Annotated in this window: 53 protein-coding genes and 2 tRNA genes (2 of these 55 running past the window's edge); 13 read left to right on the top strand and 42 right to left on the bottom strand. The window is 68.8% G+C overall.

The features are described 5' to 3' along the window. A protein-coding gene (locus R3A49_14055) for a hypothetical protein (protein ID MEZ5171847.1) crosses the window boundary here: on the bottom strand, positions 1-156 show its 5' portion. The gene continues 165 nt to the left of window position 1, outside the view; only the first 156 of its 321 coding nucleotides appear in the window; it begins with the start codon at positions 154-156; its stop codon lies off the left edge, out of view. A gap of 48 nt (positions 157-204) precedes the next feature. On the opposite strand from R3A49_14055, the gene R3A49_14050 reads away from it, so the two are divergent. Next, positions 205-1,623, top strand: coding sequence for an MATE family efflux transporter (locus tag R3A49_14050; GenBank protein MEZ5171846.1), 1,419 nt, complete (start codon positions 205-207; stop codon positions 1,621-1,623). On the opposite strand, the gene R3A49_14045 is transcribed toward R3A49_14050, so the two are convergent. Next, entirely contained in the window at positions 1,535-2,866 is a 1,332-nt protein-coding gene (locus R3A49_14045; GenBank protein MEZ5171845.1) for an MFS transporter, read from the bottom strand. The genes R3A49_14050 and R3A49_14045 overlap by 89 nt on opposite strands. An 82-nt stretch (positions 2,867-2,948) precedes the next feature. Between R3A49_14045 and R3A49_14040 the strand changes: the two genes are divergently transcribed. Genes R3A49_14040 through R3A49_14030 form a run of 3 tightly spaced genes read left to right on the top strand, consistent with a single transcriptional unit; the run spans position 2,949 to position 5,737 of the window. Beyond that, positions 2,949-3,908 (top strand): lysophospholipid acyltransferase family protein, encoded by a 960-nt coding sequence (locus R3A49_14040; protein ID MEZ5171844.1) that lies wholly within the window; start codon positions 2,949-2,951, stop codon positions 3,906-3,908. 3 nt (positions 3,909-3,911) lie between these two features. Further along, positions 3,912-4,946, top strand: a complete 1,035-nt coding sequence (locus R3A49_14035) for an NAD-dependent epimerase/dehydratase family protein (protein ID MEZ5171843.1) — start codon at positions 3,912-3,914, stop codon at positions 4,944-4,946. Positions 4,947-4,996: 50 nt separating this feature from the next. After that, positions 4,997-5,737: a hypothetical protein gene (locus R3A49_14030; protein ID MEZ5171842.1), complete on the top strand. Its 741-nt coding sequence runs from the start codon at positions 4,997-4,999 to the stop codon at positions 5,735-5,737. Here the strand turns inward: R3A49_14030 and R3A49_14025 are convergent. Continuing rightward, a complete protein-coding gene (locus tag R3A49_14025) occupies positions 5,721-6,329 on the bottom strand; it encodes a GNAT family protein (protein ID MEZ5171841.1) in 609 nt (202 codons plus the stop codon). The genes R3A49_14030 and R3A49_14025 overlap by 17 nt on opposite strands. 43 nt (positions 6,330-6,372) lie before the next feature. On the opposite strand from R3A49_14025, the gene orn reads away from it, so the two are divergent. Beyond that, on the top strand, positions 6,373-6,933 hold the full coding sequence (orn, locus tag R3A49_14020; GenBank protein ID MEZ5171840.1) for an oligoribonuclease: 561 nt from the start codon (positions 6,373-6,375) through the stop codon (positions 6,931-6,933). Here orn and R3A49_14015 read toward each other — a convergent pair. From R3A49_14015 to R3A49_13950, 14 genes are all read right to left on the bottom strand, one after another. Beyond that, complete coding sequence (locus R3A49_14015) at positions 6,930-8,021, bottom strand: alanine--glyoxylate aminotransferase family protein (protein ID MEZ5171839.1); 1,092 nt, start codon at positions 8,019-8,021, stop codon at positions 6,930-6,932. The genes orn and R3A49_14015 overlap by 4 nt on opposite strands. Continuing rightward, a complete protein-coding gene (locus R3A49_14010) occupies positions 8,021-9,379 on the bottom strand; it encodes a DUF222 domain-containing protein (GenBank protein MEZ5171838.1) in 1,359 nt (452 codons plus the stop codon). Before R3A49_14010 ends, R3A49_14015 begins: the two co-directional genes overlap by 1 nt. A 149-nt stretch (positions 9,380-9,528) precedes the next feature. Continuing rightward, positions 9,529-10,455, bottom strand: coding sequence for a Ppx/GppA phosphatase family protein (locus R3A49_14005; protein ID MEZ5171837.1), 927 nt, complete (start codon positions 10,453-10,455; stop codon positions 9,529-9,531). Then, positions 10,452-10,904 carry a DUF501 domain-containing protein gene (locus R3A49_14000; GenBank protein ID MEZ5171836.1) on the bottom strand — a complete coding sequence of 151 codons (453 nt, stop codon included), beginning with the start codon at positions 10,902-10,904 and terminating at the stop codon, positions 10,452-10,454. The genes R3A49_14005 and R3A49_14000 overlap by 4 nt, the downstream gene beginning before the upstream one ends. A 28-nt stretch (positions 10,905-10,932) precedes the next feature. Then, positions 10,933-11,304 carry a septum formation initiator family protein gene (locus tag R3A49_13995; protein MEZ5171835.1) on the bottom strand — a complete coding sequence of 124 codons (372 nt, stop codon included), beginning with the start codon at positions 11,302-11,304 and terminating at the stop codon, positions 10,933-10,935. After that, the gene (eno, locus tag R3A49_13990; protein MEZ5171834.1) at positions 11,301-12,584 is read right to left on the bottom strand and encodes a phosphopyruvate hydratase; all 1,284 of its coding nucleotides are present in this window, start codon (positions 12,582-12,584) and stop codon (positions 11,301-11,303) included. The genes R3A49_13995 and eno overlap by 4 nt, the downstream gene beginning before the upstream one ends. A 96-nt stretch (positions 12,585-12,680) precedes the next feature. Next, entirely contained in the window at positions 12,681-13,445 is a 765-nt protein-coding gene (locus R3A49_13985; protein ID MEZ5171833.1) for an SDR family oxidoreductase, read from the bottom strand. Further along, positions 13,429-14,784, bottom strand: a complete 1,356-nt coding sequence (locus R3A49_13980; GenBank protein ID MEZ5171832.1) for a MazG family protein — start codon at positions 14,782-14,784, stop codon at positions 13,429-13,431. Before R3A49_13980 ends, R3A49_13985 begins: the two co-directional genes overlap by 17 nt. Next, the gene (locus tag R3A49_13975; protein MEZ5171831.1) at positions 14,781-15,929 is read right to left on the bottom strand and encodes a peptidylprolyl isomerase; all 1,149 of its coding nucleotides are present in this window, start codon (positions 15,927-15,929) and stop codon (positions 14,781-14,783) included. The genes R3A49_13980 and R3A49_13975 overlap by 4 nt, the downstream gene beginning before the upstream one ends. Continuing rightward, positions 15,926-19,348, bottom strand: coding sequence for a transcription-repair coupling factor (mfd, locus tag R3A49_13970; GenBank protein MEZ5171830.1), 3,423 nt, complete (start codon positions 19,346-19,348; stop codon positions 15,926-15,928). Before mfd ends, R3A49_13975 begins: the two co-directional genes overlap by 4 nt. Further along, a complete protein-coding gene (pth, locus tag R3A49_13965; GenBank protein ID MEZ5171829.1) occupies positions 19,345-19,959 on the bottom strand; it encodes an aminoacyl-tRNA hydrolase in 615 nt (204 codons plus the stop codon). The genes mfd and pth overlap by 4 nt, the downstream gene beginning before the upstream one ends. A 3-nt stretch (positions 19,960-19,962) precedes the next feature. Beyond that, positions 19,963-20,649: a 50S ribosomal protein L25 gene (locus tag R3A49_13960; GenBank protein ID MEZ5171828.1), complete on the bottom strand. Its 687-nt coding sequence runs from the start codon at positions 20,647-20,649 to the stop codon at positions 19,963-19,965. A gap of 626 nt (positions 20,650-21,275) precedes the next feature. Then, on the bottom strand, positions 21,276-22,238 hold the full coding sequence (locus R3A49_13955; GenBank protein ID MEZ5171827.1) for an RHS repeat-associated core domain-containing protein: 963 nt from the start codon (positions 22,236-22,238) through the stop codon (positions 21,276-21,278). Positions 22,239-22,265: 27 nt separating this feature from the next. Beyond that, a complete protein-coding gene (locus R3A49_13950; GenBank protein MEZ5171826.1) occupies positions 22,266-23,522 on the bottom strand; it encodes an IS256 family transposase in 1,257 nt (418 codons plus the stop codon). A gap of 236 nt (positions 23,523-23,758) precedes the next feature. Here R3A49_13950 and R3A49_13945 point away from each other — a divergent pair, with 236 nt between their 5' ends. Beyond that, positions 23,759-23,959, top strand: a complete 201-nt coding sequence (locus R3A49_13945) for a hypothetical protein (GenBank protein ID MEZ5171825.1) — start codon at positions 23,759-23,761, stop codon at positions 23,957-23,959. A 486-nt stretch (positions 23,960-24,445) separates the two neighbouring features. Here the strand turns inward: R3A49_13945 and R3A49_13940 are convergent, their stop codons facing one another. From R3A49_13940 to metG, 9 genes are all read right to left on the bottom strand, one after another. Beyond that, positions 24,446-30,529, bottom strand: coding sequence for a DNRLRE domain-containing protein (locus R3A49_13940; GenBank protein ID MEZ5171824.1), 6,084 nt, complete (start codon positions 30,527-30,529; stop codon positions 24,446-24,448). A 149-nt stretch (positions 30,530-30,678) separates the two neighbouring features. Beyond that, on the bottom strand, positions 30,679-31,824 hold the full coding sequence (locus R3A49_13935) for a Fic family protein (GenBank protein ID MEZ5171823.1): 1,146 nt from the start codon (positions 31,822-31,824) through the stop codon (positions 30,679-30,681). Positions 31,825-31,899: 75 nt separating this feature from the next. Further along, positions 31,900-32,883 (bottom strand): ribose-phosphate diphosphokinase, encoded by a 984-nt coding sequence (locus R3A49_13930; GenBank protein ID MEZ5171822.1) that lies wholly within the window; start codon positions 32,881-32,883, stop codon positions 31,900-31,902. Between the two features lie 76 nt (positions 32,884-32,959). Further along, positions 32,960-34,372, bottom strand: a complete 1,413-nt coding sequence (gene glmU / locus R3A49_13925) for a bifunctional UDP-N-acetylglucosamine diphosphorylase/glucosamine-1-phosphate N-acetyltransferase GlmU (protein ID MEZ5171821.1) — start codon at positions 34,370-34,372, stop codon at positions 32,960-32,962. 16 nt (positions 34,373-34,388) lie between these two features. After that, positions 34,389-34,459, bottom strand: a tRNA-Gln gene (locus R3A49_13920). Positions 34,460-34,503: 44 nt separating this feature from the next. After that, positions 34,504-35,424, bottom strand: coding sequence for a 4-(cytidine 5'-diphospho)-2-C-methyl-D-erythritol kinase (gene ispE / locus R3A49_13915; protein ID MEZ5171820.1), 921 nt, complete (start codon positions 35,422-35,424; stop codon positions 34,504-34,506). Then, entirely contained in the window at positions 35,421-36,287 is an 867-nt protein-coding gene (rsmA, locus tag R3A49_13910) for a 16S rRNA (adenine(1518)-N(6)/adenine(1519)-N(6))-dimethyltransferase RsmA (protein ID MEZ5171819.1), read from the bottom strand. The genes ispE and rsmA overlap by 4 nt, the downstream gene beginning before the upstream one ends. Further along, a complete protein-coding gene (locus R3A49_13905) occupies positions 36,284-37,084 on the bottom strand; it encodes a TatD family hydrolase (protein ID MEZ5171818.1) in 801 nt (266 codons plus the stop codon). Before R3A49_13905 ends, rsmA begins: the two co-directional genes overlap by 4 nt. A 10-nt stretch (positions 37,085-37,094) precedes the next feature. Further along, on the bottom strand, positions 37,095-38,615 hold the full coding sequence (gene metG, locus R3A49_13900; GenBank protein MEZ5171817.1) for a methionine--tRNA ligase: 1,521 nt from the start codon (positions 38,613-38,615) through the stop codon (positions 37,095-37,097). Between the two features lie 184 nt (positions 38,616-38,799). Here metG and R3A49_13895 point away from each other — a divergent pair, with 184 nt between their 5' ends. Further along, positions 38,800-39,042 carry an AbrB/MazE/SpoVT family DNA-binding domain-containing protein gene (locus R3A49_13895; protein MEZ5171816.1) on the top strand — a complete coding sequence of 81 codons (243 nt, stop codon included), beginning with the start codon at positions 38,800-38,802 and terminating at the stop codon, positions 39,040-39,042. Between the two features lie 75 nt (positions 39,043-39,117). Here R3A49_13895 and R3A49_13890 read toward each other — a convergent pair whose 3' ends face one another. The 6 genes from R3A49_13890 to R3A49_13865 form a co-directional block, all read right to left on the bottom strand. After that, the gene (locus R3A49_13890; protein MEZ5171815.1) at positions 39,118-39,651 is read right to left on the bottom strand and encodes a pyridoxamine 5'-phosphate oxidase family protein; all 534 of its coding nucleotides are present in this window, start codon (positions 39,649-39,651) and stop codon (positions 39,118-39,120) included. 23 nt (positions 39,652-39,674) lie between these two features. Further along, on the bottom strand, positions 39,675-40,487 hold the full coding sequence (gene rsmI / locus R3A49_13885) for a 16S rRNA (cytidine(1402)-2'-O)-methyltransferase (protein MEZ5171814.1): 813 nt from the start codon (positions 40,485-40,487) through the stop codon (positions 39,675-39,677). 29 nt (positions 40,488-40,516) lie between these two features. After that, a complete protein-coding gene (locus R3A49_13880; protein ID MEZ5171813.1) occupies positions 40,517-40,846 on the bottom strand; it encodes a DUF192 domain-containing protein in 330 nt (109 codons plus the stop codon). A gap of 19 nt (positions 40,847-40,865) precedes the next feature. After that, positions 40,866-41,942, bottom strand: a complete 1,077-nt coding sequence (gene ychF, locus R3A49_13875; GenBank protein ID MEZ5171812.1) for a redox-regulated ATPase YchF — start codon at positions 41,940-41,942, stop codon at positions 40,866-40,868. A gap of 273 nt (positions 41,943-42,215) precedes the next feature. Beyond that, positions 42,216-43,061: a thioesterase family protein gene (locus R3A49_13870; protein MEZ5171811.1), complete on the bottom strand. Its 846-nt coding sequence runs from the start codon at positions 43,059-43,061 to the stop codon at positions 42,216-42,218. Beyond that, positions 43,058-43,825 carry a dihydrodipicolinate synthase family protein gene (locus tag R3A49_13865; protein ID MEZ5171810.1) on the bottom strand — a complete coding sequence of 256 codons (768 nt, stop codon included), beginning with the start codon at positions 43,823-43,825 and terminating at the stop codon, positions 43,058-43,060. The genes R3A49_13870 and R3A49_13865 overlap by 4 nt, the downstream gene beginning before the upstream one ends. Before the next feature lie 206 nt (positions 43,826-44,031). On the opposite strand from R3A49_13865, the gene R3A49_13860 reads away from it, so the two are divergent. Together R3A49_13860 and R3A49_13855 are read left to right on the top strand one after the other, a co-directional pair. Beyond that, positions 44,032-45,459 carry an MBOAT family protein gene (locus R3A49_13860; protein ID MEZ5171809.1) on the top strand — a complete coding sequence of 476 codons (1,428 nt, stop codon included), beginning with the start codon at positions 44,032-44,034 and terminating at the stop codon, positions 45,457-45,459. A gap of 55 nt (positions 45,460-45,514) precedes the next feature. Continuing rightward, positions 45,515-46,498: a DUF459 domain-containing protein gene (locus tag R3A49_13855; protein MEZ5171808.1), complete on the top strand. Its 984-nt coding sequence runs from the start codon at positions 45,515-45,517 to the stop codon at positions 46,496-46,498. Positions 46,499-46,509: 11 nt separating this feature from the next. Here R3A49_13855 and R3A49_13850 read toward each other — a convergent pair whose 3' ends face one another. After that, positions 46,510-46,905: a PIN domain-containing protein gene (locus R3A49_13850; GenBank protein MEZ5171807.1), complete on the bottom strand. Its 396-nt coding sequence runs from the start codon at positions 46,903-46,905 to the stop codon at positions 46,510-46,512. Between the two features lie 33 nt (positions 46,906-46,938). Next, on the bottom strand, positions 46,939-47,178 hold the full coding sequence (locus R3A49_13845; protein MEZ5171806.1) for a ribbon-helix-helix protein, CopG family: 240 nt from the start codon (positions 47,176-47,178) through the stop codon (positions 46,939-46,941). A 96-nt stretch (positions 47,179-47,274) separates the two neighbouring features. Here R3A49_13845 and R3A49_13840 point away from each other — a divergent pair, with 96 nt between their 5' ends. From R3A49_13840 to msrA, 3 genes are read left to right on the top strand one after another with little or no spacing between them, the layout of a single operon-like run. After that, entirely contained in the window at positions 47,275-48,699 is a 1,425-nt protein-coding gene (locus tag R3A49_13840) for a wax ester/triacylglycerol synthase family O-acyltransferase (GenBank protein MEZ5171805.1), read from the top strand. A gap of 51 nt (positions 48,700-48,750) precedes the next feature. Then, entirely contained in the window at positions 48,751-49,884 is a 1,134-nt protein-coding gene (gene serC, locus R3A49_13835) for a phosphoserine transaminase (protein ID MEZ5171804.1), read from the top strand. A gap of 19 nt (positions 49,885-49,903) precedes the next feature. Then, positions 49,904-50,395: a peptide-methionine (S)-S-oxide reductase MsrA gene (gene msrA, locus R3A49_13830; protein MEZ5171803.1), complete on the top strand. Its 492-nt coding sequence runs from the start codon at positions 49,904-49,906 to the stop codon at positions 50,393-50,395. Between the two features lie 26 nt (positions 50,396-50,421). Here the strand turns inward: msrA and R3A49_13825 are convergent, their stop codons facing one another. From R3A49_13825 to moaC, 5 genes are all read right to left on the bottom strand, one after another. Continuing rightward, entirely contained in the window at positions 50,422-52,101 is a 1,680-nt protein-coding gene (locus R3A49_13825) for an acyl-CoA dehydrogenase family protein (protein ID MEZ5171802.1), read from the bottom strand. Positions 52,102-52,143: 42 nt separating this feature from the next. Beyond that, positions 52,144-52,614, bottom strand: coding sequence for a nitroreductase family deazaflavin-dependent oxidoreductase (locus R3A49_13820; GenBank protein MEZ5171801.1), 471 nt, complete (start codon positions 52,612-52,614; stop codon positions 52,144-52,146). A 4-nt stretch (positions 52,615-52,618) separates the two neighbouring features. Then, positions 52,619-52,691 (bottom strand) — tRNA-Ala (locus tag R3A49_13815). Positions 52,692-52,759: 68 nt separating this feature from the next. Continuing rightward, a complete protein-coding gene (locus tag R3A49_13810; protein ID MEZ5171800.1) occupies positions 52,760-53,278 on the bottom strand; it encodes a hypothetical protein in 519 nt (172 codons plus the stop codon). Positions 53,279-53,491: 213 nt separating this feature from the next. Continuing rightward, positions 53,492-53,992 carry a cyclic pyranopterin monophosphate synthase MoaC gene (moaC, locus tag R3A49_13805; protein MEZ5171799.1) on the bottom strand — a complete coding sequence of 167 codons (501 nt, stop codon included), beginning with the start codon at positions 53,990-53,992 and terminating at the stop codon, positions 53,492-53,494. A 45-nt stretch (positions 53,993-54,037) separates the two neighbouring features. Between moaC and R3A49_13800 the strand changes: the two genes are divergently transcribed. After that, positions 54,038-54,916 (top strand): patatin-like phospholipase family protein, encoded by an 879-nt coding sequence (locus R3A49_13800; GenBank protein MEZ5171798.1) that lies wholly within the window; start codon positions 54,038-54,040, stop codon positions 54,914-54,916. On the opposite strand, the gene moaA is transcribed toward R3A49_13800, so the two are convergent. The 3 genes in view from moaA to galU are tightly spaced (at most 53 nt apart) and all read right to left on the bottom strand, a layout consistent with a single transcriptional unit that may run on beyond the window. After that, the gene (moaA, locus tag R3A49_13795; protein ID MEZ5171797.1) at positions 54,901-55,944 is read right to left on the bottom strand and encodes a GTP 3',8-cyclase MoaA; all 1,044 of its coding nucleotides are present in this window, start codon (positions 55,942-55,944) and stop codon (positions 54,901-54,903) included. The two genes, R3A49_13800 and moaA, sit on opposite strands and share 16 nt — an antisense overlap. A 53-nt stretch (positions 55,945-55,997) precedes the next feature. Next, complete coding sequence (locus tag R3A49_13790; protein ID MEZ5171796.1) at positions 55,998-57,263, bottom strand: molybdopterin molybdotransferase MoeA; 1,266 nt, start codon at positions 57,261-57,263, stop codon at positions 55,998-56,000. Beyond that, positions 57,260-57,532: the 3' end of a UTP--glucose-1-phosphate uridylyltransferase GalU gene (gene galU / locus R3A49_13785; protein MEZ5171795.1), read on the bottom strand. 609 nt of this gene lie beyond the right edge of the window; 273 of the gene's 882 nt are visible here — the last part of the coding sequence; its start codon lies beyond the right edge, outside the window; it ends in the stop codon at positions 57,260-57,262. Before galU ends, R3A49_13790 begins: the two co-directional genes overlap by 4 nt.

Below are 57,532 nucleotides of genomic sequence, written 5' to 3'. Positions count from 1 at the left end.
CACCACCCGTCCCCGGCGCCGGAACGTGCGCAGGCACCCTGCCCGACGTGGCGGGCTGCGAAACACCGGGGCCGCCAGCCCCGCTCGCCGTGCGGCGCCGGCGACAGAACGCGCCATCTCGGCGAACTCCACCGCTCCGACCCGCGCCCTCTGCATGACCGCATCGTGTCATCCGGGTGTGACGACTACGCCATGATGGGCGGAATGCCGACCGCCCCGTGGCGCCGCAGCGCCTACGACCGGGAGAGCCTCCGGCTGGCACTTCCCGCCTTCGGGGCCCTCGTGGCCGAGCCCCTCTACGTGCTCGCCGACACAGCCGTCGTCGGGCACCTGGGCAGCGCGCAGCTGGCCGGCGTTGCGGTGGCGGGCACCGTGCTCACCTCGAGCTTCTGGATCTTCAACTTCCTCGCGTCGGGCACCGGTGCCATCGTGGCACGCCGTCTCGGGGCCGATGACCCTCGCGGCGCCGTCGAGCACGCTGTCCAGGCGCACTGGACGGCACTCGGCCTCGGACTGGCGGTGGCGGCCGTCGGCCTCCTCATCGCCCCCTACGCCGTGCGCGTCTTCACCCCCGACGAGGACGTGCGTGCCTTCGCTCTCCTCTACCTGAGGATCAGCCTGCTCGGCGCGCCCGCCTTCCTGACGATTCTCGCCGGCGTCGGGCTCCGACGCGGCCTCCAGGACACCGTCACACCCCTCGTCGTCGTTCTCGTCTCGAACGGCGCCAACCTGGCGCTGGAACTGCTTCTGATCTACGGGTTGGGCATGGGTGTGGGCGCCTCCGCGTTCGCCACGGTCGTCGCGCAGTACTCCGCCGCCACCACCTTCCTCGTACTCCTTCGGCGGACCGCCCGCGCCGAGGGGGCGTCGCTTCGACCGGACGGTGCCGGGTTGCGCCACGTGGCGGTGTTCGGAGGATTTCTGACGGTCCGGACGTCGGCACTCGTCGGGGCGTTCGCGGTGGCGACGGCGATCGCCGGGCGGCTCGGCACCACGTCGCTCGCCGCCCACCAGATCGCCTGGCAGATCTGGGTCTTCCTCGCCTTCGCCCTCGACGCCATCGCCATCGCCGCGGAGGCCATGACGGGACGGGCGCTCGGAGCGGGGCGTCCCCGCGAGGCCCGAGACGCGGCGAACCGGATGCTCGGGTGGGGCCTTCTCACCGGTGTGTCGGTCGGCGTGCTGGTCGTCGTCGGCCGACCGCTTCTCGCCGCCGTGTTCACGGACGACCCGGCGGTTCGCGCCCTCGCGGAGCACACACTGTGGTTCGTCGCCGCCATGCAACCACTCAACGCCGTCGTCTTCGTGCTCGACGGCGTCCTGATCGGGGCGGGCGACGTGCGCTACGTGGCCGCCGCGATGCTCGTGAGCTTCGCCGCCTTCGTACCGGCGGCGATCGCCGCTCTCGAGATCGGTGGCACCCTCGGCTGGCTGTGGGCGGCGATCATCCTGCTCCTCGTGGTGCGTGCGGCGACGACGCTCGGGCGGTTCGTGACCGACCGGTGGCAGCTGGTGGGCGAGACGCCCGGTGAGCTCAGCGCAGGATCCCCGGTGTTGACGGTGCCGCCTCGGTCGGCGGCGGATAGCCAGGACGGTGCCGGTGCTCGTCGAGCGAGCTCGTGAGACCGGTACGGGTCATCAGCCACAGCGAGAAGGTGACGATCAGTGCTCCCGACGGTGCCACGGTCCAGCGCACACCGACGGCGTCGGCGATCGCACCCTGCACGAGCGCACCCACGGGAAAGGCGCCGGTGATGGTCATGAAGTAGATGGCGAGTACCCGACCGCGGAACCGGTCGGCCACCTGGAGCTGGATCGAGGTGTTCAACGACGAGGCGATCGTGATGTAGCCCGCCCCGAGCAGCGTCATCGCCGGGAGCGTCACGGCGTAGATGGGCGACACGCCCATGAGGAGCACGCCGGTGCCGTAGACACAGATCCCCGACACGGCGAGGCGCGACCTCGGGAAGGCGTCGCCGTAGGCGCCGATCCAGAACGCCATGCCGACCGCGCCCACGCCCAGCGCGGCGGTCATGAAGCCGTAGGCGAGAGCACCCACCCCGAAGACGTCCTGCGCGAAAACGGCCGACAGGGGGATCACGGGATTGCCGAGGAAGACCACGACGGCGATCATGCCGACGGCGAGCACGAGCCCGGTGTGGCGGCGCAGGTACTCGACGCCCTCCCGGAACGTGCCCGTCCCCTCGTCGGTCGACGGCGGTGAGGTGCGTGTGCGACCGGCGTGCATCAGCGCCAGGGCCAGGAGCACGGCCCCGAAGCTCAGCGCGTTGCCGAGAAACGCCTGAGCGGGGCCGAACGCGGCCAGCACCGCGCCCCCGACTGTGGGGCCGATCGCACGTGCCATGTTGAACTGCGCCGAGTTCAGCGTGACGGCGTTGAGCAGGTCGTGGCGCGGGACGAGCTCGGGGACGAACGACTGCCACGACGGGAGACCGAGCCCGATGGTGACGCCGAGCAGTGAGACCAGCGCCACCGTGACACCGGGGCCCGCGCTGCCGCCACGCCAGACCCACCACAGCGCGAGTGCGACGAACATGCCGCCGAACTGCGTGACGATGACGACCCGCTTGCGCCGGAAACGGTCGGCGAGGCGGCCGCCGACGGGTCCGAGGACCACAGCAGGAATGAACTGGGCGAAGGTCCCGAACCCGACCCAGGTCGGGGACCCTGTGACCCGGAGCAGCACGAAGGGAACGGTGACGTTCTGCATCCACGTGCCGGCATTGGAGATGAGGGCCCCGGTCCAAAAGAGGGCGAAATCGCGATGCCGCAGGGCGCGTACGGCATGGCGAAGCCGCGATCCACCCGTGATCTGCTCTCGACGACTCTCGGACTCTTCGTGCACGACGCTCCCGGCTGCCTCCCTATGATGCCCGAGTCAAATCGCCCGGGTTGCGTCACCGGGGAAATCGCGGTTGCCTTGAGACGTGACCGACACCGGCGCCCGTCGCCCCACGAGCACCCTGCGCGATTCCCTCGACGAGCGCGCGCGTCGGTCGGCGGCCGGCGCGGGCGACGACGACGGCGACACACCCTCGGGAAGCAGTCGGTCGCTCGTTCCCGTGCGCGACGAGAGCGTGCCGCAACGACCCGTACACGCGACTCGGCTGTCCGACGTCGACGGCTGGGGCCGCTCCGAGAGCATGCGCGCGCTGACCCGCACCATCTACAAGCCGATCTACGAACGGTGGTTCCGTGCCGAGTGGGAGGGCCTCGAGAACATCCCGACCGACGGCGGCGCATTGCTGGTCGCCAACCATGCCGGCGCTCTACCACCCGACGCACCGGTGATGATGCACGGCATCGAGGAGGAACTCGGTCGCCCGGTCTACGGCCTCGCCGAGTACCTCTTCCGCACCATCCCGGTCGTGGGCACGCTCTGGTCGCGCACCGGTGGTGTCGTGGCGAGCCCGGAGAACGCCTACAAGCTCCTTCACGACGAGCAACAGCTGGCGCTCGTGTTCCCTGAGGGCGACAAGGGCCCGGGGAAGCTCTACAGCGAGCGCTACAAGCTCCGTCGGTTCGGGCGTGGAGGTTTCGTGGAGATCGCCATGCGCGCCGGGGTGCCGGTCGTACCGATCGCGTGTGTCGGCGCCGAGGAGGCGATGCCGATCATCTACAAGAGCAGGTCGCTCGCCAAGCTCTTCGGTATCCCCTACTTCCCGATCACGCCGACCATGCTCGCTCTCGGTCCGCTCGGTGTGGCGGCGTACCTCCCCGCCAAGTTCAAGCTGCGCGTCCTGCCTCCCGTCACGTTCGACGTGCCACCCGACCAGGAGCGCTACTCGCGGGGACGCGTCATGGAGGAGGCCGACGCCATCCGCACCGAGATCCAGGAAGCTCTCTACGACATGCTGCGCACACGTCGCAGCGTCTGGTTCGGCTGAGTCATGCGGATCCTGGTCACCGGCCTCGGCGACTTCTGGGGCGCCCAGCTCGCAGCCGAACTCGAGAACCGCGACGACGTCGAGATGATCGTCGGTGTCGACGACACCGAACCGCCGCTCCCCCTCGAGCGCACCGAGTTCGTGAAGTCCGACGCCGACTTCTCGATCCTGCACAGGATCGTCGAGGCCACCCAGGTCGACACGGTCGTCCACACACACCTCATCGTCGACTCGACCAAGGCGAGTGGGCGCAAGCTGCACGACACCAACGTCATCGCCACGATGAACCTCCTGGCGGCCGCCGGCGCCGCGGGGAGCCCCGTCCGTCGGATGGTCGTGAAGAGCTCCACGATGGTCTACGGCGCCACCTACCGGGACCCGTACTTCTTCCGGGAGGAGACACCCCGCAAGCGCGCTCCGCGTACTCCCGTGGAACGTACGCTCGTCGACGTCGATGGCTACGTCCGCGACTTCGCCGAGGACAACCCCCACATCACCACGACCTTGTTTCGCTTCGCCAACGTGCTCGGCGAGGACCTCGAGACCCCCCTCACACGCGCGCTGCGTCTCCCCGTCGTGCCCGAGATTCTCGGTTTCGACCCCCGGCTCCAGTTCGTCCACGAAAACGACGTGATCAGCGCACTCGTGTTCGCCACGACCGACGACGTACCGGGTGTGTTCAACGTGGCCGGCGACGGCACGCTCACCTGGAGCGAGGTGTGCGCCATGGTCGGCAAGCGGCGCGTTCCTCTTCCACCCGTGCTCCCCGGCGTGGCGCTCAGCGGCCTCAAACGGATGCGAGTTCTGGATCTACCACCCGAGATCCTCGACCTCCTGCGCTACGGCCGCGGCGTCGACAACCGACGCTTCCAGGAGGCGGGATTCCGCTACGGCTATACATCGGCGGGCGCCGTGGAGGCCTTCGCGGAGTTGGTGAGGCTGCGTGACACGGTGGGGTCCTCGCGGCCCACGTACCGCTACCAACGCGACCTCGAGGACTTCTTCCGGCACTCCCCCGCAGTGGTCCGCCGCGGCTGACCCGACGCTTTGTCCGGGTTGCCGTAGATGGCCCGGTAGGCTGATCCACGATGCGATGCCCGGCCTGCAACACCTGGATGGAGGACGACGCCGCCGTCTGCTGGATGTGCCAGCACGTCGTCGATCCGGAGGCGGCGTCGGGTGTCGACACCGAGGCCGAGCGGCACCGGGCCGAGGCTCACATGCGGTACGCCGCACGACGCCGGCGCCGTAGCCCGCTGGCGGTGGCGCTCATCACCATCGGTGTCCTCGCCCTGTTCGCCGGAGCGTTCGTCATCTACTACTACCTGGTGGCCGACGACGGCACCGCCATCGTCGACGAGTACGTCGCCGGGGAGAGGGGCGTCGAGTACACCTCGGAGGAGGGCGCGTTCACCGCCACCTTCCCCACGGAGCCCAGCGAGAGCGACGACGACCCCTTCGACCTGGGGCTCGGCGGCCTTGCCGGAGCAGTGGAGTCGACAGCCGGGCGCGACTACACGTTCACGGTCGCCTGGTTCGCCATCAGCACGCCGCTCAGCTCGCAGATCCTGAACCAGATGCCGGCAGCGATCGCCGATGAGCTCAACGGCGAAGTGATCGACATCGCCCAACGTGACCTCGCATTCATCCCGGCGACCGAGGTCGCCGTCAAGGGTGAGGACCAGACCAGCCGCATCGTCCTGTTCCAGACCGACGAGCGCTTCTACGCCGTCGGCACCGACGCCCGCTCCGACGATCGGGCACCGTTCGAGCACTTCGTCTCGTCCCTGAGCGTCGACGCCGAGGACCAGTTCACCGACCCGGAGTGAGCTCCGGCAGGTAGCGGCCCGTGATGTGCGCGCGGGCGTCGACCCATTCCTCGGCGGTGAGTGCGTAGCGGGCGTGGTCCTCCCAGACACCCCGGATCTGGAGGAATCGTCGGGCAATTCCTTCGTAGCGCATCCCGAGCTTCTCCACGACGCGAATGCTCGGCGCGTTGCGCGGCACGACGGCCGCCTCGACGCGGTGGAGGTTCAGGTGGCCGAACGCGTACTCGAGGACGACGGCCACCGCCTCGGGCGTGAGTCCTTGCCCCGCGTGCTGCTCGTCGACCCAGTAGCCGATGAAAGCGGTCTGGAACGGGCCCCGGTGAACGGTTCCGAGGCTGACCTCGCCGATGAAGGCACCGTCGAGGAACACGCCGAACCCGTAGGCGGCGTCGAGGTGACGCTGGCGGTCCCACGATCCGCACCGCGCACGGAACGCCTCACGGTCGGCGACGGGGTCGGGCGACCCGATCTCGGGAAGCGGCTCCCACGGCTCCAGCCAGTCGCGGCTTCGCTGCCGGACCTCCTGCCACGCGTCGAAGTCGTCGGGCCTCAGCGGCCGTAACGCCACCCGGGCACCGCGGAGATCCGGCACGGCAGGCAGGATACCGACCATCGACCGCCTAGGGTGGGCGCCGGTGAGCGACGCAGCCGACGCCGAAGCCGACCGCCTGGTCTGGCTCGATCTGGAGATGACGGGGCTCGATGTGGAGCGGGATGTGATCGTCGAGATCGCCTGCGTCATCACAGACAACGAACTCGAGGTGCTCGACGACGGCATCGACCTGGTGGTCCACCAGCCGCCCGACGCACTGAAGGCGATGGGCGACTTCGTCCGCTCGATGCACGAGCGCTCCGACCTCCTGACCGCCGTCGCCGCGTCGGACCTGTCTCTGGAGGAAGCGGGAAAGCAGGCACTCGCCTATGTCACCTCGCACGTACCGGCGAAGCGCACGGCCCCGCTGTGCGGCAACTCGATCGGCACCGACAGGCGGTTCCTCGACCGCTACCTCCCCGAGCTCGACGGCCACCTCCACTACCGCAGCATCGACGTGTCGTCGCTCAAGGAACTGGCCCGGCGCTGGTATCCGGAGGCCTATGCGAAGCGTCCCGACAAGGCGGAGGGCCACCGCGCCATGGCCGACATCCTCGAGTCGATCGAGGAGCTGCGCTACTACCGGTCGACCATTCTCCGTTAGCCGAGCAGCTCGTCGAGGGCCCCGAGGAGCGCCACGACCGACGAGCGACGCGCGGAATGGCCCATGAGGCCGATGCGCCAGGCCCTGCCCGCGAAGGCGCCGAGCCCAGCTCCGACCTCGACGTCGAACTCCTCGCGCAACGCCGTGCGCAACTTCGCCTCGTCGGCGCCGTCGGGAAGCTCCACGAAGGTGAGCTGCGGAAGTCGGTGTCCGCCCTGCGCGATGAGCCGGAAGCCCCTGTCCTCGAGGGCTGCCTGGAGCTCGGAGCCCACGGAACGGTGCCGCTCGAAGGAGGCCTCCAGTCCCTCGTCGAGCAGGACACCGAGCCCCGCGTGGAGCGCGTAGACCATGGAGATCGGCGCCGTGTGGTGATAGCGGCGCTCGGCACCCACGTAGGAGCCGATGAGCCCGAGGTCGAGATACCACGACTGTGGCGGCGTGTCGCGCTCGGCGACCCGTTGCCGGGCCCGCTCGGAGAACGTCACCGGCGCCAGGCCCGGCGGGACACCGAGGCACTTCTGGGTCCCCGAGTAGCAGGCGTCGATCCCCCAGGCGTCGACCTCCAGTGGGATTCCGCCGAGGGACGTGACGGCGTCGACCACGAGCAGCGTGCCGGTCTCCTGGAAGCTCGCCAACGGCTCGATGTCGTTGCGGACGCCGGTCGACGTCTCGGCGTGGACCGTCGCGACGATGCGCGCCCCCGGCGTGGCCTCCTGCGCGTCGATCAGGGCCTGCGGGTCGAGCGCCCGTCCCCACTCGGCTTCGACACGCACGACCTCGGCACCGCAGCGGCGCGCCACCTCGCACATGCGCTCACCGAAGACGCCGTTGACGCCGACGATCGCCGTGTCGCCGGGCTCGAGCAGGTTGACGAGACACGCCTCCATCCCCGCCGACCCGGTGCCACTCACCGGCAGGGTGAGGCCGTTGCCGGTCTTCATCACGCTGCGGAGGCGGGCGGCGGTCTCGTCGAGAACGGCGAGGAACGCCGGGTCGAGGTGGCCGACCACCGGACGCGCCATCGCCTCCATGACCTCGGGGTACGGGTTGGAGGGACCCGGACCGAGAAGAAGCCGCTGAGGGTGCATCACTCCAACCTAGACGCCGTTGCCTGGTCGAGGATGGGGAAGTAGCCGGCGGCGGTGAGGTCGAGGTCCATTCTGGTGCCGTCGCGGGCGGTGGCGGTTCGGGGTCCGGGTGTGATGCTGTTCTGTCGGTTGTGGTGGATGGGCCGGTGGGGGTCGGAGGGTTCGGCGGGGCCGGTGTTGTGGATCGGGATGCCGTCGGGTCGGGTGACCTCGATGTGGTGGCCGTCGACGAGTCGGAGGGTGAAGCCGTCCTCGTGGACGCTTCGGTGATGCCGTCTGCAGAGGACAACGAGGTTGTCGAGGCTGGTGTCGCCGCCGTTGGCCCAGTGGACGATGTGGTGGGCGTCGACGTAGCGGCGGTTGTCGCAGCCCGGGAAGCGGCATCGGCCGTCGCGTATCTGCAGCGCGCGTCGTATCCGGTTGGGGATCTTGCGGCTTCGTCGTCCGACCGACAGGGGTGTTCGGTGGTGGTCGGTGGCGACCTCGACGACGGTGCTGTCGCAGGCCAGGCGTCGGGCGGTGTCGACCGGGACGGGTGTGTCGTCGTCGAGGTGGCAACGCCGGTGGAGATCCACCGTGTCGCCGTCGGGGTCGTCGCCGGTGAGGGTGTGGGCGTCGACGTGGACGACGATCTCGCTGCTCACCGACGGCTCGGTGCCGCCGGCGAGCAGCACCAGGGCGTCGACGCGACCCTGGGAGCGTGGTGTCGTGTGCACGCACCGTGACGGTCCCGCGGGACCGTCGTCGAGAAGACCTTCCTCGTCGACGATGTCGTCGAGGCGGGCGATCAGCTGCTGGGCCTCTTCAGGGGCGAGACGGATCCGCAACTCGGTGTGGCCCTCTGCGTCGGCGCCCACGAGGAACTCACGACCCGCGTGGATCTCGCCGGCGTCTTCTCGGCTCACCCGACGGTGGGCGCCCAACAGGTGAGCCAGCTGCGACGCGGTCATCTGCAACGCCGCCTCGACCAGCGGTGCCTCGGTGTCGGCTGTGGCCACACGGGTGAGCTCACGCGCCTTGGAATACGACAACTCCCCACGGGCGAACGCCCCACGGGTGACCGGCAGCTCCGGCAGCGCCCGACCCACACGGACATGTTCTCGGGCGGTGCGAATGTCGATGCCGCAACGCCACGACAGCCAGTGCGCACACGACGCCACACCCCAGCCGGCCCAACCCTGGCGGCGGTCCAACTCGCCGACCAGCACCAGCCACCGGCACGTCGCCGCCGCCAGATCAGCCGCCGTGCGCGACACCTCGTCCTCCAAGCGCTCCAGGGGCATCCGCGCCGCTCTCTCCAACGTCTCGACGCTCGGATCGTGGCCCGGAGCCGTCGTTGCCACCTCGGCAATGGCCATGCCTGTCCACCTTCCCCGAGCCGCACTGTCCCTCTAACGAACGTATGTTCGTATCCTACCGGCCGCCTGTGTCAGCCATCAGCCGGTTTTCAGGCCGCCACGAGTGAGCCACCGAGCGCAGAACGTGGCGAAACGGTCCCGCGGGACCGTCAGGAGGACTGGCTGAACACGAGGCCGTCGAGGATGTCGGCCTCGGAGACGAGAACCGAGTCGAGGGCGAAGGTGCGCAGGATCGTCGCCAACACCAGGGTCCCGCCCACGATCACGTCGACCCGACCCTCCTCGAGGCCCGGGTTCTCGCGCCGCTCGTCGGCCGCTTCCGTGGCGAGTGTGCGGAAGACGTCTTCCACCTGCTCGCGTGAGAGCACGAGATGGTGGATGGCAGTGCGGTCGTACTCGCGTTGTCCGAGTTCCACCGCGGCGACGGTGGTGATCGTTCCGGCGAGACCGATGAAGGTGCGGGCCTCTCCGATGTGCGGCAGCGCCCGGGAGACCTCGGCGAGGTCGTCGCGCACGGCGGTGACCGCCACCGACAGCTCCTCAGGGGTCGGAGGGTCGGACTCCAGGTACTGCTCCGTCGTGCGCACGCAGCCCATGGCCAGCGAGACCGACGCTTCCGGTGTGTCGCTGCCGTACACGAACTCGGTGGATCCGCCACCGATGTCGACGACGAGGTACGGGCCGGGATGTGTTGCAGGATCGAGGCCCGACGTGGCACCGAGGAACGACAGCGCCGCCTCGTCCTCGCCACTCAACAGCTCGAGCCGGAAACCCAGGTCGGCCGCGGGACCGAAGAGGTCCTCCCGGTTCGCGGCGTCGCGCGCCGCGCTGGTGGCCGTCGCCCGCACCGGCGGCGAGCCGTGATGGTCGAGCACCTCGCGGAACTCCGCCAGTACGGCGAGGGTTCTGTCGAGCGCCGCAGGCTCCAGGCGCCGAGACGCGTCGACGCCCGCACCGAGGCGCGTGATCCGCATCAGGCGCTCGATCTGGTCGACGCGACCGTCACGGACCTCGCCGATCATCAGGCGCACCGAGTTCGTGCCGACGTCCACCCCTGCGAAGGGGCCTCCACTCACGGTGCTCTCTCCGACAGTCGCTCCTCCACCCACCGCCCGACGGGGTCGTCGCCTCCTGCGAGGAAGTACGCGTAGTGGGCGTGCAGACACTTGACGCCCCGGGCCGTCCCTCCCACGCCGCCGCTCGGGCGTGCATCGGCACGATCCCTAGGGATTGCACGGTCGCGTTCGGCGGCGTAGGCCGCGTGCGCCCGCAGGAGCTCGTCGGGATCGACCTCGGCCTCGGCCTGCTTCACGCCGCCTTCCGACTCGAGGCGCCCGACGCGGCGCACCGCCTCCGGGTCGACGAGCCAGTAGAGCGTCGGCATCGGGGCGCCGTCGTCGTCGAACGGCGCATTGCGGATCACCGCGGGGGCCCCGGAGTCGTCGCGGGTCACGACCTCGAAGGCAACGGTGGGCTCCCGGCCCAGGCGCGCGGCCACGGCTTCGACATCGGCGTTGGACACCACGACCGGGAGTGTAGGACCGGCGCTCGGCCTATCCGGAGGGCGATGCGGCGCCCATCGGGACGTCGCCGTCGATCGCCGGCGCCGACGGAACAAGCTGCTCCGGCGGGGCCGTCGTGCTCGTCGAACCCTGCGGGATGATGGCGTAGGCCTCCTCGCCGGGTCGCACCAGGTGGAAGCGCTCCCGTGCCTGGCGCTCGATCTCCTCGTCGCTGCGGAGCCGCTCGGCCTCCGCCTCCAGCTTGGCGTTCTGGTCGCGGAGAATCTCGAGGTGCTCCCGGGCCTCGTTCTCCGTGGCGCGCTGGGCGAGGAGCGACCGGGCGGGGTAACCGAAGGCGAACAGAAGCGCCACCAGCACGAGCACGAAGATCCCGAGGCGTGCGGCCCGGTTGCGCGACGTCACGGGTGCGTGCCCCGGAACGCCCTGGCGCCCTTGTAGGCGGCCGCCTCGCCGAGCTCGGTCTCGATCCGTAGGAGCTGGTTGTACTTGGCGACCCGCTCGCTGCGGGCGGGCGCGCCCGACTTGATCTGGCCGCAGTTGGCCGCCACGGCGAGGTCGGCGATCGTCGTGTCCTCGGTCTCCCCGCTGCGGTGCGACATCATCGCCGTGTAGCCGTGTCGCGTGGCGACATCCAGCGTGTCGAGCGTCTCGCTGAGGGTGCCGATCTGGTTGACCTTGATGAGGATCGAGTTCGCCACACCGTCGTTGATCCCGCGCTCCAGGCGTTCCACGTTCGTGACGAACAGGTCGTCGCCCACGAGCTGCACACGACCCCCGAGTCTCTCGGTGAGTGTGCGCCAGCCGTCCCAGTCGTCCTCGTCGAGGCCGTCCTCGATGGAGATGATCGGATGGCGGTCGCACAGCCCTGCGAGGTAGTCGACGAAGCCGTCGGCGTCGAGGTCGCGTCCCTCACCGGCGAGGTGGTAAACGCCGTCGTTGTGGATCTCGCTGGCGGCGACGTCGAGGGCGAGGGCGATCTCCTCGCCCGGTACGTAGCCGGCGGCCTCGATGGCAGCCGACAGCAGGTCCAGGGCCTCCTCGTTGGACGGGAGGTCCGGGGCGAAACCACCCTCGTCGCCGAGCGCCGTCGACAACCCGCGCTCGCCGAGCAGTGCCGCGAGTCTGTGGTACGTCTCGGTACCCCATTGCAGGGCCTCGGAGAAGCTGACGGCGCCCACGGGAACGAGCATGAACTCCTGGAGGTCGACGTTGCTGTCGGCGTGGGCGCCCCCGTTGAGGACGTTCATGCACGGGACCGGCAGCACGTGGGCGTCGGCACCACCGACGTAGCGGTAGAGCGGCATGTCGCTGTCGGCGGCGGCCGCCTTCGCCACGGCGAGCGACACCCCGAGCACGGCGTTGGCGCCGAGTCGCGACTTGTGGTCACTGCCGTCGAGGTCGATGAGCACGGTGTCGATGCCCCGCTGGTCGGCGGCGTCGAGCCCGCGGAGCGCCGCGGCGATCTCGCCCTCGACGTTGGCCACGGCGGTGCGGACGCCCTTTCCGGCGTAGCGGTCGCCGCCGTCGCGTAGCTCGGCGGCCTCGTGGGCCCCCGTGCTGGCCCCGCTGGGGACCGCCGCCCGGCCGGTGGCGCCCGAGTCGAGGATCACGTCGACCTCGACGGTCGGGTTCCCCCGGGAATCCAGGATCTCCCGTGCCCCGACGGTGGAAATGGCACTCACCGTGTGTGTCCCCCGGTGCTCGTGTGGTTCGTGTTGTTGATGTGAAAGCTAGCCCACGGGCCGGGCTCGGGGGTGCCACCGGCCGTCGGGCGGCGGTCAGCCCTCCTGGGCCCGGTGGGAGCCCCGCCACAGGATCCCGGGCGTGAGGCGCCGGGCCCGTTGGAGGCTGCGGGTCCCGCGGCCGGGAAAGCAGAAGAGGTCGCCGGCCTCGATCGACGCCTCGATGGCGTCGATGACGACCTCGGGCGCGATGGGCTTCTGCACGGTAAGCGACGCGTTCTCGGGGCCGATGTCGTCGAGCATTTTCGTGTCGACGGTCGGGGGGCACACGCAGCACACGCGCAGGCCCGTCCCCCGGTGCTCGTGCGCCAGCACCTCGGTGAACGCGACGACGGCGTGCTTGCTGGCGGTGTAGGCGGCGATGCCGTGCGCCGGGATCCACCCGGCCAGGGACGCCAGGTTGACGATGTCACCACGCCCGCGCTCGAGCATGCCCGGGAGCGCGGCCTTCACGACGTTGACGGTCCCCCCGTAGTTGACCGCCATCACCTCGAGGATCGTGTCGGTCGGCATCTCCTCGACACTTCCCGTACGCAGGATGCCCGCGGCGTTCACCACCCGGTCCGGCCCGGCGAGGTCGGTCGTCACCCGAGCGACGAGATCCTCCACGGCCGCCGTGTCGGTGACGTCGCATTCGAAGGCGTGGACGGTCGCGAGCTCGTCGGCGAGGCGCTCGATGCCGTCGCCGTCGCGGTCGACCGCCGCCACGCGGACACCGCCGCGAGCGAGGCGACGTGCGCTCAGCGCGCCCATGCCGCGTCCCGCGCCCGTGATCAGGGCGACGTCACCGTGAAACGCCATGTGCCTCTCCCCCGCTCGGGTGCTCCGTCTCGATCCAGAGCGCCGCAACCGCCTCCGGGCTCAGGGTAGCGAGGTCGTCCCCGCGCTCGGCCGCCCGCGCCTCGACCGCGGCGAAGCGTTCGCGGAACTGCGTCGCCCAGCTTCGTAGCGATACCTCGGCCTCGGCGTCGAGGCCCACCGACTGTGCTCTGCGCAGGATCTTGTGCGTGTAGAGCAACGCGGGCAGCGACTCGTCGACACCGGCGAGCATCGACTCGGATCCGCGCTCGTCGCGCTTGATCTGCTCCCAGTTGCGCAGCACGTCGTCGGGGCCCTCCACGGCAACGTCGGCGAACACGTGCGGGTGGCGGCGGACCAGCTTCTCGTGGATCCCGCCGATGACGTCGGTGATCCCGAAGGCGCCGGCCTCGGTGGCGAGGACCGTGTGGAACACGATCTGGGCCAGGAGGTCACCGAGCTCCTCCGCGAGGGCGGCATACGCAGCGGGATCGACCTCACCGGACGGTGCCTCGGGAGGAAGGACCTGCACGGCCTCGACGACCTCGTGAGCCTCTTCCAGGACATATGCAGCGAGGGAGTGGTGGGTCTGCTCGGCGTCCCACGGGCACCCTCCGGGGCCGCGCAGGGTCGCCATAAGGTCGACGAAGCGGGCCATCTCCGCCGCGATCGCCCGGTCACCGGTGTCGACGAACACCGAGGTGCGCGGGTCGGCGTCGACGACACGGTCCAGCTCGACGAGGGGGATCTCCCGGACCGACTCGTCGGGAGAGCCGAGACGCTGCAGGACCGTGACGGGTGTGTCGGGGTCGACGGCCTCCAGCAGCGTCAGCTTCACGTCCGAGAGGACAGAGGCCCGGTCGCACTGCGACACGAGGACCGGTCCTGCGGCGCCTGCAGCGTCGACGCCGAAGCGGTGGCCGTCGACGAGGCGGGCTCCCGCCGACGGGTCGACGCCCAGGCGGGCCCAGACGAGATCGGCGAACGAGAGACCCGGGACGACAGTGAGGTCGCCGCCGCGTCGCTCCCGCAGCAACTCCACGGTGCGTTCGGCGACGACGGGGTTTCCCGGCACCGAGTAGACCACCCGGCCGTCGCGCTCGGCCGTTGCGAGGACCTCGTCGACGATGGCGGCGTAGGTCTCGGTCAGGGAGGCCGCCGACTCGTAGTGGTGGTCGAGTGCACGCAGCGCGACGCCCTCGTCGCGCAGCTCCCCGACGGCGGGATGCGCGGCCGTGCGGGTCAGCGGATCGGGTGCTTCGGTGAGGACGCTCCGCGCGGCGGGCGTGACGAGGTCGATGCCGGCAGGACCGAGCCCGACGACCGTGACCCGGGGGCTCACCCCGTCGTTGACGGAGCCTCGTCGGGCACGACGACCTCACCCTCGGGCGCGGGCTCACCCTCGGGGACCGGCTGGCCCTCGGGGACCGGCTGGCCCTCGGGAGGTGCGGGAGTCTCGGTTCCGTCCTCGGGCAGCTCCGGCGGGTCGGCCGCCTCGGGCGGCTCCACCCGGGCGCCGTTCTCGTCGACGACCCACGTGCCGTAGCTCGGGTCGACCGTGACGTCGGCGTCCTCGAGCATCTTCTGGAACTCGGCGGCGTCGAGCGAGTTCAACGCCCCGTTGACGATCGTCTCCCGGTCGTCGAGGTCGTAGTCGGCGAACGGCTTCGCCTCGCGGCTCGTCACCTCGATGATGTGGTAACCGAACTCGGTCGACACGACCTCGGAGACTTCACCCACGGGAAGCTCGAAGAGCGCCTGGTCGAACGCCTCCACCGTGGCGCCGCGTGGGAGGCATCCCAGGTCGCCGCCCTGCGCGGCGGAACCCGGGTCGTCGGAGACCTCCTCGGCCTTGGCCGCGAAGTCGGCGCCCTCGGCCACCTCTGCGCGGACCTGCTCGGCCTCGGCGAGCGCCGCGTCGGGGTCGGGGGCCTCACCGGAGAGCGGGTCCGGCTGTGTGCTGATGAGGATGTGCCGCGCGCAGGCGAGCTCGACCTCGTCGCCGATCTCGGGCACCACGAGAGCCACGAGCCCCACGATCTGGTCGGTGGTGGCATCGCGGAACACCTCGGGGTACTCGTCGAACGCGGCGAGGTCGACCTGACCGGTGGCGGGGTCGGGCGCCGAGAACTGCCGGGCGGCGAGGCGCTGCGCCACCTCGGTGAGGCTCTCGTCGACCTCGACTCCCTGGTCCTCGGCGGCCTGCACGAGGACCTCAGACTGGATGAGCTGCGTGAGCCACAGCGCGGCGAACTGGGCGTCGACCGACTCGGTGGCCTCCTCGCTGAGACCGAAGATGGCCATGAGGTCCTCGTTGCCGCGGATCGCCTCGAGCTGGTCCTCCACGTCGCTGCGGGGGATGTCGACGCCGTTGACCGTCGCCGCCACAGCGCCGACGCTTGCGCCGCTCCCACCGCCGGAGCCGCACGCGGCGGCCACGAGCGCGAGCGCGACAAGACAGACGACGAGGACACGGGGGGTTCTCATGCGGGGGAGCGTACCGGCGCCTCCCGGTCGGGAACCAGTCGCCCCAGCAGATCGAGAACCGCGGACGGGACGGACTCCGCCTCGGGAAGCCGGGCGGCGAACTCGTCGGGACCCTTCACGACCCCGTCGCGCAGGCGTGCGGTGATCCTGGCCTTCAGGGTCTCGGTGAGCTCCAGGCCCCGCACCCGCACGGTGCCCCGGTTGATCGCCACCTCGGTGACCCCGAGATCCGCGCAGGCGACCCGCAGCGCCGCCACATCGAGGAGCGCCGCCACCGGCTCGGGCGGCGTCCCGTAGCGGTCGGTCCATTCGGCGGTGACGTCGGCGAGCTCGTCGGTGGTGCTGACGCGTCCGAGCCGTCGGTACGCCTCGACCCGCAGGTCGTCGCGTTCGATGTAGTCGTCGGGCAGGTAGGCGTCGACGGGGAGGTCGAGCGACACCTGCGGAGGTGGCTCCTCGACTCTCCCGGTGAGCTCGGCGACGGCCTCGGTGACCATCTCGCAGTAGAGGTCGAACCCGACGGCGGCGACGTGGCCCGACTGCTCGGCGCCGAGCATGTTGCCGGCGCCGCGGATCTCGAGGTCGCGCCGGGCGATCTTGTAGCCCGACCCGAGGTCGGTGAACTCCCCGATGGTCTTCAGGCGTTCGTAGGCCTCCTCGGACAGCCGCTGGCCCGCGGGGTGCAGGAGGTACGCGTAGGCACGGCGGCCTCGACGGCCGATGCGGCCTCGGAGCTGGTAGAGCTGGGCCAGTCCGAGCTGGTCGGCCCGGTCGACGACCATCGTGTTGACACCGGGGATGTCGAGGCCGCTCTCCACGATCGTCGTGCACACGAGCACGTCGAAACGCCGGTCCCAGAAGTCCATGACGATCTGCTCGAGCGACGCCTCGGGCATCTGACCGTGCGCCACGGCCACCCGCGCCTCGGGCACGAGGTGCCGCACGACCTCGGCGGCGTGGTCGATCGACTGCACCCGGTTGTGCACGTAGAAGACCTGCCCCTCGCGCAGCAGCTCGCGCCGGATGGCCTCCGACACTGCGGCGTCGTCCTGCTCCCCCACGTAGGTGAGGATCGGCTGACGGTCCTCCGGCGGCGTGGTGATGAGCGAGAGGTCGCGGATCCCCGTGAGCGACAGCTCGAGTGTGCGCGGGATGGGTGTGGCGGTGAGCGTGAGGGCGTCGACGTCGGCGCGCAGCGCCTTGATGCGCTCCTTGTGCTGGACCCCGAAGCGCTGCTCCTCGTCGACGACGAGCAGACCCAGGTCCTTGAAGTGCACGTCGTTCGAGAGCAGACGGTGCGTTCCGATCACGACGTCGACGTCGCCCGACTCCACCCCGACGAGGACCTCGCGGGCCTCCCGGTCGGTGAGGAACCGCGAGAGCACCTCCACCCTTACCGGATAGTTGGCGTAGCGCTCGCGGAACGTCTGGCCGTGCTGGGTGGAGAGCAGCGTCGTGGGGGCGAGCACCGCCACCTGCTTGCCGTCCTGCACGGCCTTGAAAGCGGCTCGCACGGCGATCTCGGTCTTGCCGTAGCCGACGTCGCCGCACACGAGCCGGTCCATCGGCGTCGTGCTCTCCATGTCGGCCTTGACCTCTTCGATGGCCCGGTGTTGATCGGGGGTCACCTGGAAGTCGAAGGACTCCTCCATCTCGTGCTGCCACGGCGTGTCGGGACTGAAAGCGTGGCCCTCGGCGGCGGCCCGACGGCGGTAGAGCGCGACCAGCTCCTCGGCGATGTCTCGGACGGCGGCCCGGGCACGGGCGCGCGTCTTCTCCCAGTCGCTACCACCCAGCCGCTGGAGCGAGGGGTTGTCGCCGCCGGTGTAGGGGCGCACGATGCCGACCTGGTCGGTGGGCACGTAGAGCCGGTCGGCGCCGCGGTACTCGAGGAGCATGTAGTCGCGTTCGATGCCGCCTATGTCGCGGGTGGTCATGCCCGCGTAGCGCCCGACCCCGTGGGAGACGTGGACGACGAAGTCGCCGGGCTCTAGCCCCTCGTAGCCGTCGGTGCTGCGCGCCGCACCTCGGCGCGAGCGACGGCGCGGCCGACGCCGGGCGCCGAGATCCGACTCTGCGATGACGGCGAGACCCACCTCGGGGATCACGGCGCCGCGCTCCAAGGGTGCCGCCACCACACCCGCACGCCCGGGTCCGACGTCGCCGGCGTCGGACACGACCGGAGCGTCGACGCCGTCGTCGCCCAGCACGGAGGAGAGCCGCTCGGCCGACGCCGCGCCGTCGGCGGCGAGGACCACACGGTTGCCGTCGGAGCACAGGCTCTGCACCCGTTGCGCCAGCGTCTCGGAGGATCCGTCGACGGGATCGAAGGAGGTGGCGGGGAGGTGCGGCGTTTCGGGGGAATCGGGTGCCGTGGGGAGCGCCACGACGCGGGCGTCGGTGTGGGCGAGGAGGCGGTCGAATGGCAGCGAGAGTCGCGGGAAGCCGTGGCCGCCCTCGGCTCCCCACGTCGCCGAGAGGGAATCGGCGAGGGCCGCCTCGTCGTCGAGCAGCTCGAGGGTGCGGTCGCGCATGCGGGTGGGCTCGGCCAGCAGGACGACACCCGATGCCGGGAACAGGTCGGTCAGCAGATGCTCGTCGGCGGTGAGCCAGGGCAGCCACGACTCCATGCCGTCGAAGATCTCACCGCGGGCGATGCGCTCCCACTGCTGCTCCCCCCACGGCTCCGTGTCGACGAGGCTCCGGGCCCGCTCGCGCACCTCCTCGGTGGGGAGGAGCTCGCGGGCTCCGAAGACGGCCATGCCCTCGACGTCGTGGGTGGCGCGCTGGTCGGCCACCGAGAACGCCTGGAGCCGGTCGACCTCGTCGCCCCAGAGGTCGAGGCGGATCGGGAAGTCCGACGTGGACGGGTAGACGTCGACGATCGAGCCGCGCACGGCGACCTCGCCGCGGGCCTCCACCTGGTACTCACGGCGGTAACCGGCCGACACGAGAGTGTCGAGCAGCTCGTCGCGGTCGAGCTCGGCACCGGTTCGCACGATCACCGGCTCGATGTCCTCCACGTGCGGACCGAGGCGCTGCACGAGAGCACGAACGGGCGCCACCACGACGCCGGGCGTCGACCGACCGCCGGTGCGGAGCCGCCACATCACGCGCAGGCGCCGGCCCATGGTCTCCACCGACGGAGAGACGCGCTCGAACGGGAGCGTCTCCCAGGCGGGATAGAGCTCGACAGTGTCCGCGCCGAGCAGCTGCGAGAGGTCGTCGGCGAGCCGCTCCGCGTCGACAACGGTCGGCGTGACGACGAGCACGGGACGCTCGGCACGGATGCGCAGCGCCGCCACAGCCAGCGGCCGGGCCGCCTCCGGAACGGCGACGACCTCCGTCCTGCCGCCGATCAGCGCGTCGACGGCCGGACTGTCGGCCAGAACCTCGGCGAGCGAACCGAGCGGTGTCACGTGACGTCGACGTTGAAGCGCGTCATGGCCGCGTCGACGCCGTCGGCCACGATGCATTCCACGGCATCGGCGGCGCGCTCGACGGTGACGTCGACGTCCTCACGCTCCTGCTTCGAGAAGCGGCGCAGCACGTGGTCGGCGCCCCGCCGCGCGTCGGGCGGCTTGCCCACGCCGATGCGCACCCGGAGGAACACGTCGGTGCCGAGGTGCTGCACGATAGAGCGCAGGCCGTTGTGCCCGGCGAGCCCGCCGCCGGCCTTCACCCGCAAGGTCGCCACGGGTAGGTCGAGCTCGTCCTGGACGATCACGATGTGCTCGGGATCGGTGCCGTAGCGGCGCACGAGCTTGCGCACCGCGATGCCCGACTCGTTCATGTAGGTGTTCGGGACGGCGAGCGCCACGAGCGACCCGTCGAGGCGCACTTCGTCGGCACGGGCCTGTTGTTTCCGGGTACGAAGACGTGCCCCATGCCGCTGCGCGAGCAGTTCGACGACCTCGGCGCCGACGTTGTGGCGTGTCTCGGCGTATTCCTCGCCGGGGTTGCCCAGCCCCACGACCAGGTAGTCGGCGGGCGTTCCGATGCGCTCGCCACCCCAAAGGTGGCGGGCCACGCTCTAGTCTCCGTCGTCGTCGGACGAGTCGTCGGCGGACGCCTCGGCGCCCTCGGCCTCTTCGCCTTCGACGTCTTCGCCCTCTTCGCCTTCGAGCTCCTCGCCCTCCTCGGGCTCGGGCTCCTCCTCCTCGACGACGCGGGGAACGATGACCTGCACGATGAGCTCGTCGTCCTCGTACTCGGCGGTGACGCCGGACGGAAGGGTGATGTCGGCGAAGCGGAGCTGGTCGTTGAGCTCGAGGGCCGACACGTCGATCTCGATCTCGTTGGGGATGTCGGCCGGCTTGGCCGAGATGGTGAGGTTGAAGAGCAGCTGCTCGACGATGCCACCCTCCTTGGTGCCGGGGGCCTCCCCGACGACGTGGAGGGGGATTTCGGCCTCGACGGCGACGTCGCGGCGGATGCGCACGAAGTCGACGTGCACGAGGTCGCCGCGGACCGGGTCGCGCTGGATCTGGCGCGCGAGGGTCAGCTGGTCGTCGCCGTCGACCTGGAGCGTGATCAGCGTGTTGGCGCCGCTCTCCCCCGAGAGGATCAGGTGGAGCTCGTGAGCCGGGACAGACACGGAAACGGTGTCGTCCTCCAGGCCGTAGACGACGGCGGGGAGCTTGCCCTCGCGGCGGAGCCGGCCCGCGGGACGGCTGCCGCGCTGGGGGCGGTTCTCGGCGGGGAGTACGACATCAGGCATGGCGGAAAGGTCCTACACGAGCGGAAGCTGCGCCCAGGAGGGGCGAAGCGGGATCCTCCATTGTGGCCCAGCCCCGGCATCGCCACCAAGCTGGGCGGTCGTGGTGATTCGACCTCGCGCGCTACGTCGGCGTCCACTTGGGTTGCGCTTCCACGGCAAGTGCCGTCTCTGGATCTCGACGCGTCGCGGACCTGACGCAAGTAAGCTGCGAGAAGTGGCTGAAAACGAGCGCCGAACCCGCGTCCGGCTTAGCGCGGACTACTACGCCTCGCCGCTCTGGGTGTTCGACGAGTACTTGGCAGACTATGTCAACACTCCGTTGGATACGTTTCCGATCTCTGCCGAGCTGAGGAGTCGGCTCGCCGACTGGGCGGCTGTTTTCGATCGACTCGCTGCTACGGGGTATAGCTTCCCAACAGAGTCAGCGGAGAACGACTTCGAACGGGAAGGCCGCGTACTATTGGAAGCGCTCCGATCAGAACTCGGCCCAAGATACTTGGTTGACCGTGCATAGAAGTCCCGAAGCCATTTTCACTTCATGTCGCGCCACACCGTCATGGCTGCCCGCCATACATGTTTTCGGATGATACAGAGGAAATCGGTTCTCGATAGAGGCGAAAATCTTCCTAGAGCCAGCTCGGAAGCCGTCGGTAGTACGCCGTTATTATGCCCTTCATTCCTACAGCTGTTTCTACTACAACAGTGAAATAGACCCCTGACAGAATGGCGCGGGCCGTCTTGCTGTAGTGGCATCCACAGACCTCTACCGCAGGCGTGTAGTAGACGTACGAGCCGCCATCCGGCCCGATTCGCTTTCCTGTCGAGAGCGTCGTGCGTATCGCGATGTCGTAGCTCATCGTCCAACGACCGCGATGTCTGAGGTGATTGTAACCCCACAGCTTCGTTCCTCGACGTAGCGGAACTGTTCCGAGCCCCCAAGCCCAGTAGTTCATCACCACCTGGCGCTCAATCGCGGCGGCCCAGAATCGCTTGACAATGACAGCACGCCAGAAGGCGCGCTTCTGTGCTCGCGTCGCTGCCAATCCAGACGGATCTTCTTGGTTGATCGGATCGGCGTTGGCGTAGTCGTAGGCGTTGGCTGATCCGCCTCGGATGGGGTCTGTTTGGAGGAAGCGGCCGGTGTTGGGGTTGTAGAGGCGGGCGCCCATGAGGGTCATCCCGCTGTGGTCATCGACGGCTCGTTGGTTGGCTCCGTGCCATCCGTAGCGGGGTGAGGGTTCGGGGCGGGGTTGGCCGAATTCAGTAGCGTCGAAGGTGGCTGTGGGGACGGTCGCTTGGGAGTCGGTGCTGGCGGTGGCGATGATGTCGCCGTGGAGGTTGGCGAGTTGGAGTTCGGTCTCGTCGGTTTCGTCGGCGATGGCGCCGAGCATTCCGGAGAGGCCGCTGATGTTGCGGGTCCATTCGTTCCCGCTTGTCGTGTCCTCGGTCCAGGTGGGTGAGTCGCTGTCGTCGCTGTAGTGATTGGTACTGGTCTCGCTACCTGGGCTGCTGTCGGTCCAGGCGCGGTAGCGGCGGGCAGGGTCGAGGTCGAACGTCCGAGTGGTGCCGTTGCGGAGAGGAATAGTCAAGACCTGTGGATCGGCACGCGTTGTTGATCACGCGGCGGCTTCCTTGGGGTTCTCGATGAGCACTCCTTTCTCGAAGGTCGCGCCGGCTCGGACGAGCGCGACGAGGTGCGGTCCGTTGACGGCGCGCCATCGGTCTTGAGCGGCTTCGACGAGTTTGAAGGCCATCGCGAGTCCCGCTGCTCGTGAGCCTGGGCCCTTGGTGACCTTGGTGCGTAGCCGCACTGTCGAGAACGTCGACTCGATCGGATTCGACGTCTTGAGATGGATCCAGTGCTCGGCGGGGAAGTCGTAGAACGTCAACAACACGTCGAGGTCGTCGGTGATCTTGGCGACGGCCTTGGGCCACTTGGCGCCAAACTCGTCGGCAAACGTCTCGGCGGCGACGACGGCGTGGTCGCGGTCTTGGGCGTCGCGGATCTCGGCGAGCATCTTCTTGGCCGTCGGGTGCGCCGACTTCGGCAGCGCGTCGAGGACGTTGGCGACCTTGTGCACCCAGTCGCGTTGGATGCGGGTCTCGGGCCAGACGTCGCGCAGCGCCGCCCAGAACCCCAACGCGCCGTCCCCGACGGCCACGACCGGGGCGGGCAGGCCCCGCCGCTTGAGATCCCGCAACAGATCAGCCCAGGACTCGGTCGACTCGCGGTAGCCATCGCGGATGGCGACAAGCTCCTTGGTGCCATCGGGGCGCACCCCGATCATGACCAGGCAACACAGCCGGTCCTCTTCGAGGCGCACGTTGAAGTGCACGCCGTCGACCCACACATAGACGTAATCCCGATCCGAGAGATCTCGGTCCTCGAACGCACGGTGCTCGTCGGCCCAGGTCCTGGTGAGCCGCGTGATCACCGACGGCGACAGACCCGCCTGTGAGCCGACGAACTCACCCAGCGCGGCGGTGAAGTCTCCGCTCGAGAGGCCATGGAGATACAAAAGCGGCAGCACCTCGATGACCTTGGGGGACTTACGACACCACGGCGGCAGGATCGAGGACCCGAACCGGCACCGCTCACCCGTCTCCGGATCGATGCGCTTGTCATTGACCCGCGGCGCCTCGACATCGATCGCGCCCGCCGCTGTCGTGATCGTGCGCGCCTCGTGGTGCCCATTGCGAACCACCCGCCGGTGACCCTCGTCGTCGACGTCGTCGACAAACGCCGCGACGTAATCACCAACCTCGGCTTCCAACGCCGCCGCCAACATCCGACGGGCACCCTCTCGGCAGATCTCATCCAGATCCGCCCTCAGATCCGTGCCAACGCCCTCGCCACCTACTACCTTCAACATCGGCGTGTCCTTCCTCGCCGGCGCGTCAACGCCGGCGTCCTCTTGATGGGTCAAAAAGGAAGGTACGCCGCGCCCTCCAACGAGCGGTCGATCCACAGGTTCAGGTCATACCTCCGACTGCCGAGGAACCCACTGGTGACACCCCTCGCCTCACGGCAGAGGACCTAACCCACGAGGACGAGCTCATCTCCCGCATCTGGCAACACGTCTACGGCTGGCGAGCCGAACTCATTGCCATGGCCAGGTTGGAGGATCAGCCGGGCTACGAGAGCCAAGCCGAAGACCATTGCCAGGCAGCGAACCGTGAAGAGAAAGCTCTACGAGACCTGATCACCGAGTACACAGTGACCTACGGCGAACCGCTCATTCGGCACGGCGAGGCAGAGTACGCGGCGGACGCGTTGATCCGGCTTTCAAATCGTCAGCTGACGAAGTAGGTCACGGTTGAATAACCACGAAACGAGCGAGTTGGACTTCAAACCTGCACGCCATGCTACCCAAACGATTCCGAAAGAGCACAGCAAGTAGCAAGTGCAGCAATATCGCATCGAACTGCGCAGCCCCCGTTACAAGAGAGAGATCGGAGTCTGCTATCCGTCCGAGTTCTCTCTGAGCCAGTGCCGCCACGAGCGAAGAGCGGGAATACCTAGGAAGAGTCCACCGACAATAAATCCGGCGACGCCGCCGAGAATCTTGCCTGCGAGATACGACGGACCAGAAGCGAAAATAGCGACGGCCGCTATCCATAGAACGACACAACACGATAGAAACAGCACTATCCCGGGTCGGGTCCATTTCCAAGGACTAGCGATATACTCCAAGCGATTGGGCCAACTGCGCGGCACCATCTCGTTACCTCCGTACAACCTGCGGTATCCTATGCTGTCCAGAAATCACTACCTACGGCTATCAAGTGGGCACAACTAAAAGTTGAAGAGGAGGAAGAAGAAGAAGTTTGTAGGTATCCTTCTTAGGAAGCCAGGACCACCCACTCGAAACGCCCAGACCTTATTGATTCCCTGATTTGCTATCTTGTTCTTGCAATTAGTGCGCTTCCCGAAGGGCCCTAAGCCCCAGTAGGCGCACTGCTTGTACGCAGACCCCTTTTCCTCGATTTTGAACCCATAGATGCGACTATTAGAGAACTTGAGAACGAGATATGAGGTTCGAAAGACCGTTCCTCTATGTTCGCCGCAAATCCCATACACGATGGCGCCACAGGCCGACCAACCTGACAACCAGTCACGTTGAACTGCCCCCCATTCGCCCCCTCGTCCCCCCAGCACCACGAAGGAACCGGTCAGATCTCGATTGACTATGGGATCACCGCGGCCGTATTCATACGCGTTAGCGGAGCCGCGGCGTATTGGGTCGGTTTGGAGGAATCGGCTGGTTGTGGGGTTGTAGAGGCGGGCTCCCATGAGGGTCATGCCGCTCTGGTCGTCAACGGCGCGTTGGTTGGCGCCGTGCCAGCCGTAGCGGGGTGAGGGCTGGCTGCGGGGTTGGCCAAACTCGTTCGCGTCGAAGGTGGCGGTGGGTCCTGTGGCTTGCGAGTCGGTGCTCGCGGTGGCGACGATGTCGCCGTGGAGGTTGGCGAGTTGGAGTTCAGCGGTGTCGGTTTCGTCGGCTGTGGCGCTGAGCGTGCCGGAGAGGCCGGTGATGTTGCGCGTCCACTCACTCCCGTTGGTCGTGTTCTCAGTCCAGGTGGGTGAGTCGGTGTCGTTGCTGTAGTGGTTGGTGCTCGTTTCGCCTCCACCACTGTCAGTCCAAGTGTGGTAGCGGCGGGCGGGGTCGAGGTCGACGGTGCGCGTGGTGCTGTTGCGGGTGATGGTGTGGGGTAGGTCGTTGACGTAGTAGTCGGCAGACATCGCCGTGCCATTTGGGTCATTCGTGTCAAAGGCTGGTAGGGCGGTGGTGCGGCCGAGGGCGTCGTAGGTGTAGCCGCTGGTCGTGAGTCGGTCTGCGCTGTCGACGGTGTAGGTGGTTGTGGAGCCTGTGGCTTGGGGGTCGCAGTCACCGTAGCTGTCGGGATCGCGTTGGGTGAGGGCGGTGCGGTTGCTGTTGGCGTCGTAGATGTAGTCGCGCAGTGTGCAGCCGAGGGGTGTGGCGTGGTCTTCGACGTCGGTGAGTCGTCCGGCGCCGTCGTAGTCGTAGGTCTGGCTGGAGAGGCTGCCGGCGTGGGTGGCCCATTGCCCGTGGATGGTGGGCTCGATGTGGAAGTCGAGCCAAGTGCAGTCGTTGCTGCAGTTGGTGGTCTTGACGTATTCGAGGTCTGTGGCTTGTCCATCGGGGTTGAAGGTTGTGGTGGCTTCGAGCCCGTTGGGGAGTGTTTCGGCCGCGAGGCGTCCGTCAGCGTCGTAGGTGGCGGTGAAGGTACCTGCTTGGCTGTCGACGAGTTTGCCCGGCAGTCCGCGCCGTTCGGTACCTTCGTCGTAGCTGATGGTTCTTGTGCCTTTCCCGTCGTCGATGCTGGTCGGCCGGTCGAGGGTGTCGTAAACCGCTTCGCTTTCGTTGCCGTCCGCGTCGGTATATGAGGTCATTCGCCCGAGGCTGTCGTAGCCGCGGGTGATCGTGACCGCACTCCCCCCGGTTCCGGTCTGAGTGGTGGTCATCCTCCCGGTGTCGGCGTCATAGCTGGTGGTCACATCCGGCAATGACTGCCCGATGGTGGCGGTGATCGACTCGATGGTGGGTCGTCCCGCCGCGTCGTAGGTGAGAGTGGTCGTGCGGTCGTCGGAGCCGACGGTCTCGGTGGTGGTGGCGGGTTGGTTCAGCCGGTTGTAGGTGTGGGTGGTGGTCGGCAGGTCCGGCAGACCTGAGGTGCCGGGCTGTGCGGCGGGCTTGACCGCACAGAGGAGGTTCGCCCAGTGCGCTTCGTTTCCGCATTGAGAGTCGGTGGGGTGTGTGCCAGACGTGTAGTAGACGAACTTGGTGGAGCCCGCTCCTCCGCCGGAAGGTTCCGACGGTTGGCGCGTCTCGGTGACCTGTCCTGTATCAGGGTCGAACAGTGTTGTGGAGACGAGTTGGAGGCCTCCTGCGGCGGCGTCGGTCGTTGTAGTGGTGGGTTGGCGGAGGTCCCAACCGTGGTTGTCATATCCGTACGCGGTCACCCGCGCGTCGAAGGCGGCGCTGCCATCAGCAGGTGCGGCAGAGACGGTGACGGTTGTGGGGAGATGGTAGGGCCAACCTCCGGGCGATCCTTCGTCGTAGACCGTTTCGGTGTGACGGCGCGCCGCTACGACGGTTCCGTCGGGCTTGGTGACGTCGTGTCGGGGTCCCCACTGGTCAGTTGCTTCGATGCCATTGGCGGCGTATTCGACCTGCGTATCAACGCTGACCGCATGTACGGCGTGTTCGGCGGTCGTGTTCCCGGTGGCGAGTGCGTCAGCCCGGTTGGACGGCGACAGCGAACGGATCATGTTGCCGTCGGTGTTGTACTCGGTCGTGGAGATGTGGCCTCCCGGCGCGGCAGTGTTGACGAGCCGCCCGTCGCTGTTGGTGTAGAAGACCGTGGCGCGCTCAAAGCTCGTCGGCGGGTCGGCGGGGACCTGGTTGGGTGGGAAGATCGCGGTGGCGTCGGTGGGGAGGTCTGTCTGACCCCATTCGGCGACGTCGCCGGGTTCCATGTCGTAGGGATCATCGAGATCAACGCCATAGACCACCGTCGTGGTCGCGGTTCCGGACGGCAACGTCGGTCGACTGACCGTCGCCAGGCGCCCGGTGTTCGGGTCGCTTCCGTAGGTGTCGTATCCGAACGTCCAGGGTTCTTCACCCGGAGGGGTGATGGTGGCGAGATGGCCGTCGTTGTCGTAGGAGTATCTCACTTTCAAGGCCGGGGAGATCCTCGGATCCCACGCCGCGCGCAGGCGTCCGTCGTCGTCGTAGAGATACGACGCCACAACATCGGTCACCATCTGGCTGGTCGACGGGTCGTAGGCCGTCAACTCGACCTTCTCGAGACGTTCGTCGTAGTTACCCCAGTCGCCTTCGTCACCACCGGTTGCCGTGGTGGAGGTCGCATACGTGAACTTCAACGCCCGGCAACCCGCCGCCAAGGTCGGGCTGCACGACACACCTGACGGAGTAGGCGCCAACATGCGCGTCACCCGTGTGACCCCGCCGGATACCTCGTAGGAATACGTCGTGGCTGTTTCGTCGCCGGCCTGGGTCACCTCGACCGGCCGCCACTCCGAGGATCCTGTCGGCTTCTCGAAGGCTGTCATGTTCCCCGCCAGATCGCTGAGCTCATAGCGCGTGGCGCTGTCCTTGACGAGGATCAGGAACTGGCCGCCGGCCTGCGGAATGTAGATACCTCCGAAGAGCTCCTCGAACGAGATCACGCTGTCGTCGGCACCGACGACCCGAGCCACGTTCCCGTCGATCTCGAGACGCTCATAGATCGCATTCGCTGCCAACACGGGCGTGGCGGCCTGCCAGCCCGGCCCGAACGGCCCATCAGCCGAGGCGTCGGGGTCACGGGAGTTGAATGTCCGTGCGACACTCAGGTCGGAACCGAAGCTCGCCACTGACACGTCGCCGGCCACGACAGCCAGGTTGCCGGTGACGACGTTCACACTCCCCGGGCCGACATCAGCGGTGGCGTAGAAGCCACCGAAGGCGTTCTGATCCAACGTCGTCGCGACCGCCGGTGTGTTCCCGCTCGGTGTGCCCGACAGGACGGCTCGGACCTGGATCGGGCCGTCTTCGTTGTCGATGCCCGTCGTCGTGGCGGCTTCCCACGACAACCTGCCCGTCACGCCTGAGGTGACGCTCACCGGCCAGGATCCGATCGGCTGGCCGCCAGAATCTTTGACCTTGGCAGCGGGGATGGTCTGCCAACTGTCGGCATCGGTGCGGCGGAACTCGAACGTCGCGCCGGTCACGCCGGGCTTGGCTTCAGCCTCCAGACTCAGATGCTTCTGCGTGAACGACCCGTCCGTCGGCGCTGACACGCCGCCGATGTCGACACCGAAGTCGTACTGCGTGGCCGGTGAGAGGTTCCCGGCATGGTCCACCGACCGCACATACAGCTCCTGGAAACCCGCATCCGGCGCCAGATCCACCGTCGTCGGCGAGCCCGCTTCGACGTGGTTGGTCGGATGATCAGAGTCGAACGACCAGAAATAGCCCGTCACATCCGTACTTGCACCCGGCGTCAACGTAAACGTTCCCGATGTGCCACCGGCTTGTGACCACTGCCCGGATGGGTAGTCCGTCGAGGTGACTCCGGGCGCGACAGGACCATCGGTGTCGATCCAGAAATACGACCAGTCCGACCAGCCCGAAGCGTTGTCGTCATCGTCGATCGCTCGGGCACGCACCTTGTACTTCGCGCCGTTGCTCAACGTCGTCGGGACGGTCCAGCGTGACCGGGCACCCGACGCAACAGCCTTGCCCTGGCCGTTCGACCCGGTGATCAGCGTGCCGGTGGCGTCGTCACGCAGCTCGTACTCGACATGTCCGGCGTCGCCGTCACCATCTGCAAAGTAGGCCGACAGCTCCGGTGTCGAGTCATTGACATAAGACTGGTCCTGAGGCGTGAGGCCCGTCGGATCGTCCGGATAGTTGTCGTAGGTCACATCCAGATGCGGACGCATCGACGTCTGGTTCTCCTCGGACGCGAAGTTCGTCAGCGTGTTGTTGTAGCCACGCATCCGGAACCCGTAGTAGTTCCATGCCCCACTCGCCCAGTTCGTCACCCACGACTTCAAGTCCAGCGTCCTCCAATAGAGACCCTGCGACGCGGAGGAGACGATCTCGTCGGCGCCGGTCACCGGCGGCATGTTGTTCCACGTCACGAACGGCAAGAACCAGCCGGCAGTGATCCGATGCAACTTGAACGACGTCGGATACGACGAACCGTTCAACACCAGAATCTGATAGTCCGCATCCAGAACGTGCTTCCCCATGATCGGAGAGAGGTCGTAGTAGTAGAAGGTCCGCATCTCCCCGAACCCGTAACCCACACGATTCAAGAAGTTCGTGCCGTTCCACTGGTTCGATCCGTTGTAGTTCGTGTTCGGGTCGATCGCCGCAGCAAACGCGTCGTGTCTGCTGTTCGGGCTGTTGGCCCCGATGTAGTAGGTCGGGTCGATCTTGATCGGATACACCCGTGCCGGATCCCGCAACCACTCGTCATCCACCCGCACCTCGAGAACCGTCCCGCCGGGTTCCTCCACCGGCACCACTAACACGTCCGCCATCGCCGGCAGATCCGTCCTCCCCGAATCGTTCGACGAATCCACCGCCACACCCGGCGGCACCGAAAACCGCACCTCGCCGTCAGCATCGACGAACTCGACCGTGCCGTCCTTCGCCAACCGCGACACGAGACCCTTCGCCGACACGGGAAACCGGAACACCGTCGGCTCGCGACCCTGCGGCGGTTCCTTGAGAACCACTACTTCCTTCAGGTGATCCGACCCCACCGTGTATTCGAGATCAACATCAGGTAAGACATCCGAGTACACAGCGGTGTCGTCGGTGACCTCCGCAGTCTTTGCCGTCGCGCCCTCGAGGCCGAACGTCACCTCCACATCACCGTCCACCAACCGAACCAGACCACCGCCAGAAGCCGCATCGGCCAACACGAACCGTGCCGGCCCCGACCTGTTCTCGAACGCGCCCGACTCGTTGCGCTCCAAGCGGGCATCGATCGGAAGCCACTCGCCCGAATCGTCTTGCCAATTCACCGGAGACATGAACAACCGTGTCGTGCGCGTCCCATCAGGATTCGCATACGTCACCGAACGCTCGGCGCGATCCACGAGTACCGAGCGCTCCGCGTCGAAACGCGACGTGCCGTCCTCCAACGCACCCGGAACCGGAAGACGATCCAACGGCGCCAACTCAGCCGCAAACGGATCGGGCTCGTCTACCTCGACGGGGGGGGTGTCACCAACCCCTTGATCGTCGACGCCGGCCCACGACACCTGACCCGACGACACCAGCGCCGTCACCAACACCAAAGCGACAGCAACCCGACCCACACGACTCCGCGACGCCATGTCGAACCCCCATCCGACCGGCAACAACCTCTCCACCAATCACCATCGCGCCGCTGTCAAGCTCCCGACCGAACAGGTCATCCTTCAACGATGTCGTTCGCGGCGCATGAAGCCGAACACACGGCTCCGGCACCCGCGGGTCGGCGCGCTCAGGACGACTGCGCGAACGGGTCCACGTCGTCGCGAGGGTTCCTGGCGTCGATGATCCTCTGACGGACCCCGTAGAGCTCTTCGCTTCTCGTGTAGTAGCGGCCGCGCTTTTCGCCATGGGCCAGGAGCAGGTCGGTGGCGACGAGGGCCCGCAGATCACGGCTGGCCACGCCCTCTGAGATCTCGTCTCGATGAATCGCCCGGTAGGTCGCGTTCCGAACTCGGTAGCCACTCGCGGCGTCGAACAGAACCGGGACCGTGCGCTCCGGCAGGTCGTGCCGTGCAACGAGGTTCTCGAGCTCGTCCCACAGCTGCTCTGATTCCCTGATCCTGCGTAGGTAGGTCTTCACCTGCCTGTAGTGGGCCGTGAGGGTGAACCTCACCCAGGCACGGGCGTCGCGTTCGGGTTGCCAGTAACCCCCACCAACCTCGGCCAGTACGTCGTAGTACGCCTGCGTGTTGTGTCCGAGGTATTCCTCGATGCTGCAGAAGGTCGGTTCGAGGATCTGCTCGCGGGCGAGAACGAGGGTTTGGAGGCAGCGGGCCATTCGCCCGTTGCCGTCGCGAAACGGGTGGATCATGACGAGGTTGAGGTGCGCCATTGCGGCGCGCACCATCACCGGACACTCACCACCGTCCTGCGTGTCCAGTTGCACGACGAGTTCATGCACAAGTGCATCGACATCATCGACATTCGCGCCCTCGTACACGGTCTCTCCCGTGTCGTCGTTGCGCACGTACGCGGCTCCCGCTCGGAACAGGCCAGGGCGGTTCTCCAGGTCGTATCCCGTCATCATGAAATGGAGGCTCTTGAGGAGTTGCTCTCCGTAGTGGAAGCGCGGCTCGTTGGAGAGCTGCAACACGAAGGTCATCGCGTCTCGGTAGCCCTTCAGGGCGAGCTGGGTCTCCTCCGAGGTACTGAGTGTCTCCTCACCCAGCTCCACCGCTGCGGCGTCATCCAACTCCGCGTCGAAACCCTCGATGCTGTTGGAGCCCTGGATGTTGCGCGCCAGCGATGCCCGGCGGAGCGACCCGTACCAGCGGCGCGGCTGATGGAGCCGCAAGCGAAGCTCCTGTTTCAGATCTTGTACCTGCTCGAGCACCCGGTGCTCGGGCTCGCCCAGTTCGGGAGCTGTGAACAACATCGTTGAAACTCCGTTAACAACTGCGTTGATGACAGATATTAACCGTTATGGTGATGGTTCACAACTGCTATCTCCCTATACGTTATCTCCCTTGAAGATCTCGGAGACGGAGGTGTCCTCGAAGACGGCGTCGAGGGCGTCGGCGAGGATGGGGGCGATCGAGAGGATCGTGAGGCCGTCCCAGCGCTTCTCCTCGGGGATGGGAAGCGAGTTGGTGAGGACCACCTCGCGCACCGGCGCCTCGCGGAGGCGCTCGATGGCCGGGCCCGACAGCACGCCGTGGCTGGCGGCCACCCACACCTCCCGGGCTCCCCGGTCGACGAGCAGGCTCGCCGCCGCGGTGATGGTGCCGGCGGTGTCGATCATGTCGTCGACGAGCACACAGCTGCGCCCCTCGACCTCACCGACGACCTCGGTGGCCTCGGCGACGTTGTGGGTGCCCTTCGGGCGACGCTTGTCGATGAACGCCAGCTCGGCGCTGATCTCGAACTCGGCGAGGTTGTTGGCGAAGCGCCGCACCAGCTTGCCGCCACCCGCGTCGGGCGACACGACGGTGACGTCGGCGGCCACCTTCTCCGCCAGGTACTCCGCGATGGTGGGCACGGCCGTGAGGTGGTCGACGGGCATGTCGAAGAAGCCCTGGATCTGGCCGGTGTGGAGGTCGAGCGTCACGACCCGGTCGACACCCGCGGCGGTGAGCAGGTCGGCGAGCAGGCGCGCGGTGATGGGCTCACGGCCTTCGGCCTTGCGGTCCTGGCGGGCGTAGCCGTAGAAGGGGCACACCGCCGTGATGCGCTTCGCCGACGCGCGCTTCGCGGCGTCGACCATGATCAGCTGCTCCATGATCCGGTCGTTGGTCGGCGTGTGGTGGCTCTGGATGATGAAGACGTCGGCGCCGCGGATGCTCTCGCTGTAACGGCAGTAGATCTCGCCGTTGGAGAAGGTCGACAGCACCGCCTCACCGAGTGGGACCTTGAGGTTCTCGGCGATCTCCTCCGACAGCTCACGCGTCCCGCGTCCGCTGAAGAGCATCAGCCGCTTCTTGGTGACCAACTCCATGCCCGTACGTCCCCGCGCTCGCCGCCGCCCGTCGCTCCCTACCCGCCCATCCTCGCACAAGGAGGTGCGGGACTCCTCAGTCTTCGCCGTCCCCCGCCGCCTCGTCGTCGCCGCTCATCTCCTCGGAGCGGGCCGGGACACCCTTGGCCAGGTGGCCCGGCGGGACGTCGCGCGTGACGACCGCCCCCGCGCCCGTGCCGGCATCGTCGCCCAGCTCCACGGGCGCCACGAGAACCGTGTTGCTCCCGGTGTGGACCCGCTTGCCGATGCGGGTGCGGTGCTTGGTGTTGCCGTCGTAGTTGGCGGTGATGGTGCCCGCACCGAGGTTGGAGCCCTCCCCCACCTCGGCGTCACCGACGTAGGAGAGGTGCGGGACCTTGGCGCCGTCGCCGATCTCGGCGTTCTTCGTCTCCACGAAGCTGCCGATCTTGGCTCCCACTCCGAGATGGGTGCCCGGGCGGACGTGCGAGTACGGCCCGACCGTGGAGCGGTCGTCGAGCTCGCTCTCCAGCACGGTCGACGACGCCACCGTGACGGCCTCCCCCACGACGGTGTCGACGAGGCGGCTGTGCGGGCCGATCACGGATCCCCGCCCGACGACCGTGTGGCCTTCCAGCGACGTGCCCGGCAGGAGGCGGACGTCGGCGGCCAACTCGACGTCGGTGTCGACGTAGGTGGTGGCGGGGTCGACCATCGTGACGCCGTCGCGCATCCAAGCGCCGTTGATCCGCTCCCGGAGGGCGGCCTCGGCCTCGGCCAGCTGGGCGCGGTCGTTGACGCCCCGGGCCTCTGCGGCGTCGTCCACCTCGACGCCTGCGACGACGTGACCGGCCTCACGCAGGACCGCCAGTGCGTCGGTGAGGTAGTACTCACCCTGGCTGTTCTCGGGGCTCAGACGACGGAGCGCCGGCGCCAGCAGGCCGCGCCGGAAGCAGTAGATGGAGGTGTTGACCTCGTCGATCGCGAGCGTGTCGTCGTCGGCGTCGCGGTGCTCGGTGACGGCGGCAACGTTGCCGTTGTCGTCGCGCACGATCCGGCCGTAGCCCGTCGGGTCGGGGACCCGTGCACTCAGTACGGTTGCCGCGGCGTCGCTCTCGCGGTGGGCCGTGGCGACGGCGGCCAGGGTCTCGGCACGCAGCAGCGGCGTGTCGCCCGGGAGGACCAGGATGTCGTCCTCACCGTCGAGCTCGTCGGGGAAGGCGGTGAGCGCCACACCGGCGGCGTCGCCGGTGCCGCGCTGCACGTGCTGTTCGACGAAGGCGATCGGCACGTCGGTTCCGGCCTGGTCCTGGGTGGTCTTCGTGACCTGCTCGGCGCCGTGGCCGACGACGATGACGATGCGCTCGAGGGGCAGTTGTGCGAGGGCGTCGAGGACGTGGAGGAGCATCGGCCGGCCACACAGCGGATGAAGCACCTTGGGGGTGGCCGAGCGCATGCGCGTGCCCTCGCCGGCGGCCATGACCACGGCGGACAACGGTCGGTACGTCATCTGCGCACACCTCCTGCTCGGGGGCGAGGTTTCGAACCTCGACTTGGGACTCCAAAGGCCCCCGTGCTGCCGTTACACCACCCCCGACGGTGGTTATCGACGTTACTCCCCACGGGTTGACCCGTTGCTCCTCACTCCGGCCCCGCAGGTGCGATCCGTACGCCCGTGCCGGCCGTGGCACCGGCGAACACACGGGCGTCGAGCTCCTGGCGCAGCCGTTCGGCGAGGCGGTCGGCCTCCCGGACGTCGGGAGGGAACACGACGTGGGCCGACCCGCTGCCGGTCATGAGCGCGTGCAGGCCCGACACCTCCTCGAGATGCCGCCGGAAGTCGGCGACCGACGGCTCGACGTGCTCGGCGGCGGGCTCCAGGTCGTTGCGGAGCTGCGACAGGTGCTCCGACACGAACGGTGGCGCCGGCACGACTCGCTCGGAGCGGGGTCCACCGAGGGTGTCCCAGGCGGCAAAGACCTCGGGAGTGGAGAGGCGCATGGTCGGAGCGGCCACAACGACGGGGAGCGGCCGGCTCAGCGCAACCGGATCGAGGCGCTCGCCGATGCCGCGCATCCAGGCGGCACCGCCCCCGAGGCAGAACGGGACGTCGGCACCGAGTTCTCCGCCCATCGCCACGAGATCGGCGTCGGTGGGGATCTCGAGGGCCGACTCCGCGGCCAGCAGCGCCCGGCCCGCGAGGAGCACAGCGGCGGCGTCGGCGGATCCACCACCCAGCCCGGCACCGGAGGGGATCCGCTTGCGCAGCCAGATACGGAAGCCCCCGTCGGCGCCGGTGCGGTCCAGCAGTGCCTGCGCGGCGCGTACGGCGAGGTTGGATCCCTCCTCGGGCACGGGGACGACGTCCGGCTCGTCGGAGAGAGCGAGGCGCACACCCGGCTCGTCGTCGCGTGTGAGCACGAGCGTGTCGTGGGGCTGGCCGACCGAGACGGTCAACGCCTCGAGCAGGTGGTAGCCGTCGTCGCGCACACCCTCGACGTGCAGTGTGAGATTCAGCTTGGCGAACGCCGCGGCGCGCAGGGAGCCCTGGGCGGTGCTCACGGGCCCTCGCCGATCGTCGGGACCACCCGTGCAAGTGCCGCCCACTCCGGGAGCCCCAGCCGTTCCGCCCGGAGCTTCGGGTCGAGACCGGCCGAGCGCACCACGTCGGGTGCGTCCCGCCCCAGCAGTGGTCGCAGCGCCCGACCCAGGGTCTTGCGCCGCTGGGCGAAGCCGGTGCGGACGAGCTCGAACATCCGGTCGGGGTCGGCCACATCGACCGGTGGCGAATCGCGGCGAACCAGCCGCACCAGAGCGGAGTCGACGTTCGGCCGCGGGATGAAAACGGTCGGCGGGACCGACCCGACCCGGTCGCTGTGCGCGTGGTAGTCGACCTTCACGGTCACCGCACCGTAGGCCTTCGTGCCCGGCCGGGCGGTGAGCCGGTCGGCGACCTCGGACTGGACCATCACAAGAAGGGACGTCACCGATGGAGCGGCCTCGAGAACGCGGACGACGATCGGCACCGCGACGTTGTAGGGGAGGTTCGACACCATCGTCCACGGTTCGTCGTCGAGCAGTTGGTCGAGGTCGACGTCGAGGGCGTCGCCCTGCTCGATCCGCACCGTCCCCCCGGGTCCGGGCGCGTCACGGCCGCTGACGACCTCCTCGAGAACGGGGAGGAGATGCCGGTCGAGCTCCAGGGCCAGAACCTGCGCGCCGGCGTCGAGCAACGGGACGGTCAGTGAGCCGACGCCGGGCCCGACCTCGAGCACGCGGTCTCCGCCCGACACGCCGGCCTCGCTCACGATGCGCTGCGCCGTGTTGGGGTCGGCGAGGAAGTTCTGTCCGAGTGCCCGGCTGGGGCTCATGCCGTGCGACTCGAGCAGCGCCCGGATCGTGGAGGGCGTGAGCGAACCCGTCACCAGCTGTCCGTCGACTCGCTCGCCGCGGACAGCCCGAACACGGTCGCGGCCGCCTCCCGGGTGGAGTCGGCGACCTCGTCGATGCTCCGCCCGGCCACCTCCGCCAGTACCGCCCCGACGTGGGGCACGTAGGCGGGCTCGTTCGTGCGCCCGCGCACCGGCACCGGGGCCAGGTAGGGCGCATCGGTCTCCACGAGCATCCGGTCGTGTGGTGTGAGCGCCGCGGCCGCGCGCACGTCGCCGGCGTTCTTGAAGGTGACGACCCCCGAGAACGAGAGGCTCGCTCCCCGGTCGAGTGCCGCACGGGCCTCGGCGGGCCCGCCGGTGAAGCAGTGGAAGACGGTCCGGTCGGGTACTCCTTCGTCGTCGAGGATGCGGAACGTGTCGTCCCACGCCTCACGCGAGTGGATCACCAGAGCCTTGCGGAAGCGCTTCGCCAGGTGGATCTGCCAGCGGAACGCGACCTCCTGCTCGCTTCGCGGCGAGTGCTCGTAGTGGTAGTCGAGGCCCGCCTCCCCCACCGCCACGACCTCGGGCGCATGGAGCAGCGTCTCGAGCATCTCCGCCTCGGCCGAGAGCTTCGACGCCTCGTGGGGGTGCAGCCCGGCCGTGGCCCACACTCCTCGCTTCGGATCGGCCAGGTCGAGCGTCCTGCGGGACGTCTCCAGATCGGTGCCGACCGACACGACGCCGGTCACGCCGGCCTCCCGGGCTCGGGTGAGGACGTCGTCGACGGGATCGTCGAGGCTCTCGAGGTGGCAGTGGCTGTCGAACCACCCGGACGCCGGGACCGACACCGGCGTCGCCCTACTCGGTCTCGCGGCGCGGGAAGAGCGGTGAGCCCTTCTCCAGCGCCACGCCGGCGGGCATCCCACCCCACGCCGCGTCCTCGGGAAGGCGCTGGTCGGACGGCGAGCCGTCGAGCCCGAGCCGGCGCCACAGCTCGTCGCAGGAGTTGGGGATCAGCGGTGACGCCAGCAGCGCCACGACGCGGAGCGCTTCGAGTGCATCGCCCAGGACGGCCGCCGTGCGTTGCGCGTCGCCCTCCTTGTGGAGAGCCCACGGGCGTTCCTCCTCGAGGTAGGCGTTGGTCGCGCGGATGAGGTCCCACACGGCGCCGAAGCCACCCGCATAGTCGAGCGCCGCCATGCCCTCGGCGAGCCCCTTTCGTGCCGTCTCGACCTCCGCCACGAGCACGCCGTTGTCGCGCTCGGCGGGGGCGGTTCCGTCGCAGTAGCCGACCGCCATGTTGAGCACACGGTTGGCGAGGTTGCCGAAGTTGTTGGCGAGGTCCGCGTTGTAGCGCTCGACCATCGCCTCGTAGCTGAAGTCGCCGTCGGGGCCGAACTGCTGGTCGCGCAGGAAGTGGTAGCGCACGCCGTCGACGCCGAAGTCGTCGACGAGGTCGCCCGGTGCGATCTGGTTGAGGCGCGTCTTGCTCATCTTCTCGCCACCCACGAGCAGCCAGCCGTGGGCGAAGACGGTCTTCGGGAGGTCGATGCCGGCCGACATGAGCATCGCCGGCCAGTAGACGGCGTGGAAGCGGAGGATGTCCTTGCCGATCAGGTGGTAGTCGGCGGGCCAGTAGCGCTCGAAGCGCTCCGGGTCGGTGCCGTAGCCGACGGCGGTGCAGTAGTTGAACAGGGCGTCGAACCACACGTAGGCCACGTGGTCGGGGTCCCACGGCAGCGGAACACCCCACGTGAGCGATCGGCGACTCATCGAGAAGTCGCGCAGGCCCCCGCGGATGAAGCCCAGAACCTCGTTGAGCCGGGTCTTCGGCTGCACGGCGTCGGGGTGATTCTCGTAGTGCTCGAGGAGACGGTCCTCGAAGCGGGAGAGCTTGAAGAAGTAGTTCTCCTCGGTGACGTGCTCGACCGGCCGGTCGTGAATCGGGCAGTCGCCGTCGTTCAGCTCGTCCTCGCCGTAGTAGGCCTCGCACGCCACGCAGTAGAGGCCTTCGTAGGTCCCGAGCTCGATGTCACCGGCGTCGTGGACACGCTGGAGGAAGTCGGACACGGCTGCGGCGTGGCGGGGCTCGGTGGTGCGGATGAAGTCGGTGGCGGTGATGTCGAGGTCGTCCCACGCCTCGCGGAAACGGGCGCTCGTGCGGTCGACGAGCTCGAGGGGGGTGACCCCCTCCTGCTCGGCTGTGCGCTGGATCTTGAGGCCATGCTCGTCGGTTCCGGTGACGAAGGCGACGTCGTCGCCACAGAGGCGGCGATAGCGGGCCAGGACGTCGGCCGCGACCGTGGTGTAGGCGTGCCCGATGTGGGGAACGTCGTTGGGGTAGTAGATCGGGGTCGTGACGTAGAAGGGTCGGGCCACGGGATCCTTCTCGGCGCTCGGCGGGCCTCGGCAGGTGCGTGGCTACGATACCGACCGATGCCCCACCAACCCGCGTCACTTACCCGGATGTCCACGTCGTCCCGAGGCCCCGTGGGCCTGTTCGCCTCGCCGAGATGTGCGCGTCCGGACAGGTTGAACAGTGCGAGGCGAACGAGATGAAGCTGTGAAGTCCATCGGGATGGCGCGCAAGGTCGACCGGCTGGGACGGGTGGTGCTGCCCTCGGAGTTGCGGAAGCTCTTCGACATCGAGGAGGGCGACTTCCTCGAGATCGAGGTCGACGAGGGTCGGATCGTCCTCACGAAGGTGGAGGAGCGCTGCGTGTTCTGCGACACCGCCCTCGACCTCGTCGACTACCGCGGCCGCAAGGTCTGCGGTGGCTGCATCGTTCGGCTCGCCGATATCTGAGTGGTCGACCCAGGCCGAACGGTGCGAGCCGAACCAGATGGAATCGTGAGGCTGGCAGACACCTGAGCGGGCTCGTCAGTCGGTCGCGCGCGCCTCTCGGGCGGCCTCGATCTCGGCCATCTCTGCGTCGGTCATGGCGAACGCCGTCATCCAGTGCGGATCGATCCGGAAGGCGGCGATCTCACCCCACTCCTCGTCGGGGTCGACGCCGTAGCATCCGGAGAGGTGCTGGATGAGCGCCTCGGCCTCAGGGCCTTCCAGTAGTACCGCTCGGCCGTGGCAGAACACGCCGTAACCGTCTCTCGGCGTGTACGCCGCGCTGGTCGCCGGGCGGGCGGCGAGGTGCCGGACCTTCGGCGCTTCCGGCGCCGTCGAGAAGTGCCAGCGGCCGTGGAGGAAATGCCCGTCGACGGCCGAGACCCGGGGCTCGCCGCGGGCGGTGACGGTCGCGATGTCGAGCACCGCCGGGCACGGAAGTTCTGCCACGAGGCGCTCTGCCGCGAGCCGCCGCTGGGGCTCCATGATCGAGAGCAGGTGGTCGGACGAACGCGAGAAGCTGCCGTCGAGAAGCTGCTGGAGCGTTGCGAGCTCCTCGGGCGTCTCGTGCACGGGCCCACTCTGGCACGCCGTGCCTAGTTCTTCAGCTCCGTGGCGATGCGGTAGGCGAGGTTACGGGGGACCCCGAGGGACGTGGCCACCTCGTCGGCGGCGTCGCGGCCCGTGGCTCCGCGATCCAGGGCAGCGGCGACGGCGTCCCGCACGTCGCTCTCGGGAACCTCGACGGGCGGTGCGCCCTCCACGACCACGACGTACTCGCCACGTGGCTCACGTCCGGCGAGGTGCTCCACCGCCTCCCCGACTGTCCCCCGCCACACCTCCTCGTGGACCTTGGTGAGCTCACGGACGAGCGTGACGCGTCGGTCGGATCCGAGCTCGGCGGCCAGGTCACCGACGAGAGCGACGACACGGTTCGGGGACTCGTAGAGGATCGAGGTCCGATGCTCGGCGGCGAGGGCGTCGAGGCGCTCCGCCCGTGCGCGCCCCTTGCGGGGCAGGAACCCCTCGAACACGAACCGCTCGGCGGGCAGCCCCGACAGCACGAGTGCTGTGAGTGCGGCGTTGGGCCCGGGTACGACCTCCACGGGCACACCCGCACCGGAGGCGACGCGAACGAGGCGCTCACCGGGATCCGAGATCCCGGGCATGCCCGCATCGGTCACGTAGACCACGCGCGCTCCTCGCTCCGCCTCGTCGACGATCTCGCGGGCCACCGTTTCCTCGTTGTGCGCGTGCATGGAGCGCAAACGCCCGGCGGCGGGGATGTCGAGGTGGCTCAGCAGTGCCCGGGTCCGCCGTGTGTCCTCGGCGGCGATCAGGTCGGCGTCGCGCAACGCTCCAACCATCCGTTCCGAGACGTCGCCGAGGTTTCCGATCGGGGTGGCCACGAGCACCACCCTGCCAGGACCGGAACCGGTCACTCCTTCACCTCGAGCTGGTCCCCGGGCCTCAGCGACCACCGCTCGAACGAGCCGGCCTCGGCCTCGACGACCCACGCGCATCCACGCACCAACGGGCCGAGACGCCACGGGCGGAGCTCGGCCGTCTCGAGAACGGTGCCGTCGTCACGCACGAGCGCCACGTCGATCGGGAAGCGCATCCGGATGGTGTGCACATGGCGGCAGGGGCGGAGCACCAGGGCGCCGTCGATGCCGTCGCGCCCGAGGAGTCCCCGGCGGCGGGAGCGGCGGTCCGCGGCGATCTCGGCGGTGGCGAGTACGTCACCGTCACGGAGCAACCACGCCATGGCACCCCCTCTCCTGGGCTCACACGTTGAAGCGGAACTCCATCACGTCGCCGTCGACGACCTCGTAGTCCTTGCCCTCGGAGCGCACGAGGCCCTTCTCGCGCGCAGCCGCCCAGGAACCGGCCTCCAGGAGAACGTCCCAGTGCACGGTCTCGGCACGGATGAAGCCCCGTTCGAAGTCGGTGTGGATCACGCCGGCGGCCTGCGGTGCGCGGGCACCGGCACGGAAGGTCCACGCACGCGTTTCCTTCTCACCGGTGGTGAGGAAGGTCCGCCGGCCCAGCAGGTGGTAGGCGGCGTGCACGAACTTCACGAGCGCGCCCTCGCCGAGGCCGAACCCCTCGAGGAGCTCCGCGCGCTCGTCCTCGCGGAGCAGCGCCGCCTCGGCCTCGAGCTGCACCGACATGGGCAGCACCTCGGCGCGGTCGCTCATCTCGTCGACGACGGGTTTGGCGCGGACGTCGAGGTTCTCGACGTCGTCCTCCCCCACGTTCACGACCGCCAGCACCGGCTTGGCCGTGAGGAGGAAGTACGGCGCCAGCTCCGCTCGTTGCTCGTCGGTGACGGTGGAGCGGTAGACGGGCGTGCCCTCCTCCAGAGCGGTGAGTGCCGCCTCGAGTGCCTCGATCTCCCTGCTCAGCGACTTGTCGAGACGTGCGGCCTTGCGGCGCTTCTCGATGCGCGATTCCACGGTCTCGAGGTCGGCGAGTGTGAGCTCGGTCTCGACCGTGGTGAGGTGCTCGATGGGGTCCGACGGGCCGGGGACGTCGTCGTCCTCGAAAGCGCGCAGCACGTAGACGACGGCGTCGACCTCCCGGATGGCGCCGAGGAACTGGTTGCCGAGGCCCTCTCCCTCACTGGCACCGGCGACGAGACCGCCGATGTCGACGAACTCCACGGTGGCGTGGATCGCCTCCTTGGAGTCGCTCATCTCCGCGAGTGCCTCGACCCGCTTGTCGGGCACGGCGGCCACACCCACGTTGGGATCCTTCGTGGCGAAGGGGTAGGGGGCCGCCAGGGCGCCGCCACCGGCCAGCGCGTTGAAGAGCGACGACTTGCCGGCATTGGGGAGGCCGACCAGGCCGAAGCGTTCCATGCGGCCGCAGCGTACCGGCGGCGCACCGTGTCACGACTACCCTGAGCGGCTCCGTCCGAAGCCGAGGTCGACATGTCGAAGAAGTCGAAGAAGCGCCGCCTCCGGGCCCGCCGCAACAAGGCCAACAAGCGCCGCAAGCCCAACGCGGGAAGGTAAGGCGAGGATCAGCGACGCAGGTATCCTGCGTCGCCCGAGCCGGGGCCTGAGCGGCCTGGCGCCGAAGGCGCCGAGAGCGGGAAGAGAACTCCGGCGGACACAGGGCGAAGTGTTGGTTTAGTACCTGTCCACGAAGAGGCTCTGGACGGCGCGGCCGATGCGGCCGGTCTCGTCGTAGAGGACGGCTTCGCTCTGGCCGTGGCCGTCGTTGCCGAAGATCGACACGGCGTCGAGCGCGACCCACTCCCCCTCGGGGTAGCGGTGAAGCGCCACCGTGAGGTCGGGGTTGATGAACAGGTACTTCTCCCAGTCGAGCGTGCGACTGATGCCGTTGGGGAAGTCGGCAGCCGCCATCACGCGCATGAGAGGTGTGAGTGGCTCGTCGACCAGTACCGGGACCGTGAGACGGAACCAGGCCGTTCCCGGCCCCTCGGTCTCGAAGGTGCCGGCGACGACGCGGCTGTCGTTGGCCTGGCCGTAGCCGGACCACACCGAGTCACCGTCGGGCGCCTCGTGGTCCGAGATCCGCAGCTCGACGGGTGCGGCCTCCGACGGAGACATGGCCAGAACATCGTCCGTGTGGGCTGTGTCGGGAACGGGGAGGTCGGCCCGACGGATCAGGAGCGCCCGCGCCGTCGCCACGGGTGTGCCCTCGGAGGTGATCGACGCTTCGACGAGCGCGACCTTGCGGCCCGGGCGGACCGTCGCCGATGACACCTCCAACGGGACGTGGAGCGGCACCGGACGCAGCAACTCGACCGTGAGACGCGCCACGAATCCCGGTAGCTCGGGATCGTGATGCTCGATCGCGCGCGCCAGCAGAGCGGCCGGAGCGCCCCCGTGCGCGGCATTCGGGTCCCACGGCCCACCGGACCAGTCGGTCGCCACGAAGACGCCTTCTCCTCCGTGCCGTTGCTCGGCACCGGAGTCCCGTTGCTCGAACAGCGCGCGGAGGTCGCTCACACGGCCGCCCGGGTCGAGACGGGAGTTCCGTACGCCGCTCCCACCGCCTCCTTGAGGGCGGCCGGGAACCGCTCGCGCGACGCCAGGTGTGCGCCGACGAGGTCGCGCTGGGCCTGCATGTCGCCCGTGAAGGCGCGGGCACACAACCCGGGCTCGAGGTTGGCGAGCCCGAGGATCGCCCCGGTCGCCCCCATGGGCCCCGCGAAGCTGAGCATCGCCGACGAGCCCGTGTACACGGGCCGGTCCCACGCCTCGAGCTCCTCCAGAAGCCGCTCGGGATCACCGGTGGAGTCCTTGCAGCCCGCCACGGGAAGCCGTACCAGGTCGTCGAGGGTGATCCCGGGCGGGCTCACCTCCGGATAGTGGTAGGCCAGCACCGGAACATCGCCGGCGGCCTCCACGACAGCCTCGTAGTAGGGCACCGTGTCGCCCGCCTCCGGCGGTGACAGCACGAGGACCGCGTCGGCGCCGTGTTCGAGGGCGTCGCCGGTGAGCTCGACGGCACCCCGGATCGACGGCGCCCCGCTTCCCGCGATGACGGGCACCCCCGACACGCCGGCCCGAACCGCCTCCAGCAGCTCGACCCTCTCGGCGGCCGTCAGCATCGCCGCCTCGCCCGTCGTGCCCGCCACAACGACGGCCCGGACGCCCGCGTCGACGAGGCGCGCCGCGTGACCGGCGCAGGCGTCGGCGTCGAGCGCGCCGGAGTCGTCGAAGAACGTCAGCAGCGCCACCCCGACACCCTCGAACACGGCTCCCGGCACAGACGGCACGCTACCCCCGGGCGTCGCGGAGGTTCCGGCGGAATCGCCGTGGTGTCGCCCACTTCGTCGCCCTGCTGACCTAGTTTCTGCGGAGGGTCGGCCGCCGGCGTCCCCGATCGGATCCACCCGATCGCCGCCCATCTCCGTCGGTCCGGCTCGGCGCCGTCGGGGAGTGACCGACGTCCACTGCCCGACACCCGAGGCCGATGCTCTTCCCGACCGTCACCTTCGCGCTGTTCTTCCTGATCGTCCTCCCGGTCAGCTGGCTGCTCATGCCGCACCGGAGCGCGTGGCGGTACTTCATGCTCGGCGCGAGCTGGTTCTTCTACGGCTACTGGAACTGGCGCTTCGTCGGCCTGCTCATCCTCGCGACCGTGTGGAACTGGGGCTTCGGGCAGTTCCTGCACGCCCGTCATACGGAATGGCTGCGGCGCGGCGCCCTGGCCGTGGCCGTCATCGGGAACCTGGGAGTTCTCGGCTACTTCAAGTACTACGGCTTCTTCATCACCGAGTTCCAGAACATGCTCGCCCGCTTCGGCGTCGAGCAGACCCCGACGATCGTCACCGTCACGTTGCCGGTCGGGATCTCGTTCTTCACGTTCCAGGCACTCAGCTACGTGATCGACGTCTACCGCCGCGACATCGAGTCGACCGACCTCCTCAGCTTCGCGGTGTACCTGGCGTTCTTCCCGCAGCTGGTCGCCGGGCCGATCGTGCGCGCGTCGGAGTTCCTCCCGCAGTTGCGCCACCGCGCGGATCCGCGGCACGTCGACTCGTCCCGGGCGTTCTTCCTCATCCTGTCGGGCCTCTTCAAGAAGGTCGTGCTCGCCGACTTCCTGGCGAAGATGATCGTCGACCCCGTCTTCGCAGATCCGAGCCAGTCGTCGGCGCTCGAGACGCTCATCGGCGTCTACGGCTTCGCCGTGCAGATCTACGCCGACTTCTCCGGTTACACCGACATCGCCATCGGTGTCGCGCTGCTGCTCGGCTTCCGCTTCCCCGACAACTTCAACTCCCCGTACACAGCGGAATCGATCCAGGACTTCTGGCGTCGCTGGCACATGACGCTGTCACGCTGGTTGCGCGACTACCTCTACGTCCCACTCGGCGGGAACAGGGGGAGCGGTCTGGCGACATACCGGAACCTGTTTCTCACGATGGTGATCGGCGGGCTCTGGCACGGAGCCGCGTGGAACTTCGTGATCTGGGGCGCCATCCACGGGACGGTGATGGCGATCGAGCGCTACATGAAGGACCAGCGCCGGGCCCAGGGGCTTCCCGAGCCACCCGACACGTTCGCCCGGCGCTGGGCCCGTCGGTTCGTGACGTTCCAGATCGTGTGCTTCGCGTGGGTCTTCTTCCGGGCGGACACCTTCGGCGACGCGATGGAGATGCTGGGCCGCCTGGTGAGCGGCTGGGGAGCCCCCACCGAGCTCGTCACACCCGCGGTGCTGCTCGCCATCACGTACGGCATCGCCACGCAGTACGTGCCACGCAACGCCATCGCCTGGATGCAGGCCACGTTCTCGCGCCTGAGCCCCGTGTGGCAGGGCCTCGCACTAGCGTTCGGGCTGCTCATCATCGACGCCATGGGCCCCGAAGGCGTGTCCCCGTTCATCTACTTCGCCTTCTGAGGCGGAAGCCAGGCGAGCAATGCCCGACTCACAGCCCCGGTACCGACGCCGAACCATGCCGGCCGGCCACGTGATCCTCACCGTGGTCGTGGGTCTCCTCGTGGCGTCGTTCCTCAACGCCGACGCGCTGAAGCGCACCGCCGAGACGCAGCTCGAGCAGGACAGCCTTCGCCAGGACGTGGCGCTGGCCTTCGCCAAGCCGCTCGACGCCGTGTCGAACTTCTTCCGGATCACATGGCCCCGCGACCAGCTCGACGACGCACTCGGCAAGAGACAGGGCGCGGCATTCGAGACTGCGGAGCCCGAGGACCTTCCCGACCCGACGATCGACAGCGCTCCGGCACCCAACGCGACGCCCACCACTCTCCCACCACCCACACCCGTCACCGCCGACGACCCCCTACGTGTCTGGATCGGGGGCGACTCGCTGGCCGGCGAGTACGGCATCCAGCTGTCGCGCCGGCTCAACGACACGGGCGTGGTGGAGACGAACCGCGCCGGCGACGTGGAGGTGTCGAGCGGCCTGGCGCGTCCCGACGTCTTCAACTGGCCGGCTCAGGCCGAAGCGGCCGGCGGCCTGTTCGACGCCGACGTGATGGCGTTCATCTTCGGGCTCAACGACGACCAGAACATGGAACTCCCCGAGGGCGGGAGTGCCACATTCGGGAGCGACGAGTGGATCGCCGAGTACTCACGGCGGGTCGGCGGGATGATGGACCAGCAGGTGGGCAGCGGCCGCACCGTCGTGTGGCTCGGAATCCCCCCGATTCGCGACAGCGGCAATCCGCGCAACAAGAACTACGAGCTCATCAACTCCATCTACGAGGAACAGGCGTCGCTTCGCCCGGAGGTGATCTTCGTCGACACCTGGGACATCGTGACCAACGAGGACGGCGACTACGCCGATGTGATCGGGGACGGCTCGGGCGGATCGGTGCGCTGTCGCACACCCGACGGCATCCACCTCGAGACCGGATGTGCGGGCTTCGTCGCCGACGCGACGATGAACCAACTCTCCGACTACTACACGCTCGGGTAGCCCGTCACGGCCTACTCGCCGACGGGCCAGTGTTCGAGCGAGAGCTCCCGCATCGGGAAGTCCTTCAAGTTGGCCGTTGCCAGACGCGCGCCGATCCCGACGGCGGCAGCGGCGATGAGGCAGTCGGCCTGGGACAGCGTGGTACCCCTGCGTGCGAACTCCCGACGCCACCGACCGGCGCGTTCTCCCTCGGTTCGTCCGAGTGGTGCCAGTCGTAGACCCGTCAGCAGGCCTCGACTCACATCTTCCTCCCGGCGGTGGAGGCCCCGGACTATCTCCTCGATGTTGACGACCGACGTTGCCGGGATGTCGTGGGCGGATCGCAGGTCGTGAAGCCGACCCAGCGCGCCGGCACGACCGCGCAGAAGATCGATGAGCACGGTGGAGTCGAGCAGGACGAAGGCCATCAGGCGCGACGGGCCGCAACGAACACCGCCGCGTCAGCCGACACGGTCGTCATCGGCCCGGCGCTCATTGTGGACCCACGCTGCGGCATCGTCGTCCCAGTCGTGACCCGTGTCGCCCACGACGCCGAGCGACGACTCGATGAGGTCCCACCTCCGGGCGTCGTCGAGCGCCCGCCGGACGGCCTCGGCGATGAAGCGGCTTCGATGTCGCGCGGTCACCCGCTCGTCGAGTTGCGCGAGCAGATCGTCGTCGAGGCTTATGTGCACTCTCATGGCCACAGGTTAGCACACAGCGACTCCCTTATCTTTCCCCGTGAAGCCGGCCGCAGTACCCTCGCTGCTCCACGACGTCGCGGTACCGGGGGGACCATGAGCGCGGAGCACTTCGAGCGCCACATGAGCGACGCCGACGCGCTGTTGTGGAACATCGAGGCCGACCCGATCCTGCGTTCCACGATCGTGACGGTGATGACGCTCGACCGGGCCCCCGACTGGGAGCGACTGGTCCGGAAGATCGACCGCGGCACCCGGCTCATCCCCCGTCTCCGCCAGCGGGTGGTCGACGCCCCCTTCAAGGTCGGACCGCCCCACTGGTCGGCCGACCCACACTTCGAGCTCGACTACCACCTCCGACGTGTGCGTGCCCCCGAGCCGGCCGACCGCGAGACGCTCTTCGAGATGGTCCGGCCCATCGCGATGGCCGACTTCGACCGGTCCCGACCGCTCTGGGAGTTCACCCTCATCGAGGGTCTCGAGGGCGGCCGCGCCGCCATGGCGGTCAAGGTCCACCACTCCATCACCGACGGTGTCGGGGGCATCCGCCTCGCGATGATGTTGTTCGACCTCGAACGTGACCCCGAGCACGTCGAGCCGATGCCCCCGGTGCCGGTCACCGACGACGAAGGTCTCGTCGACCGCTTCTGGGAGTGGGTCGCGATCAACAACCACCGTCTGTTCGACCTCACGGGCGAGGTGTTCGCAGCCACCAGCTCGGGGGTCCGCAGGGCCGTCACCGACCCCGTCGGTGCCGCGGCTCAGGCCGTGAACACCGTGGGCTCCTACGTCCGCATGATGCAGCCCGCCACCACACCGATGTCGCCGATCATGCGCGGCAGGTCGCTCGGTCGCCACCTCAACGCCTTCGAGTTCCCGCTCGACGACTTCAAGCGCGCGGCCAAGGATGTCGGCGGAACGCTCAACGACGCCTTCGTGGCCGGGATCGGCCTGGGTCTCGAGCGCTACCACCGCGACCACGGCGTCGACGTCGAGGACCTCCGCCTTCTCCTCCCGATCAACCTCCGCCAGGACGACTCGGCGGGAGGCAACCATTTCACGCCGGCCCGTTTCCCTCTTCCCGTGGGCCTGCGCAACCGCGATCGCCTGATCGTCCGGGTGGGTGAGCTCGTCGAGCAGTGGCGCAACGAACCGGCCGTGGCCGCGTCGGAGCGGCTGGCCTCCGTGCTCAACCGGCTCCCCGCCGCCGCCACGACCGTTCTGTTCGGGTCGATGCTCAAGGGCGCCGACTTCGTGGCGAGCAACGTTCCGGGGGTCACCTTCGACGTCTACCTCGCCGGGTCCCGCCTCGAGCGAAACTACGCCTTCGCACCCCTGTCGGGAACCGGCGCCGCGATCACGCTCATGTCGCACCGCGACACGTGCTGCATCGGAATCGCCTCCGACGACGCATCGGTTCCGGACCCGGCCCATTTCGCCGAGTGCATTCGCAGCGGTCTGGCCGAGGTCCTCGAGCCCACTCGCCCGGACGGGCCCGTCGGCCCGCAGGACGACGGGTAGCAGGGCAATCGGCCCGAGGGCCCCGGGGGACGACTGTTAGTTTCGCCGTCCATGGCAGCAGCCGGCCCCACCCCCGACATCGTCATCCCCGCCCACCGCCTCCCTGTCGACGGCCGGTTCGGATCCGGGCCGTCCAAGGTCCGCACCGAGGCCGTCGCCGCACTCTCGGTCGCGGCGCCCGGATACCTCGGGACGAGCCACCGCAAGGAGGGCGTCCGGTCGGTGGTGCGACGGGTCCGTGAGGGCCTCGCCGAGCTCCTGGGTCTCCCCGCCGGCTACGAGGTGCTCCTCGGCAACGGCGGGTCGACCGCCTTCTGGGATGCAGCGGCGTACGGCCTCATCGAGGAGCGCAGCCAGCACCTGTGCTTCGGCGAGTTCTCCTCGAAGTTCGCCGCCGTCGTCGAGGGCGCGCCGCACCTCGGTGAGCCACAGCGGATCGACGCCGAGCCCGGCACCCACCCCGAAGCCGTCGCCGACAGTGCGATCGACGTCTACGCGCTCACGCAGAACGAGACATCCACGGGCGTCGCGATGCCGATTACACGACCGGAGCGAAGCGAGGGCCTCGTGCTCGTGGATGCGACGTCGGCGGCGGGCGGCATGCACATCGACCCGGCAGAGTTCGACGCCTACTACTTCGCGCCCCAGAAGTGCCTCGCGTCCGACGGCGGGTTGTGGCTCGCGGCCTGCTCACCAGCGGCCGTGGGCCGTATCGAGCAGATCGGCGCCGCCGACCGCTGGCAGCCTCCGTCGCTGAGCCTGCCGATCGCCCTCGAGAACTCCCGTCGCGACCAGACGTACAACACGCCGGCACTCGCCACCGTGTTCCTCCTGGCGGAGCAGATCGGGTGGATGCTCGACAACGGTGGCCTCGACTGGGCGGCGGAACGCGCGGCCACCTCGTCGGGGATCCTCTACTCCTGGGCCGAGGCGCACCGCGACGCCACGCCGTTCGTGGGGGATCCCGCCGGCCGGAGCCCTGTGACGGTCACGATCGACTTCGACGAGCGGATCGACGCGGCCGACCTCGCCGCGGTGCTGCGGGCCAACGGGATCCTCGACACCGAGCCCTACCGGAAGCTGGGCCGCAACCAGCTGCGGATCGCCTGCTACCCGGCCGTCGACCCCGCAGATGTGGAGGCCCTCACCGCATGCCTCGACTTCGTGGTCGACCGCCTCGGGTAGAAGAGGGGAGAATGCGATGATGGACACCGCCGGGAAAACCGCCGAGAACCTCGATCGTGCCTACTTCGCCGCCGGGTGCTTCTGGGGAGTCGAGATGGCGTTCCGCCACCTGCCGGGTGTCGTCTCGACACGTGTCGGCTACCAGGGTGGCGACACGGAGCGGCCCACCTACGAGGCCGTCTGCTCGGGGGCGACAGGCCACGCCGAGGCCGTGGAGGTCGTCTACGACCCTTCGGTCGTCGGCTACGAGACCCTGCTCGACACGTTCTGGGACAACCACGACCCCACACAGGTGAACCGGCAGGGGCCCGACGTGGGCACCCAGTACCGGTCGGTGATCTTCGCCCGGTGCGACGAGCAGGAGACCGCCGCGCGGGCGTCGAAGGAGGCGCTGGAGGCGTCGGGCAGGTTCCCCGTGGCCATCGCCACCGAGATCGTGCGCGCCCCCGACTTCTGGGAAGCCGAGGACTACCACCAGCAGTACTTCGAGAAGCACGGCATCCGTCACTGAGCCGGGCGCCCGGCCGGGGTGCCGTCTCAGTCGCCGAACGTCCCGGAGGGCGACGCGCGGTCGACGATGGCCGCAGAGTCGACACCTGCGGGAAGGGTGCCGAAAGCAACGCCACCCCCACCGAGGCGGCTGGCGCAGAAGGCGTCCGACACGAACGCGGGGGCGTGGCGGATCAGCAACGACGCCTGGAAACAGACCGCCAGCTGTTCGACGAGGCGTCGCGCCGAACTCTCGGGAAGCGTGCCGTCGGCGACGGCGTCGAAACCGTCGGAAGCCGTGGCGATCGCCTCGTCGTAGTGCTCGTCCGTGCCGGCGGCAGCCTCGAGCTCCTTGCGGAACACCTCCACGCTGTCGGGCGAGCGGCGGATGGCTCGGAGCACGTCGAGGCACATGACGTTGCCCGAGCCCTCCCACACACCGTTGACGGGGCTCTGGCGGTAGCTACGGGGCATCCCCGACTCCTCCACGTAGCCGTTGCCGCCGAGACACTCGAGGGCCTCGGCGGCATGCGACGGAGCGCGCTTGCAGACCCAGTACTTCACGACCGGCGTCGCGACACGGGCCAGGACGAGCTCACGGTCGTCCCCGCCGTCAGTGTCGGTGCTGATGCCGCCGCGGTCGTAGGCACCGGCGAGGCGGAGGGCGGCCGCGGTGGCCGCCTCCGACTCGAGAGCGAGGTCGGCGAGCACCTCCGACATGAGTGGTTGATCGGCGAGAAGAGCGCCGAACGCCTCGCGGTGCCGTGCGTGGTGGATCGCCCGGGTGGTGCCGTGACGCATGATGGCCGCGGAGCCCAGGCTGCAGTCGAGTCGCGTGCGGTTGACCATCTCGATGATCGTGGCGATGCCGCGACCCTCCTCTCCGACGGGCCACGCCACTGACCGGTCGAACTCCACCTCGCTCGATGCGTTCGACCGGTCGCCGAGCTTGTCCTTGAGGCGTTGGATGCGGAACACGTTCGATTCGCCGTCGGGAAGCACACGCGGGAGGAGGAAGCACGACAGGCCACCGGGTGCCTGCGCCAGCACCAGGAACGCATCAGACATCGGCGCGGAGCAGAACCACTTGTGCCCGGTGAGAGCGAACGAGCCGTCGCCACAGGGTTCGGCGCGGGTCGTGTTGGAGCGCAGGTCGGAGCCACCCTGCTTCTCGGTCATCGCCATGCCGCAGGTGACCCCCGCCTTGTCGGCGAGGGGCGCCGGTTCGGGGTCGTACTCGCGCGTCGCGAGCTTGGGCTCCCATTCGGCTGCCAGGTCGGGTGTCTGACGGAGTGGCGGCACGACGGAGTAGGTCATGGAGATCGGGCACGTGTGGCCGGCGTCGACCTGCGACCACACGATCATCTTGGCGGCACGCTCCACGTGTGAACCGGGGCTGGTGTCGGCCCAGGGCACTGCATGGAGGCCGTACGCAACGGCGGTCCGCATGAGGTCGTGGTAGGCGGGGTGGTAGTCGACCCTGTCGAGCCGGTGCCCGAACCGGTCGTGGGAACGCAGAACGGGGGGCGACTCGTTGGCCTGCTCGCCCCAGCGTTGCGCCTCGGCGCTGCCGGCGAGTCGTCCGAGCGACGTCAGGCCGTCGGTGGAGCGGCCCGGCGCCTCACGGGCGACCGCTTCGACCAGAGCTACATCGGTTCCGAAGACGTCGTGGCCCTCGAGCGGTGGTGGCTGGTTCGTGACCTCGTGCGTGGTGCCCGTGGATCCCACGACCCGAGCGTAGACCCTCTCCCCGCCCGACGACGCACGTGGTCAGGTCGTGTCGCGTTCCAGCACGACGACGGGGAGACGCCGATCGGTGAGTTCCTGGTAGGACGCGAAATCGGGATACGCCGCCACGGCGAGATCCCAGCACTCCTCGCGCTCGGGGCCTTCCTCGAGGAGACGAGCCGTCACGGCCCACCGGTCGCCGTTCACCTCTACGTGGGCAGCGCCCGCCGCCATGAGGTTCCGGTACCAGTTGGGGGCTTCGGGGTTGCCGCCGTTGGACCCGACCACGATGAGATCGTCGCCGCGCCGGGCGAGCATCAGCATCACAGGGCGGGGCTCACCGCTCGTGCGTCCGACGACGTCGAGAAGAAAGACCGGCATGCCCCGGAAGGAGTTCCCCCTGGTGCCCTTGCTCTCGCGGAATCTCCTGATGTGGCGCTTCGTGCCGTAGCGCCCGAGCGCGGGCAGGTATCGGCTCGTGAGGTTCGCCAGTCGACCGGTGAGTGAGGGCATGCGGTGGAGGTGAGCGGACTCGAACCGCCGGCCTCCTCGTTGCGAACGAGGCGCTCTCCCGACTGAGCTACACCCCCGCGGGACCGGTCACGCTAGCACCGCGCAGCACCGCGCCCGCGTGAAGCGGGGCGGCGCGCGGCGCCGGTCAGTGCGAGGAGACGCGGCGAAGCGTGAGCCCCGACGTCGAGGCCTGCGGGCGCACGTTGGGAGACGCCACGGGGCCCTGGCGACGCTCGGAGAGGTAGCGGACCTTGGCGCGTCGCTCGGCAGCGGCCTGCTTGATCTGCAGCAGGAGCACGACGTAAGCGCCGAGCAGCGCGAGCGAGACGAGCGGCAGCAGCCAGGCGAGGCCACCGACGACCAACGCCAGCAGCGTCGTAGCGGCGACCGCGGCGCCGAGCCCGACGAGCACGTCGCGGCGACGGCGCTGGACCGGGGTCATCGCGCCGGCAGGACCGCGCGGTGACAGCGGAGCCGACAGGGAGCTCCCGATACCCGCGGGGGTGCTCGGAGCATGTCCGTTGGTGCGGCCCAGGCTGCCGAGCTTCTGCGCGAAGGAGCCGATCGAGTTGTGGCCCTTGTGGTTGTGACGGGCACGGAGGAGGGGCGGAACAAGGATCGCCACCCACAATCCGACGAGAACCAGGATGATGAGAATGGCCACTGCTCCCAGACCGCCTTCAGTGTCGCGGAACGTAACAAGGACAGAGCGCGGCGCGGTGGATGATCACGTCGCGCTACGGGGACCATGCAACAGGCGGTTCGGTCGGCCAGTCAAGCCGAGGACGTGTCTGTGACCCCTGTCACAGACACCGCCTCGACACTCTCTGTGGTGGCTGGTCCCGCGGGTCAGGGCGCACAAGCCCACGCCGGGGTCTCACGACTCCAGAGCGTCGAAATCGGGCTCGCGGCGCCACGTACCGCTGCGGCCGCCCGTCTTCTCCCACAACGCCAGATCGTCGACCGACATGGAACGGTCGAGCGACTTGCACATGTCGTAGATCGTGAGAGCCGCCACCGAGCACGCGGTGAGGGCCTCCATCTCGACCCCGGTGCGGTCGACGGTGTCGACCTGCGCCTCGACCTCGACCGAGGCGTCTTCGATCCGGAAATTGACGTACACGGAACCGACGAGCAGCGGGTGGCACAACGGCAGCAGGTTGGACGTCTGCTTGGCAGCCTGGATCCCCGCCACCCGCGCGACCGCCAGGACGTCGCCCTTGGTGATCGCCCCCGAGGCGATCTTCGACGCCGTGTCGGACGTCATGGAGACCCGGCACCGCGCGATGGCGCGTCGGTGGGTGGAGTCCTTCGCCGTGACGTCGACCATCCGGGCACGGCCCGTGGGATCGAGATGCGTGAAATCGGAGCTCGTCATGCTGCACAGTGTAGAGGTGGGATCTGCAATCGAGGGAGGGCCGGTGTGACACGCGCTTTCGTCCTCACCGGAGGCGCCAGTGAGGGCGCGGTCCAGGTGGGCATGCTCCAGGCGCTGTGCGACGCCGGCGTCGAACCGGACCTGGTTCTCGGCGCGTCGGTGGGAGCGATCAACGGTGGAGTCATCGCCGGGCGACCCGGTCGGGAGGGCGTGGAGCAGTTGGAGGGCATCTGGCGCGGGATCAGGCGATCCGACGTGTTCCCCCTGACCCCGGTCACCGGCTTCCTCGGCTTCATCGGGCGACGGTCGCACTTCATCGGCAATCAGGCCCTTCAGCGTCTCATCAGCCGCAACATGGCCCACGACCGCCTGGAGGACTTCCCGACACGGTTCGTCGCGCTGGCGACCGACCTGGCCACAGGCCGCGAGGTCCCGCTGAGCGCGGGGCCCACGGTGCCCGCGCTCACGGCCAGCGCGGCGATCCCGGGGATCTTCCCCCCGGTCACCGTCGCCGGGCGCGCACTCGTCGACGGCAGCGTGGCCAACAACTCGCCGGTCTCGCACGCCGTCGCGATGGGCGCCGACGAGGTCTACGTCCTTCCCGCCGGACAGGTGTGCGAGCGTCAGGACCCACCCGACAGCGCCATCGGGTCGATGCTCCAGGCGCTCACACTGATGCTGGCCCAGCGCCTGGCCATTGCCATCGAGCGGTTCGAGCAGGTCGTGCGACTCAAGGTCGTCCCGCCCCCGTGCCCGCTCGACATCCCTGCGATCGACTTCTCGCAGACCAACGAGTTGATCGACCGGGCACGGGAGACCGCCCGGGAGTGGCTCACGACGGAGCCGCCGCGCAGCGGGCAGGCGGAGCTGGCGGCCCCCGTGAAGGAGCGGCCTGACGACAACGCCCCTCAGCCGCCGATCTGACTCATCGAGCGGTCGGGGCGCACGAAGTCGACCCGGCCGATGCGGTGACCCGCCCACTTCGTCGCGACGGCGCTCTCGATGATCGCCGCGATTCCGTCGTCGACGGCGCTCGAGGTCCCACCGCCGCGGAGCACCGGACGGAGGTCGTGCTCGTCGAGTGCGAACAGGCACGTGCGGAAGCGACCCTCCGCCGTGACGCGCACGCGGTCGCACCGGTCGCAGAACGGTTTCGTGACACTCGAGATCACACCCACGTCACCGGCGCCGTCACGGTAGCGGTAGCGGGAGGCGGGCTCGTCGCCGCGTTCACCGTCGACAGTGGGCGTCGACCGTTCGAGGGGGAAGACGGCGTCGATCCGGTCCAGCACCTCCGAACTCGGGACCACCGAATCGCCGGTCCAGTCGCCCGTGGCGTCGAGCGGCATGAACTCGATGTAGCGCACGCTGACGCCACGTTCGCGCCCGAAGGCCGCGAGGTCGACGATCTCGTGGTCGTTGACGCCGCGGATCACCACGCAGTTGATCTTGACGGGTTCGAGCCCCGCCCGGACGGCCGCGTCGATGCCCGCCAGAACCCGGTCGAGGTCGTCCCGGCGGGTGAGTTCCTTGAACGTGGAACGGTCGAGCGAGTCGAGCGACACGTTGATGCGCGTGAGCCCCGCCGCGGCGAGTGGGCCCGCCAGGTCGACGAGCTTGACGCCATTGGTCGTGACGGCGACATCGGCGCCGAGGGGTGCGAGCAGCTCGATGAGCCGCGGGAGGTGCGCCCGCACCGTGGGCTCTCCACCGGTGATCCGCAAGGCGTCGAAGCCGTAGCGTTCGACGCACACCCGCGCGACACGCGCCTGCTCCTCGTAGGTGAGCAGCTCGTCGCGTTCGAGCCACTCGAGGCCCTCCTCGGGCATGCAGTAGGTGCACCGGAAGTTGCACCGGTCGGTGATGGAGATCCGCAGATCGCGGACCCGGCGGCCGAAACCGTCGATCAGAGGGGTCGGTGACGGAGCGGTCGGATCAGGAGACGAAGACACGGGAACAGGCTACCGCCGTGCCTGGCGGGGCCGTCCGTCGGCAGCAGGCGGTCTCAATGGTCCGCCGGGGCGTGCAGCAGCATGACTCGGACGTTCCGACCGGACTCCACGCCCTCACCGTCGGGGAGAACAGCGAGACCGTCGGCCGCTGCGGTCGCCGACAGGACGTTGCTCGACTGCGAGCCCGTGCGCCGTGCGCGGTACCGCCCGTCCGTCACGGTCACTGCAACCCGGTCGAAGTGTACCTTTCCGTCGGAACGCCGACGCATGTCCTCCTCGGCGACGGCCTCCACCTGCGGGCGGAACCGCTTCCTGTGGCCGGCCATCTGGAGCAGCGCCGGGCGGGCGAACAACTCGAAGCTCACGAGCGACGACACCGGGTTGCCGGGGAGGCCGAACACCGGTCGCCCGTTCACCGAGCCGTAGGCGAGCGGCTTCGCCGGCTTGATGGCCACCCGGTAGCTCGACAGCGATCCCAGTCGCTCGAGGGCGGCCTTGACGTAGTCGTAGTCGCCCACCGACACGCCACCGCTCGTGAGCACGGCGTCGCAGCCACCGGGGCTCCCGGGAGTGGCGACGGGGTCCCCGAGCGCGCGACCGAGGATGTCGACGATCAGGTCTTCGTCGTCGCGCGCGATCCCGAGATCGACGGGAACGGCGCCCGCTGCCCGGAGAACTTCGAGGAGCATCGGCCGGTTGGCGTCGCGGATCTGACCCGCGACGAGCTCCCCGGCCCGGGCGGGATCGACGAGCTCGTCGCCCGTGGAGAGAACGCCGACGCGCGGGGCGCGCCGAACCGACACGGTCGTGTGCCCGATCGACGCCAGTACGCCGACGTGCGCCGGCCCGAGCGTCGTTCCGACCTCGAGCACCCGATCACCCGGGGTCAGGTCGCCGCCCGCGCGCCGGACGTGGTCACCGACCGCGGCCGCAACCTTCACGGCCACGCTGTCACCCGACGACTCGGTCGACTCGACCATCACGACGGCGTCCGCACCGTCGGGCACGACCGCGCCCGTCATGATCCGTACCGCCTCACCCGGACCGACGTCCGCTGTGGGGGCGTGGCCGGCCGGGAGGTCGGCGACGACGTGCAGCACCGCCGGGGCGACGTCGGTCGCACCGGCCGTGTCGGCGGCCCGTACGGCGTAGCCGTCCATCGCCGAGTTGTCGAAGGGCGGCACCGACTCGGCGCAGTCCACCCGCTGTGCGGTGGCGTGACCGCCGGCCTCCTCGAGCGGTACGCGCACCACCGGGAGCTCCGGAACCGAGGAGAGGATGTGTTCCCGAACCTCCTCCAGCGGGACCAGCGCGCTCATCCGAGGCCACGCTCCCGCACGATTTCGGTCAGGAACTCCGCCACGCCTTCCGCGTACTCGGGTCGTTCCAGCGCCAACTCGATGTTGGCGCGTAGGAACTCGACGGGACGCCCGATGTCGTAGCGGCCGCCCGAGAAGACCCGGCCGTAGACCTCCTCGTCCCTGCAGAGCAGGTCGATGGCGTCGGTGAGCTGGAACTCCCCGCCCACGCCGGGGTTGATCCGCTCCAAGGCGTCGAAGACGGCGGGGGTGAAGACGTAGTGGCCGAT

It is taken from the genome of Acidimicrobiia bacterium (assembly GCA_041394025.1).
In the GTDB taxonomy this organism is placed as follows: Bacteria; Actinomycetota; Acidimicrobiia; order IMCC26256; family JAOSJL01; genus JAOSJL01.
Note: the sequence above shows the minus strand (reverse complement) of the source record. Positions and strands in the feature narration are given on the sequence as shown.

What these genes read in the sequence shown, in the direction of transcription:
- R3A49_14050 (MEZ5171846.1), top strand. Translation starts at nt 205, where the DNA reads ATGCCGACCGCCCCGTGGCGCCGCAGCGCCTACGACCGGGAGAGCCTC.
- R3A49_14035 (MEZ5171843.1), top strand. Translation starts at nt 3,912, where the DNA reads ATGCGGATCCTGGTCACCGGCCTCGGCGACTTCTGGGGCGCCCAGCTC.
- R3A49_14030 (MEZ5171842.1), top strand. Translation starts at nt 4,997, where the DNA reads ATGCGATGCCCGGCCTGCAACACCTGGATGGAGGACGACGCCGCCGTC.
- R3A49_14015 (MEZ5171839.1), bottom strand. Translation starts at nt 8,021, where the DNA reads ATGCACCCTCAGCGGCTTCTTCTCGGTCCGGGTCCCTCCAACCCGTAC.
- R3A49_14010 (MEZ5171838.1), bottom strand. Translation starts at nt 9,379, where the DNA reads ATGGCCATTGCCGAGGTGGCAACGACGGCTCCGGGCCACGATCCGAGC.
- R3A49_13985 (MEZ5171833.1), bottom strand. Translation starts at nt 13,445, where the DNA reads ATGGCGTTTCACGGTGACGTCGCCCTGATCACGGGCGCGGGACGCGGC.
- R3A49_13975 (MEZ5171831.1), bottom strand. Translation starts at nt 15,929, where the DNA reads ATGAGAACCCCCCGTGTCCTCGTCGTCTGTCTTGTCGCGCTCGCGCTC.
- R3A49_13960 (MEZ5171828.1), bottom strand. Translation starts at nt 20,649, where the DNA reads ATGCCTGATGTCGTACTCCCCGCCGAGAACCGCCCCCAGCGCGGCAGC.
- R3A49_13950 (MEZ5171826.1), bottom strand. Translation starts at nt 23,522, where the DNA reads ATGTTGAAGGTAGTAGGTGGCGAGGGCGTTGGCACGGATCTGAGGGCG.
- R3A49_13945 (MEZ5171825.1), top strand. Translation starts at nt 23,759, where the DNA reads ATGGCCAGGTTGGAGGATCAGCCGGGCTACGAGAGCCAAGCCGAAGAC.
- R3A49_13940 (MEZ5171824.1), bottom strand. Translation starts at nt 30,529, where the DNA reads ATGGCGTCGCGGAGTCGTGTGGGTCGGGTTGCTGTCGCTTTGGTGTTG.
- R3A49_13935 (MEZ5171823.1), bottom strand. Translation starts at nt 31,824, where the DNA reads ATGTTGTTCACAGCTCCCGAACTGGGCGAGCCCGAGCACCGGGTGCTC.
- R3A49_13930 (MEZ5171822.1), bottom strand. Translation starts at nt 32,883, where the DNA reads ATGGAGTTGGTCACCAAGAAGCGGCTGATGCTCTTCAGCGGACGCGGG.
- glmU (MEZ5171821.1), bottom strand. Translation starts at nt 34,372, where the DNA reads ATGACGTACCGACCGTTGTCCGCCGTGGTCATGGCCGCCGGCGAGGGC.
- R3A49_13880 (MEZ5171813.1), bottom strand. Translation starts at nt 40,846, where the DNA reads ATGGCGTGGTTGCTCCGTGACGGTGACGTACTCGCCACCGCCGAGATC.
- ychF (MEZ5171812.1), bottom strand. Translation starts at nt 41,942, where the DNA reads ATGGAACGCTTCGGCCTGGTCGGCCTCCCCAATGCCGGCAAGTCGTCG.
- R3A49_13860 (MEZ5171809.1), top strand. Translation starts at nt 44,032, where the DNA reads ATGCTCTTCCCGACCGTCACCTTCGCGCTGTTCTTCCTGATCGTCCTC.
- R3A49_13855 (MEZ5171808.1), top strand. Translation starts at nt 45,515, where the DNA reads ATGCCGGCCGGCCACGTGATCCTCACCGTGGTCGTGGGTCTCCTCGTG.
- R3A49_13850 (MEZ5171807.1), bottom strand. Translation starts at nt 46,905, where the DNA reads ATGGCCTTCGTCCTGCTCGACTCCACCGTGCTCATCGATCTTCTGCGC.
- R3A49_13845 (MEZ5171806.1), bottom strand. Translation starts at nt 47,178, where the DNA reads ATGAGAGTGCACATAAGCCTCGACGACGATCTGCTCGCGCAACTCGAC.
- R3A49_13840 (MEZ5171805.1), top strand. Translation starts at nt 47,275, where the DNA reads ATGAGCGCGGAGCACTTCGAGCGCCACATGAGCGACGCCGACGCGCTG.
- serC (MEZ5171804.1), top strand. Translation starts at nt 48,751, where the DNA reads ATGGCAGCAGCCGGCCCCACCCCCGACATCGTCATCCCCGCCCACCGC.
- msrA (MEZ5171803.1), top strand. Translation starts at nt 49,904, where the DNA reads ATGGACACCGCCGGGAAAACCGCCGAGAACCTCGATCGTGCCTACTTC.
- R3A49_13820 (MEZ5171801.1), bottom strand. Translation starts at nt 52,614, where the DNA reads ATGCCCTCACTCACCGGTCGACTGGCGAACCTCACGAGCCGATACCTG.
- moaC (MEZ5171799.1), bottom strand. Translation starts at nt 53,992, where the DNA reads ATGACGAGCTCCGATTTCACGCATCTCGATCCCACGGGCCGTGCCCGG.
- R3A49_13790 (MEZ5171796.1), bottom strand. Translation starts at nt 57,263, where the DNA reads ATGAGCGCGCTGGTCCCGCTGGAGGAGGTTCGGGAACACATCCTCTCC.